Origin of the sequence: Nocardia ignorata NBRC 108230 (assembly GCF_001612905.1) — a bacterium.
Classification (GTDB): domain Bacteria; phylum Actinomycetota; class Actinomycetes; order Mycobacteriales; family Mycobacteriaceae; genus Nocardia; species Nocardia ignorata.
This window is the reverse complement of sequence record NZ_BDBI01000012.1, coordinates 280,565-338,235: the sequence shown is the minus strand read 5'-3', so window position 1 is coordinate 338,235 and position 57,671 is coordinate 280,565. Positions and strand designations below refer to the sequence as shown.

Annotated in this window: 27 protein-coding genes and 1 pseudogene (2 of these 28 running past the window's edge); 12 read left to right on the top strand and 16 right to left on the bottom strand. The window is 68.4% G+C overall.

Annotation, left to right across the window (positions count from 1 at the left end; translation table 11 throughout):
- Positions 1–948, bottom strand: partial view of a glucose 1-dehydrogenase gene (locus NI2_RS12635; protein WP_067490026.1) — the 5' portion only. The gene continues 111 nt to the left of window position 1, outside the view; the window shows 948 of its 1,059 coding nt (coding positions 1–948); its start codon is at positions 946–948; the stop codon falls past the left edge of the window.
- A gap of 201 nt (positions 949–1,149) precedes the next feature.
- Here NI2_RS12635 and NI2_RS12630 point away from each other — a divergent pair, with 201 nt between their 5' ends.
- From NI2_RS12630 to NI2_RS12615, 4 genes are read left to right on the top strand one after another with little or no spacing between them, the layout of a single operon-like run.
- Positions 1,150–1,944, top strand: coding sequence for an N-acetylmuramoyl-L-alanine amidase-like domain-containing protein (locus NI2_RS12630; protein WP_067490023.1), 795 nt, complete (start codon positions 1,150–1,152; stop codon positions 1,942–1,944).
- 37 nt (positions 1,945–1,981) lie between these two features.
- On the top strand, positions 1,982–2,416 hold the full coding sequence (locus tag NI2_RS12625; RefSeq protein ID WP_067490020.1) for a helix-turn-helix transcriptional regulator: 435 nt from the start codon (positions 1,982–1,984) through the stop codon (positions 2,414–2,416).
- A 10-nt stretch (positions 2,417–2,426) separates the two neighbouring features.
- Positions 2,427–2,837, top strand: coding sequence for a VOC family protein (locus NI2_RS12620; protein WP_067490017.1), 411 nt, complete (start codon positions 2,427–2,429; stop codon positions 2,835–2,837).
- Positions 2,838–2,886: 49 nt separating this feature from the next.
- Positions 2,887–5,256, top strand: a complete 2,370-nt coding sequence (locus NI2_RS12615) for an ATP-binding cassette domain-containing protein (protein WP_067490014.1) — start codon at positions 2,887–2,889, stop codon at positions 5,254–5,256.
- A gap of 52 nt (positions 5,257–5,308) precedes the next feature.
- On the opposite strand, the gene NI2_RS12610 is transcribed toward NI2_RS12615, so the two are convergent.
- Together NI2_RS12610 and NI2_RS12605 are read right to left on the bottom strand one after the other, a co-directional pair.
- Positions 5,309–5,689 carry a DUF4234 domain-containing protein gene (locus NI2_RS12610; protein ID WP_067490011.1) on the bottom strand — a complete coding sequence of 127 codons (381 nt, stop codon included), beginning with the start codon at positions 5,687–5,689 and terminating at the stop codon, positions 5,309–5,311.
- Between the two features lie 81 nt (positions 5,690–5,770).
- On the bottom strand, positions 5,771–6,385 hold the full coding sequence (locus NI2_RS12605) for a TetR/AcrR family transcriptional regulator (protein ID WP_067490008.1): 615 nt from the start codon (positions 6,383–6,385) through the stop codon (positions 5,771–5,773).
- Positions 6,386–6,464: 79 nt separating this feature from the next.
- On the opposite strand from NI2_RS12605, the gene NI2_RS12600 reads away from it, so the two are divergent.
- A complete protein-coding gene (locus NI2_RS12600) occupies positions 6,465–7,778 on the top strand; it encodes a YhgE/Pip domain-containing protein (RefSeq protein WP_243749999.1) in 1,314 nt (437 codons plus the stop codon).
- Positions 7,778–9,556: an AMP-dependent synthetase/ligase gene (locus NI2_RS12595; RefSeq protein ID WP_067490005.1), complete on the top strand. Its 1,779-nt coding sequence runs from the start codon at positions 7,778–7,780 to the stop codon at positions 9,554–9,556. Before NI2_RS12600 ends, NI2_RS12595 begins: the two co-directional genes overlap by 1 nt.
- A gap of 394 nt (positions 9,557–9,950) precedes the next feature.
- Here the strand turns inward: NI2_RS12595 and NI2_RS12590 are convergent, their stop codons facing one another.
- Together NI2_RS12590 and NI2_RS33075 are read right to left on the bottom strand one after the other, a co-directional pair.
- The gene (locus NI2_RS12590; protein WP_067490002.1) at positions 9,951–10,760 is read right to left on the bottom strand and encodes an alpha/beta hydrolase family protein; all 810 of its coding nucleotides are present in this window, start codon (positions 10,758–10,760) and stop codon (positions 9,951–9,953) included.
- The gene (locus tag NI2_RS33075; protein WP_084476378.1) at positions 10,757–10,993 is read right to left on the bottom strand and encodes a DUF1272 domain-containing protein; all 237 of its coding nucleotides are present in this window, start codon (positions 10,991–10,993) and stop codon (positions 10,757–10,759) included. The genes NI2_RS12590 and NI2_RS33075 overlap by 4 nt, the downstream gene beginning before the upstream one ends.
- Before the next feature lie 77 nt (positions 10,994–11,070).
- On the opposite strand from NI2_RS33075, the gene NI2_RS12585 reads away from it, so the two are divergent.
- Positions 11,071–11,661, top strand: coding sequence for a TetR/AcrR family transcriptional regulator (locus NI2_RS12585; protein WP_067489999.1), 591 nt, complete (start codon positions 11,071–11,073; stop codon positions 11,659–11,661).
- Positions 11,662–11,693: 32 nt separating this feature from the next.
- On the opposite strand, the gene NI2_RS12580 is transcribed toward NI2_RS12585, so the two are convergent.
- The 3 genes from NI2_RS12580 to NI2_RS12570 all read right to left on the bottom strand — a co-directional run bounded on the left by NI2_RS12580 (position 11,694) and on the right by NI2_RS12570 (position 33,002).
- On the bottom strand, positions 11,694–12,851 hold the full coding sequence (locus NI2_RS12580; protein ID WP_067489997.1) for an epoxide hydrolase family protein: 1,158 nt from the start codon (positions 12,849–12,851) through the stop codon (positions 11,694–11,696).
- A 10-nt stretch (positions 12,852–12,861) separates the two neighbouring features.
- Entirely contained in the window at positions 12,862–30,927 is an 18,066-nt protein-coding gene (locus NI2_RS12575) for a non-ribosomal peptide synthetase (RefSeq protein ID WP_067490383.1), read from the bottom strand.
- 842 nt (positions 30,928–31,769) lie between these two features.
- Complete coding sequence (locus NI2_RS12570) at positions 31,770–33,002, bottom strand: PucR family transcriptional regulator (protein WP_067489994.1); 1,233 nt, start codon at positions 33,000–33,002, stop codon at positions 31,770–31,772.
- A gap of 237 nt (positions 33,003–33,239) precedes the next feature.
- On the opposite strand from NI2_RS12570, the gene NI2_RS12565 reads away from it, so the two are divergent.
- A complete protein-coding gene (locus NI2_RS12565) occupies positions 33,240–49,835 on the top strand; it encodes a non-ribosomal peptide synthetase (protein ID WP_067489991.1) in 16,596 nt (5,531 codons plus the stop codon).
- 3 nt (positions 49,836–49,838) lie between these two features.
- Here NI2_RS12565 and NI2_RS35115 read toward each other — a convergent pair whose 3' ends face one another.
- Positions 49,839–50,372 carry a zinc-binding dehydrogenase gene (locus NI2_RS35115; RefSeq protein WP_243750000.1) on the bottom strand — a complete coding sequence of 178 codons (534 nt, stop codon included), beginning with the start codon at positions 50,370–50,372 and terminating at the stop codon, positions 49,839–49,841.
- 34 nt (positions 50,373–50,406) lie between these two features.
- Positions 50,407–50,565 (bottom strand): annotated as a pseudogene (locus tag NI2_RS35725) (alcohol dehydrogenase catalytic domain-containing protein); the annotation flags it as partial.
- Here NI2_RS35725 and NI2_RS35110 point away from each other — a divergent pair.
- Together NI2_RS35110 and NI2_RS12555 are read left to right on the top strand one after the other, a co-directional pair.
- Positions 50,492–50,656 carry a hypothetical protein gene (locus NI2_RS35110; protein ID WP_243750001.1) on the top strand — a complete coding sequence of 55 codons (165 nt, stop codon included), beginning with the start codon at positions 50,492–50,494 and terminating at the stop codon, positions 50,654–50,656. The pseudogene NI2_RS35725 and the gene NI2_RS35110 overlap by 74 nt on opposite strands.
- 118 nt (positions 50,657–50,774) lie before the next feature.
- On the top strand, positions 50,775–51,185 hold the full coding sequence (locus NI2_RS12555) for a winged helix-turn-helix transcriptional regulator (protein WP_067489988.1): 411 nt from the start codon (positions 50,775–50,777) through the stop codon (positions 51,183–51,185).
- Between the two features lie 4 nt (positions 51,186–51,189).
- On the opposite strand, the gene NI2_RS12550 is transcribed toward NI2_RS12555, so the two are convergent.
- The 5 genes from NI2_RS12550 to NI2_RS12530 form a co-directional block, all read right to left on the bottom strand.
- The gene (locus tag NI2_RS12550) at positions 51,190–51,681 is read right to left on the bottom strand and encodes a hypothetical protein (protein WP_067489985.1); all 492 of its coding nucleotides are present in this window, start codon (positions 51,679–51,681) and stop codon (positions 51,190–51,192) included.
- Positions 51,678–52,088, bottom strand: coding sequence for an NUDIX hydrolase (locus NI2_RS12545; protein WP_208115375.1), 411 nt, complete (start codon positions 52,086–52,088; stop codon positions 51,678–51,680). The genes NI2_RS12550 and NI2_RS12545 overlap by 4 nt, the downstream gene beginning before the upstream one ends.
- A gap of 48 nt (positions 52,089–52,136) precedes the next feature.
- Entirely contained in the window at positions 52,137–52,616 is a 480-nt protein-coding gene (locus NI2_RS12540; RefSeq protein WP_067489982.1) for a carboxymuconolactone decarboxylase family protein, read from the bottom strand.
- Complete coding sequence (locus NI2_RS12535; protein WP_067489979.1) at positions 52,613–53,692, bottom strand: NAD(P)H-dependent amine dehydrogenase family protein; 1,080 nt, start codon at positions 53,690–53,692, stop codon at positions 52,613–52,615. The genes NI2_RS12540 and NI2_RS12535 overlap by 4 nt, the downstream gene beginning before the upstream one ends.
- Before the next feature lie 88 nt (positions 53,693–53,780).
- Positions 53,781–54,794, bottom strand: coding sequence for a winged helix DNA-binding domain-containing protein (locus NI2_RS12530; RefSeq protein WP_243750002.1), 1,014 nt, complete (start codon positions 54,792–54,794; stop codon positions 53,781–53,783).
- A 733-nt stretch (positions 54,795–55,527) separates the two neighbouring features.
- Between NI2_RS12530 and dinB the strand changes: the two genes are divergently transcribed.
- Entirely contained in the window at positions 55,528–56,763 is a 1,236-nt protein-coding gene (dinB, locus tag NI2_RS12525) for a DNA polymerase IV (RefSeq protein WP_067489973.1), read from the top strand.
- Positions 56,764–56,855: 92 nt separating this feature from the next.
- Entirely contained in the window at positions 56,856–57,206 is a 351-nt protein-coding gene (locus NI2_RS12520) for a PLD nuclease N-terminal domain-containing protein (protein ID WP_067489970.1), read from the top strand.
- Here NI2_RS12520 and NI2_RS12515 read toward each other — a convergent pair whose 3' ends face one another.
- Positions 57,207–57,671, bottom strand: the 3' portion of a protein-coding gene (locus NI2_RS12515; protein ID WP_067489967.1) for a phosphoribulokinase. Its footprint extends 414 nt past the window's final position; only the last 465 of its 879 coding nucleotides appear in the window; its start codon lies beyond the right edge, outside the window — the gene reads right to left on this strand; it ends in the stop codon at positions 57,207–57,209.

Sequence of the window (57,671 nt, the reverse complement as noted above, 5' to 3'; positions counted from 1 at the left end):
CGCCGGGTCGGCCTTGGCCAGGGCCTGGGCGGCCAGCTCGTAGTGGTGACGGTTGGCGTTGACCGACCCGAACACCACCGCGTTGTCGAGCACCATATTGCGGTTGACCGCGCCGACGTCGACCTCGGTGTCCTTGCCGGGGGAGGAGACACCGGTCAAACAGATGATCACGCCCGGATTGTTCAGCTGGAGCAACTGCTGGGCGATCGCGGTGGCCGCCGTCGCCTCGATCACGATGTCGGCGTCGATCTTCTCACCGACATCGAGCGCCGAACCGGTGTGGAACGTGGCGCCGAGGTCTTCGACCAACTTCGGTTTGGGGCCCGCGGTGGAGCGGTCGAGCACATGCACGTCCAGGCCGCGCTGCACACCGAGCATCGCGGCGAGCAGACCGATCGGCCCCGCACCGGTGACCAGCACCGACTTCGGTTCGAACCAGGCCCTGGTGTTGATCTTCTCGATCTGGTCCCACGCCTTGGCCAGCACCGTCGTCGGTTCCATCAGCACACCCACCTCGGTGAGCGCGGGGTCCAGCTTCACCGTGTAGTCGGCGTCCACCACCCACGACGTCGACCCGTACCCGTCGATCTGCTTGATCCCGCGCTCGACGTACTCACCGTTGCGGCACATGTCGAACTCACCGTGCGCACACGCACCGCACGGCACCGGATCGGGCCTGCGCACGATCCCGACGACGAGGTCACCGGGGGCGAAACCGCTGCCGTCGGGCGCTGTGCGCACCCGCCCCAACGATTCGTGCCCGAGGACGAGGCGTTCACGTCCCGGCGGTGCCCACCCGTAGATGCCCGAGGCGATCTCGCGGTCGGTGCCGCAGATGCCGAGCGAAATCCCGTCCACGACAAGCTCGTTGGGGCCGGGAACCGGATCCGGGACATCGTCTATCCGCAACGATCCGGGCTGGTTCGGCACTACGGTCAAAGCGCGCATGTCGTTTCCCTTCCGACGAACTGCCCTGGCTATCCATTCGCGAACCTGGTGAAACACGCACTACCTGGGACAACGGTACGGGACACGGGAGCCGAGGCGAAGAACTGTTCAGGTCGCGAATTGTTTGCAATCCAGGTCGCCGCCCCTGTCGGCTACCGTGGAACCGCTCACCTCGACCGACCATGCCCCACCGGAGGCGTCTTGCGCACCATTGTCCAGGTTCTGTGCCTGCTCGTCGCGCTCGTCTGCCTCGCCCCACCGGCCCAGGCCACACCGGGGGTCGTGCTCGACGACGCCACCGCCCGCAAGGTCGACGAACTGCTCGACGCTCGCACCCGCGCGGGCACCACCGACCGAGCCGTGCAGATCGAACGGATCTCCGCGCGCCTGCTCGGCACCCCCTACGGGGCGAACATGCTGATCGGGTCCGCGAACACACCCGAGCAACTCGTCGTCGACCTGCGCCGCGTCGACTGCTTCACCTTCCTCGACTACGTCGACGCCGCATCACGCTCGAGCACCCCCGGGCAGTTCTTCGACAACCTGATCGCCGCTCGCTACGTCGACAGCCGGGTCGAATTCACCCAGCGCAAACACTTCTTCACCGACTGGGCGAGCACACCACGGATCTCGGCCACCGACATCACCGCCGACCTGAGCCCGGCCGCGGTCACCACCGCCAAACACCTGAACGCCAAAGCCGACGGCACCACCTTCCTGCCCGGCATCCCCGTCGTCGACCGGGCCGTCACCCACATCCCGTCCGGCGCAGTCGACGGGGGAGTGGTCGCCGGACTGCGCACCGGTGACTTCATCGGCGCCTACACCCCGACCGAAGGCCTGGACGTCACCCATGTCGGCATCCTCGTCCACACCACCGACGGCCCGGTGTTCCGCAACGCCTCCTCGCTGGCCGAGCACAACCAGGTCGTCGACACCCCGCTGCTCGAGTACGTGCGCACCGTTCCCGGAATCCTGGTCCTGCGCCCCCGCTAGCCACCTTGACCAGCCCGCACGTGCGACGATCGTTTCCATGACCGGTCCACGCCCCCAGCAACTGAGCGACCTCGCCCGGCTGCGCCGGGTGCGCGACCGCATCGACCGCGAATACGCCCAACCCCTCGACGTGGAAGCACTGGCCCGGGGCGTGCACATGTCCGCCGGGCACCTGAGCCGCCAATTCCGCCTCGCCTACGGCGAATCGCCCTACTCGTACCTGATGACCCGGCGCATCGAACGGGCCATGGCGTTGCTGAGACTGGGCCAGATGAGTGTCACCGAGGTGTGCTTCGCCGTCGGCTCCTCCTCCCTCGGCACCTTCAGCACGCGATTCACCGAACTCGTCGGCGTCCCACCGAGCGTGTACCGCCAGCAGTACGCACCGACCGAGGGCATCCCGTCGTGCGTGGCCAAGGCGGTGACCAGACCGATCAGGAATCGAGAAGCAACCGGTTCCGGCGACCGTTAGCGTCGATCCCATGAACATCACCATTCACCAGAGCTACCTGCCCCAGGACGACCCCGACGCCGCGCTGGCCTTCTACCGCGACGCCCTCGGCTTCGAGGTCCGCAACGACGTCGGCTACAACGGCATGCGCTGGATCACCGTCGGACCGAAGGGCCAGCCCGACACCTCGATCGTGCTGCACCCGCCGGCCGCCGACCCCGGCATCACCGACGAGGAGAAGCGCGTCATCACCGAGATGATGGCCAAGGGCACCTATGCCGGCATCAATCTGGCCACCGACGACCTCGACGGCCTGTTCGAGAAACTGCAGGCAGGAGACGTGGAAGTGGTGCAGGAACCCACCGACCAGCCCTACGGCATCCGTGACTGCGCCTTCCGTGACCCGGCGGGCAACATGATTCGCATCCAGCAGACGAAATAGTCGGACCCGACCGCTAGATTCGGTGGACGCCGAACGACCGAGGAGACCCATGAGCAAGACCGCAGCGCCTGCGCCGGCCGACAGCCACGACCTGATCCGGGTCACCGGTGCCCGGGTGAACAACCTGCGCGATGTCAGCGTCGAAATCCCCAAGCGCCGACTGACCGTGTTCACCGGCGTCTCCGGCTCCGGCAAGAGCTCTTTGGTCTTCGGCACCATCGCCGCCGAATCCCAGCGTCTCATCAACGAGACCTACAGCGCGTTCGTCCAGGGCTTCATGCCCACCCAGGCCCGCCCCGACGTCGACGTCCTCGACGGACTCACCACCGCCATCCTCGTCGACCAGTCGCGTCTGGGCGCCGACCCGCGCTCCACGGTCGGCACCGTCACCGACGCCAACGCCATGCTGCGCATCCTGTTCAGCCGCCTCGGCGACCCGCACATCGGTTCCTCGCAGGCGTTCTCGTTCAACGTGGCCTCGATCAGCGGTTCCGGCGCCGTCGCGGTGGAGAAGAACGGGGTCACCGTCAAGGAGCGCCGCAGCTTCAACATCACCGGCGGCATGTGCCCCACCTGCGAGGGCAAGGGCAAGGTCAACGACATCGATCTCACCCAGCTCTACGACGAGAACAAATCCCTCGACGAAGGCCCGTTCACCATCCCCGGCTACAGCATGGACGGCTGGATGGGCCGCATCTACAAGGGCAGCGGCTTCTTCGACCCCGCCAAGCCGATCAAGAAGTACACCAAGAAGCAGCTCGCCGACCTGCTGTACAAGGAACCGACCAAGATCAAGGTCGACGGCATCAACCTCACCTACGAGGGCCTGATCCCCAAGATCCGCAAGTCGATGCTGTCCAAGGACGTCGAATCGCTGCAGCCGCACGTCCGCGCGTTCGTCGAGCGCGCCGTCACCTTCGGCACCTGTCCCGACTGTGACGGCACCCGCCTCTCGGCCGAGGCCCGCTCGTCGAAGATCAAGGGCAAGAGCATCGCCGACGCCTGCGCCATGCAGATCACCGACCTCGCCGAATGGGTCAAGACCATCGACGACCCGTCCGTGGCGCCGCTGCTGGAATCACTGCGCGGCACCCTCGACTCGTTCGTCGAGATCGGCCTCGGCTACCTGTCGCTGTCGCGCCCGTCGGGCACCCTGTCCGGTGGTGAGGCGCAGCGCGTCAAGATGATCCGCCACCTCGGGTCCTCGCTCACCGACGTCACCTACGTCTTCGACGAACCGACCGCAGGCCTGCACCCGCACGACATCCAGCGCATGAACGACCTGCTGCTTCGGTTGCGCGACAAGGGCAACACGGTGCTCGTCGTCGAACACAAGCCCGAAACCATCGTCATCGCCGACCACATCGTCGACCTCGGTCCCGCCGCGGGCTCCAAGGGCGGAACGATCTGCTTCGAAGGCACCGTCGACGGGTTGCGCACCAGCGACACCGTCACCGGCCGCCACTTCGACGACCGCGCCAAGGTCAAGGACACGGTGCGAAAGCCGAACGGCGCCTTGCAGATCCGTGGGGCCACCGCCAACAACCTGCGCAAGGTCGACGTCGACATCCCGCTCGGTGTGCTCGTCGCCGTCACCGGTGTCGCCGGGTCGGGCAAGAGCTCGCTCGTGCACAGCTCCATCCCGGTCGACGAAGGTGTCATCTCCATCGACCAGGCCCCCATCAAGGGTTCGCGCCGCAGCAATCCCGCCACCTACACCGGCCTGCTCGACCACATCCGCAAGGCCTTCGCCAAGGCAACCGGCGCCAAACCCGCCCTGTTCAGCGCCAATTCCGAAGGGGCGTGCCCGAACTGCAACGGCGCGGGCGTCGTCTACACCGACCTGGCCATGATGGCGGGCGTGTCGACGGTCTGCGAGGTATGCGAGGGCAAGCGGTTCATGGCCGAAGTCCTCGAATACACCTTCGCGGGCAAGAACATCAGCGACGTGCTGTCGATGCCCGTAGACGAGGCACGCGAGTTCTTCGGCGAAGGGGAGGCACGCACCCCGGCCGCGCACAAGATCCTCACCCACCTCACCGAGGTCGGCCTCGGCTACCTCACCATCGGTCAGCCGCTGACCACCCTGTCCGGCGGTGAACGCCAGCGCCTCAAGCTGGCCACCCACATGTCCGACAAGGGCGGGGTCTACATCCTCGACGAACCGACGACCGGTCTGCACCTGGCCGACGTCGAACAGCTGCTCGGGCTGCTGGATCGTCTCGTCGAGTCCGGCAAGTCTGTCATCGTCGTCGAACACCACCAGGCTGTGATGGCCCATGCGGACTGGATCATCGACCTCGGCCCCGGTGCGGGTCACGACGGCGGCCAGATCGTCTTCGAGGGAACGCCGGCCGATCTCGTCGCCGCCCGTTCCACTCTCACCGGTGAGCACCTCGCCGAATACGTCGGAGCATGAAAAAGGCCCTCCCCTTTTGGCTTCGTCATGGGGGAGGGCCTTCAGGGTCTGCCTAGTCGCGTTCAGGCGCGGCGACCTTGTTCAGTTCGAGCTGGTAGTACAGAATCCCCAGCCCGAGAACAAGATTGAGCAGGAATCCGATCGCCGGGCTGCACGACGGCTCCAGCCCGGCGCTCTCCTGAGTGGCCCTGATCCGATTACCGGTCCGCCAGTAGCTGACGATGAAACCGATCCCGGTCCACGACAGAAACAGCATCACCAGCAGCGGGCCCGTGACGGGTGCCTCGGGGTCGCGCCGCTGCTCGGCCATCTCCTTGTGGATCTTGTAGTACCAGACGAAGAAGTAGATCCCGAACGTGATGATCGGGAAGACCAGCCACACCAATACCGGATTGCGTCGCTGCACCGGTGATGGGGCGAGGGCTGTAGTCATGTGGGTGACACCTATCTGAATGCGAATGGAATGTCACAGCAGGGCTTTCGGCGCCACCGCAACCTCGCAACGTACTGCACATCACCTACTCGCGCCACCGGAGGAAGACCGGCGGGGGAGTAGACCGAGGGTCAGGTGGTCGACCAGGTCGTCGAGGAGTAGTTCGGCGTCGTAGTCGGCGGTGTAGCCCGAACCGATGAACGTCGCCAGTCCCTGTAGCGCCGCGAGGGCGGTGACCCCGATGCGTTTCGGGTCGCCGGGGATGATCTCGCCCGCGGCCTGCCCCTCGGCGATCAGCGCGATGGGTACGGCGAAGGCCCGCTCGGCGGCGTCGTGGATCTCCGTCTCGGTGGAGCTGTGCCTGCGGGCGAACATCAGCGGCAACAGCTCCGGGTTGTCGACGGCGAACCGCAGGTAGGTATGGGCCAGGGTCCGCAGACGCGTCGTGATCGGGCCGTCGGTCGCGGCCTCTTCGAAACAGGCGCCGAGTCGTCGCAGGCCGGTGACGGCCAGTGCGTCGAGCAAAGCCTGCTTGTCACGGAAATGCCTGCTCGGCGCCGCGTGGCTGACGCCGGTGTCGCGGGCGAGCTGACGCAACGACAGCCCGTCGGCACCGACCGTACGCAGCGCCGCCTCGGCGTGCTGCAGCAGTGCGGCGCGGAGATCGCCGTGGTGATAGCGCGAATGCAGGGACATGGTGCTAGCAGGATATCCGACACACCGCCGAATGTTTGCATTGACTACTTTGTAGTCGGTGACTACATTTGCGCATGCCATGACTGACAACACCGCGCCGACGCGCCGACCGCGCAGCATGCCGATCCGTGACTGGTTAGCGCCGATCACGCTGGTCACCGTGCTGGCCGCGCTCCTGGGAACCATGTACCTCGGCTACACCGCCGACCCCGAGAAACACCTGCACGACTTCCCGATCGCCCTGGTCAACCAGGACGTCGGCGACACCCTCGCGGGCAAACCCACCAACCTCGGCGCGCAGATCTCCACCGCGCTGGGGGAGCAGGTCCCGGCCGAGAAGATCGACCTGCGCGCCGTCGGCATCAACGAGGCGCACCGGCAACTGCGCAACGGTGAGGTGTACGGCGCCATCATCATTCCCGGCGACTTCACCAAACGCGTCGCCATCCTCGGTGCCGCCTCCGTAGTCACCGGCGACGTCGAACAGCCGATGATCTCCGTACTCACCAACCCCCGCGCGGGCACCCTCGCCGCCCAGATCATGCAGACCATCGCCGATAAGGCGATGACCGAGGTCAACACCACCGTCGGCACCCAGCTCGCCGACCAGGTCCGCGCCGCGATCGGCAACACCCCGCTCAGCGGCGCCGCCCAGCTGCAACTCGCCAAGCCCATCGACGTCGTCGTCAGCGCCTACCACCCACTGCCCGAAGGCACCGGCCAAGGCCTCGCCGCCTTCTTCTACACCCTGGTCCTGCTGATCGTCGGCTTCAGCGGCGCCATGATGATCAACTCCCTCGTCGACGGGTCCCTCGGATTCGTCCCCGCCGAATACGGGCCGTGGCACAAGCCGACCACCCCCGCCCGCATCAGCCGCTGGCGCACCCTGCTCATCAAATGGGCCATCGCCGTCATCAGTGCGCCACTCGCCTCCGCCGCGTTCCTCGCCGTCGGCGCCCTGCTCGACATGAGCATCGAACGCCCGCTCATGCTGTTCCTCTACGGCACCCTTGCCATCATCGCCATCGCGGTCACCGGCCTGTCGGTGATGGCCGCCTTCGGCACCGCGGGCCTGATGATCAACCTCATCGTCTTCGTCGTCCTCGGAATCCCGTCGTCCTCGGGCACCATCCCGCTCGAAGCGACACCGCGCTGGATCGCCGACATGGCCTCGTTCGAACCGATGCACCAGATCTACCTCGCCGTGCGCGCCATCATGTTCTTCGACGGAAGCCTCGAGGCAGGCCTGAGCCGCGGCCTCTGGATGACCATCGCCGGCCTGGCCATCGGGTTGGTCCTCGGTTTCGCGGCCACCCACGCCTATGATCTGCGTGGCCTGCACCGCCTCGGCCTCGATCACCGCCAGGAACCGGCAACCGTGGAAGGGCACTGATGCGAGAGTTCGAAACCCCGGTGTCGTACGTGATTCCGGACAACGCCAACAACTCCGACAGCGTGTTCCGATACGGCGAAGAATCGCCCGACACGGTGCTGTTCAGTGTCGCGGGCGCCGACATCACGGCCGCCCAATTCGCGAAAACGGTGACCGCCGTGGCGAAAGGCCTCATCGCCACCGGTATCGAACCCGGTGACCGGGTCGCCATCATGGCACCGACCCGCTACGAATGGGTGGTGCTCGACCACGCCATCTGGGCGGTCGGCGCCTGCACGGTAGCGATCTACGACAGCTCCGCCGCCGAACAGGCCAAATGGATCCTGCAGGACTCCGGCACCGGGCTGCTGATCGTCGACAGCGACAAGCACCGCCGCGTCATCGAGGAGATCGCCGCCGACGCACTGCCCGACCTGCGTGAGATCCTGCAGATCGACAAGGGCGTCGTCGCCGAACTCACCGCCCGCGGCGCCCACCTCGACGACCAGGCCGTCCACACCCGGCGTGCCGGTGTCGGCGCGGACTCGCCCGCGACCCTGATCTACACCTCCGGCACCACCGGCCGCCCCAAGGGCGTGCTACTCACCCACGCCAACCTCTACGCCGAATCCAAATCCGACCGGCTCGCGCTGGGGGAGTTCGTCACCGAGGGCAACAGCACCCTGATGTTCCTGCCGTTGGCGCACGTGTTCGCCCGGGCGGTCACACTCGCCGCGCTCGACGCGAAGGTGATCGTTTCCTTCAGCTCCGATTGGGCGACCCTCGTCGACCAATTCGCCGAGTTCCGGCCAGATTTCATCCTCGCCGTGCCGCGCGTGTTCGAGAAGGTGTTCAACGCCGCGAAACAGAAGGCACACGCCGACGGCAAAGGCCGCATCTTCGACCGGGCCACCGAAACCGCCATCGTGTGGAGCGAGACACTCGACACCGGTGGGCCGGGCCTGCTGCGCAAGCTCGAGCACGCTCTGTTCGACAAGCTCGTGTACGCGCAGTTGCGTCGCGCGCTCGGTGGCCGATGTGGTGCGGCGGTCTCCGGCGGCGGCCCACTCGGCGCACGGCTCGGGCATTTCTTCCGTGGTGCGGGCATTCCGGTGTACGAAGGCTACGGGCTCACCGAGACCACGGCTGCCGTCACCGTGAACACCCCGCGCAACATCCGCGTCGGCACCGTCGGCAGGCCCATCGAGGGCCATGGCATCAAGATCGCCGACGACGGCGAACTGCTGTTGCGCGGACCCGTGGTCTTCGGCGAGTACTGGGGCAACCCCGCCGCCACCGCGGACGCCTTCGTCGACGGCTGGTTCCGTACGGGCGACCTGGGCGCCATCGATGCAGACGGCTACCTCACGATCACCGGCCGCAAGAAGGAAATCCTGGTCACCGCGGGTGGAAAGAACGTCTCACCCGGCCTCATGGAAGACGCCCTGCGTGCCCATCCCGTGGTTGGTCAGGCGATGGTTGTCGGCGACGGCCGGCCCTTCGTCGGCGCCCTCGTCACTCTGGACCCCGAAGCCCTTCCGGCCTGGAAACAACGCAACAACATCGCTGCCGATACCCCTGTCGAAGACCTCGTCGACAATCCCACCCTGCGCGCGGACATCGACCAAGCTGTCGCCGACACGAACAAGTTGGTCTCCAAGGCCGAGGGCATCAAGAAGGTCCGGGTCCTGCCCAGCGACTGGACCGAAGCCACCGGCGAACTGACCCCGAAAATGTCCCTCCGCCGAGCCGAGGTCATGAAGAAGTACGCGTCCGAAGTAGAAGCGCTGTACAGCTGAGTCCGTCCCCAACCCCCCTGTTTCGTCACAGTGACGAAACAGGGGGGTTGGGGAAGTGGAGGGGGAGTGCGCCGAACAACCGCCGGTCGGCCTTCTTCGCGCTTACCCGCAGATCAAGCCCTGGGCGGCGGCATTCATCCTGAATCGTCATGAATGGCCGGAAGCTCGAAATCGGCCGAAACGGCTCGGCGCGAGCAATCCGTCTGTACGGACGAGTTTGTGACGACACGCTGTTCCGGACGGAGCGGGTTGGCCGCCGAGTGGGGTCATGGGCACGCGTTGCCAAGTTGCATACGCTGCCACAAATGTTCTCGAAACCCCTGCCGACCGGCCCGGTTAAAACGCCGATAATGCACATTATGTCAAGTAAAGGCACTTCGCGCTGGGGCTGTGCTTATCCCCGATTGTCCGGGGCGAAGATCTGCACTACCCACTGATCCAACGCATCGACGACGACCTCGGGCCGCTTCATCCACTCGACGTGCCCTGCCGGTTCACCGAAGTGGGTACGCGTTGTCGTGGCACCTGGGAACAACCGCACCAATGCGTCCACTGCAGATGCCGGTGCCAGCTGATCACTGCCGAACGAGACAGCAAGGATCGGAAAGGGCCGACTCGGAAGCACCGCCGGTGTCGTGGACCAAGATCCCGTCCGGGCCATGCGCGCCCAGTCCCCTATGAGACGTGCCGACTGCAGGCCGAAGCCGAACCTGCGGCCGTCGAAGACGCCTCGCGCGCGCGCCATTGCGGCGAAGACGGTAGGCAGGATCAGAGGCACGAGGCGACCACGCCCGGTGAACGCCCGCCAATGCGGTGTGCCGGCGGCAACGAGCACGAGCCCGTCGAACTCCCCCGGCGACATCGACTCGAGCGCTGCGGCCAGTTGTCCGCCGAGACTGTGGCCGACCACGAGCAGCGGGCCGGCCTCCTGCGCGCGTGCCCATGCGATGGCCTCCGTCAGGTCGCCTGTGACCAGATCGGCACAGCCGAACTGCGTTCCTCGCGAAATGACCAGGGCGCTGTCGCCTTGCCCCCGGTAGTCGAGTGTCAGCACATGAAGTCCCTGCGCTTGGGCCGTTTCCGCGAACCGCTGGTAGTGGCGCGCGGTCACGCCGAGGGCGGGCAGGACGACCAGCGTGGATGCGCCTGGCTTGCCCGGAAACCAATGCGCGACAGCCCCACTGGGCAGTGCGGTCGCACTCATCGCCCGGTCCCCCAGATCTTGCGGCGCAGCCGGGCCGGTGCTCGGCGTGCGATCTCGGCGGCTCCGGTGGTGCGCCGTGGCCGCCGAACCAGCTCCCCCGCGCAGTTCGGGCACACTCCGTGGTCTGCCGCGCAGGTCGGACAGTACGTGCATTCATAACTGCAGATGAACGCTTCGGCGTCGTCGCGTAACGGCGCCGAACAGGTCTCGCAGGTGGACTTCATCTTCAGCATCACTGCCACTCCCTCGGTTTCACATACAAACTGTATGTCACATACAATGTGTATGTCATTGGATGAGAGAAGGCAAGATGGCAACGGTTCGCCAGGCAGGTGCGGCACGGACTCAGGCGACGTTGGTCGCGGTCGGTACCGCGCTGTTCGCCGAGCACGGCTTCGCCGAGGTGACGACCGCGCAGGTGTGTGCGGCCGCCGGTGTCACGCGGGGAGCGCTGTATCACCACTTCGGCAGCATGGTCGGGTTGATGGAGGCATGCTTCGCGGCGGTCGATCACGGCGTGGTCGACACGCTGTCGGCGCATGCGGTGACAGGTTCGCCGGTCGAACGGGTTCGTGCGGTCAGCCACGCTTTCGTCGATCAGCTGGCCGACGAGACCGTCCGGCAGATCCTTTTCGTGGAAGCGCCCGCCGCCCTCGGGTGGGCGCGCTGGCGCGAAATCGACGGCGGACGCTCCCTGGGTCTGGTCAAGAATCTGCTCGTCGCGGCACACGAACAGGGCGAACTACTCCCCCGGCACAACCCGAAAGTACTCGCACATCTGCTGCTGGGTGGACTCAACGAGCTCGCGATGTTCGTCGCCGCGTCACGCTCGCGCGAAAAGGCGATGGCTGCGGCGCACACCGAGTTGGACGCGGTGCTCGACGGCCTGTTCACGCGATGACTCGGTCGATCGGGCCCGCTGCGCTCGCATGGTCATCGATCAGCAGCCAGCACTGTTGCGAGCCCTTCCTGTAGGTCCTTGACGAAGTACTCCGGGACCTCGAGCGAGGGGAAGTGTCCCCCGGTCTCGGGCGTCGTCCAGCGAACGATCTGCCGGTACCGTTGCTCCGCCCATGGCCGCGGGCATTTCTCGATGTCGGCCGGATACATCGTGATGGCCGACGGGACGTCCACGCGAAGGTCGGGGTCGAGGGATGCGTGGCTTTCGTAGTAGATGCGGGCTGCCGAGGCGCCGGTTCGGGTCAGCCAGTAGAGGGTGACGTCGTCGAGGACGCGGTCCATGGGTATCGCTTCGAACGGGCTGTCGTCGGTGTCGGACCACTCGGCGAACTTGTCGAGGATCCAGGCCAGCAGCCCGACCGGGGAGTCGACGAGGGAGTAGCCGATGGTCTGCGGTCGGGTCGCCTGCTGTTTGGCGTAGGCGGCGCGGTAGCGCCAGAAGTCGCGGGTTTCCTCGGTCCACCGGCGTTCGGTCGGCGTCAGGCCCTCTGTGGTGAGCCCAGGCGGCGCTTCGGCGAACAGGGTGTGGATGCCGAGAACACGGTCCGGGAACCTGCCGGCGAGGACGGTGGTGATATTGCCGCCCCAATCGCCACCGTGTGCCAGGAACCGGCGGTAGCCGAGCTTGCCCATCAGTTCCACCCATGCGGCGGCGATCTTTTCGGTTCCCCACCCGGTGGTGGTCGGTTTGTCGCTGTAGCCGAAGCCTGGCAGCGAGGGCGCGACGACGTGGAATGCCGGTGCGGCGGCATCTTTCGGTTCCGCCAACTCGTCGACAATGTCGGTGAATTCGGCGACGCTGCCGGGCCAGCCGTGCGTCATGATCAGCGGTGTGGCGTCCGTGCGTGGGGACCGGCGGTGCAGGAAGTGGATGCCGAGACCGTCGATGGTCGTGCGGAACTGCCCGATCTGGTGGAGGCGCTCTTCGAACGAGCGCCAGTCGTATCCGCTCTGCCAGTAGCGCACCACCTCGACGAGGTCGGCGCGCGGAACGCCCTGATCCCACCGGCGAGGGTCGGGTCCCGGTCGGTAGACCGTCTCCGCTTCCGGCAACCGCACCGCGGCCAATCGTGCGCGCAGGTCGTCGAGTTCGGCGTCGGTCGCGCGGGATTCGAATGCTTGTACGTCCATGCGTACCGGGTTACCCGAATTTCGCTCGGCCGCTCTGCCCGGCGACCTCCCGATCGAGTTGTTCATTGAGTACGCGGGCGATGCGGGCCAGGGCCGCGGGTTCGGTCATCGCCAGGTGTGTGGCGTCGATATCGATATCGGTGATGTGCCCGCGCACACTCGGTGCCCATCCCCGATGACCGGTCGCGTCGTCGCGGCGTTCGCCGGTGGCGGTGAAATACAGCATGTCGCAGTCGATTACCGGTGGTTGCCAGTCGGCGGCGGCCCGGATGGACTCGTTGTAGGCGTCGGTCATGTGCTGGATCAGGGCGGCGTCGATACCGAGCCGCTCCCCCAGTTTCTGTTCGATCAGTGCGGCGGCTTCCTCGGCGGTGGCGTCGGTGGGGACGAAATCGATACCCATCACCGGGCCGAGGTTGGCGACCAGTTCACCGGCCGTCACGGTGGTGACGGCGGTGGGATCGAATCCGTCGGCTTCGGCGTCGAGCAGGGCCAGCAGCGCGACTTGTTCTCCGGCGGCGCGTATTTCGGCGGCGACGGCGTGGGCGATCTGGCCGCCCAGTGACCAGCCGAGCAGGTGGTAGGGGCCGTGCGGCTGGATGGCGCGGATTTCGTCGAGGTAGCGGCGGGCGGTGTCTTCGATGGTCGCGGACCCCGGTTCGCCGCTCAGTTGTGGTGCCTGGATTCCGTAGATGGGTCGGTCCTCGGTCAGGTATTCGCCGAGCGGGCGGTAGCACCAGGCCAGGCCGGACGCGGGGTGGACGCAGAACAGCGGGGATTGTGTCCCGGTGGTGCGGATCGGTAGCACGACATCGAATCCGGGTGTGGTGGGTTCGGTGGTGTGCCCGGTGCGCATTCCGGTTTCGATGCGCTTGGCGAGGTCGGTGGGGCGTGGGTCGGACAGGATCCAGCTGACGGGGACCTCGTAGTCGAGTTCCTTGCGAAGTTCGCTGACCACCTGCACCGACTTGAGGGAGTTGCCGCCGAGGGCGTAGAAGTCGTCGTCGGCACCGACGCGGGCCATGCCGAGAACGTGCTCGTAGACCCGGGCGACCTCGCCTTCGAGCCAGGATTCCGGTTCCCGGAACTCCCCCACGTCGAACACCGGCTCCGGTAGGTGTTTACGGTGGAGTTTGCCGGAGTCGGTCAGCGGCACGGTGTCGAGCACCATGACCGTGGTGGGCACCATGTAGTCGGGGAGTTCGGCGGCGGCGTGGGCGAGGACGGCATCGGTGTCGACGTCGTGGCCTGCCGCGGGCATGAGGTAGGCGACGAGCCGGTCGCCGGTGCCGGAGGTGTGGACGGCGGCGATCGCGCGAGCGACGGTGGGGTGCTCGGCGAGGACGGCTTCGATCTCGCCCAGTTCGATGCGCAGGCCGCGCAGTTTCACCTGGAAGTCGGTGCGGCCCAGGTATTCCAGTTCGCCGGTGCGCAGGCGGCGGGCCCGGTCACCTGTGCGGTACATGCGCTGGCCCGCGGTGAACGGGTCGGGGACGAATCGTTCCGCGGTGAGGGCGGGGTGGGCGTGGTAGCCGCGGGCGATCTGGTTGCCGGCGAGGTAGAGGTCCCCCGCTACCCCGGGCGGAACCGGGCGCAGGCGGTTGTCGAGGATGTGGGCGCGGACGTTCCACACCGGTGTGCCCATGGGGATGCTGCCGGTGTCGCCGTGGGTGACGTGGTGGGCGGTGGCGTGCACGGTGAATTCGGTGGGGCCGTAGAGATTGTGTAGTTCGGTGTGGGGCATGGCTCGGCGTGCGGCCGACACCACGTCGGCGCCGAACGCTTCGCCGCCGACGAGCAAGGCGCGCAACGGCTCCAGGGATCTCGCGGGGGCGGCGTCGGCGAAGGCCGCGAGCATGGACGGGACGAAGGAGGTGACGGTGACCTGCCGGTCGGCGATGGTGTCGGCCAGGTAGGCGGGGTCGGTGTGTCCGTCGGGTCGGGCGATCACCAGGCGGGCGCCGACGGCGAGGGTGGCGAACAGTTCCCAGACCGACACGTCGAAGGTGGCTGGGGTCTTCTGCAGGACTGTGTCGGCGGTGGTGAGCCGGTAGGTGTCGATGATCCAGTGGAGCTGGTTGAGAACCGCGCTGTGCGGCACGGCAACACCTTTGGGCCGCCCGGTGGATCCCGAGGTGAACAGGGCGTACGCGATGTTGTCGGGTCGTAGTGGGGTGCGGCGGTCGGTGTTTGTGACGGGGGTGTCGTCGTAACCGGTGAGGTCGATTCCGTCGAGCGAGGTGAGTTCGAGGACGGGTGCCGCGGTGGTGAGCATGTAGTCGACGCGGTCGGCGGGGTGGGCGGGGTCGATGGGGACGTATCCGCCGCCGGCGGCGTGGACGGCGTACATGGCGGTGACCTGGTCGAGGGATCGCGGCATGCGCAGTGCGACGAGAGTGTCCGGGCCGACGCCGCGGGCGATGAGCCAGCGGGCGAGCCGGTTGACGCGTGCGGCGAATTCGGCATACGCCAGGGCTTCGGAGCCGTACTCGACGGCAGGCCGGTCGGCGTGGATGCGTGCGGCGTGGGTGAACAGGCTTGCGAGGGTTTGGCGGGGGTCGAGGGGGTGTTCGGTGTGGTTCCACCGGTGCAGGAGTGCGTCGCGTTCGCCGGTGTCGAGGAGGTCGACGTCGTGGATCTGGCGGGTCGGGTCGGTGGCGAGTGCGCGCAGGATCCGTTGCAGGCGCTCGGCGATGGTGGTGGCGGTGGCCGGGTCGAACAGGTCGGTGGCGTAGGTGATGGTGCCGTTCATTCCGGTGGGTGTGCCGGTGCTGTCGTGGGTGTCGGAGACGGTGATCTGGAGGTCGAACAGGGAGGTCGCGGTGTCGGCTTCGACGGCCGAGGCGCTGAGTCCGGGGAGCTGGAAGTCGGTCGTGGTGTGGTTCTGGAAGGCGAGCATCACCTGGAACAGGGGGTGGTGGGCGTGGGAGCGGACGGGGTTGAGTTCTTGGACGAGGCGTTCGAACGGGACGTCGGCGTGCCCGAATGCGGCGAGGTCGTCGCCGCGCACGTGCTCGAGGAGTTCGGTGAAGGTCATGTGGTCGGTGAGGTGGGTGCGCAGGACCAGGGTGTTGACGAACATGCCGACGAGGTCGTCGAGTTCGCGTTCGCCGCGACCGGCGTAGGGCGTGCCGATGGCGATGTCGTCGGTGGCGGCGATGCGGCCGAGAGTGGCGGCGAGGGCGGCGTGGAACACCATGAACAGGGTGCTGTTGTGGGCGCGCGCGACCTTTTCCAAGGCGGTGTGCAGGTCGGCGTCGACGGTGAGTTCGACGTTGCCACCGGTGTAGGTCTGGATCGGTGGCCGCGGACGGTCGGTGGGAAGTTCGAGCAGCGGCGGCAGATCGGCGAGTCGGGTGGTCCAGTAGTCGATTTGCGCGCGTAGCAGCGAGTCGGGGTCGTGTGCGGCGCCCAGGACGGTGTGCTGCCAGATGGCGTAGTCGGCGTACTGGACAAGTAGCGGTGTCCAGGTGGGTGGGTGGCCGTCGACTCGGGCCTGGTAGGCGGTCATCATGTCGCGGGCCAGTGGGGCGAGGGAGGATCCGTCGCCGCAGATGTGGTGCAGGACTACGGCAAGCACCCAGGTGTCGGGACCGGTCTCGTAGAGCCTGGCACGCAGCGGGATTTCGGTTGTGACGTCGAATGCGGTGCGCAGGAGTGCGGCGAGCGCGGCGGGCAAAGCGCTGTCGTCGATCGGGACGGGGTGCAGGGGTGGCGTGGCGAGGTGGGCCGGTAGGACGACCTGTGCTGGCTCGCCGTCGACGTGCGGGTAGCGGGTGCGCAGGACCTCGTGCCGGTCGACGACGTCGGTGAGGGCGCGGTGCAGGGCGTCGGTGTCGAGGTGGCCGGTGAGGCGGATGACGATGGGGATGCTGTAGGCGGCCGAATCGGGTTCGAACCGGTTGAGGAACCACATGCGCTGCTGTGCGTAGGACAGCGGGATGTGCGGCGGCCGGGGTTGTGGGGTGAGCGCCACTCGTCCGGTGTCGGCGTGGGATTCGGCGCGGGCGGCGAGTTTGGCGACGGTCGGTGCGTCGAAGATCATCGCGACCGGCACGGTGGCGTCGAGGGCGGCGCCGATGCGGGCGGCGACGCGGGTGGCGACGAGACTGTTGCCGCCGAGTTCGAAGAAGTCGTCGTCGGCGCCGACGGCACGGTCGAGGCCGAGTACGTCGGTGAAGACACCCGCCACGATTTCCTCGACCGGTGAGGTCGGGGCACGGAACTGCCTGGTCTGCTGGACGGGTTCGGGGAGGGCCTTGCGGTCGAGTTTGCCGTTGGGTGAGAGCGGGATCCGGTCGAGGACCATGATCGCGGCGGGCACCATGTAGGCGGGCAGGGTGTCGGTGAGTGCGGTGGTGAGGGTGTCGACGGAGATTTCGGCACCCGGTGCCGCGACCACATAGGACACCAGCGTGACGGGGCCGGTGCCTTCGCGGCGTGGGATGGTTACCGCGTAGGCGATGTCGGGGCGGGCGCCGAGGGCGGTGTCGATCTCGCCGAGTTCGACGCGGAAGCCGCGCACCTTCACCTGGAAGTCGTTGCGTCCCAGGAATTCCAGGTCGCCACGGGTGTTCCAGCGGACGAGGTCGCCGGTGCGGTACATGCGGCCGCCGGGTTCGGCGTAGGGGCAGGCGGTGAATCGGTCGGCGTTGGTTGCGGCGCGGTTGAGGTAGCCGCGGGCCAGGGCTGGTCCGGCCAGATACAGTTCGCCGCTGACACCGACCGGTGCGGGCCGGAGCCGGTCGTCGAGGACCAGTGCCTGGATTCCGGGCAGTGGGGTGCCGATGGTGGGTCGTTCGCCGGGTTGGATCGGTCGGGTGGAGGTGGCGAGCATGGTGGTTTCGGTGGGCCCGTAGAGGACCCGGAATTCGCGGGTGCCCGCACGGTCGCTGCCTGCCCACCGGTTGATGAGGTCGGCGGGGACTTCGTCGCCACCGGACACGATGTGCTGGAGGTGGTCGAGGCCGGTGGGGTCGACGGAGGCGAGGGCGGCGGGGGTGATGAAGGCGTGGGTGATGCGGTGGGTGCGCAGGAATTCGGCCAGTTCGTCGCCGCCGTAGATGTCGGTGGGGGCGATGACGAGGGTGGCGGCGCGGCCGGTGGCGAGCAGGATTTCCAGGAGCGAGGCGTCGAAGGACGGTGAGGCGAAGTGCAGGACGCGATCGCTGTTGCGGGGCGGGGTGCCGAGGCGTTGTCCGGCGACGAAGTCGGCGATTCCGGTGTGGGTGATCGCGACGCCCTTGGGGCGACCGGTGGACCCGGAGGTGAACACGATGTAGGCGACGTTGGTGGCGTGGAGTGGCCGCACCCGGTCGGTGTCGGTGACGGGTTCGGCGGATTCGCTGGCCGGTTCCGGGGTTTCGGCCGGTGAGTCGAGCAGGATCCAGTCGACGGTGCCGGGCAGTTGGGGCCGTGCGCCGGTCAGGGTGACGCCGAGGGTGGCGCGCGAGTCGGTGACCATCTGTTCGATGCGGCCGGCTGGATAGCGGGGATCCACCGGGACGTAGGGTGCACCGGTCTTGACGACCGCCCACCAGGCGACGACTTCGTCAGCGGTGCGGCCGGTGGCGACGAGCACGGGATGTTCGGGCCCGGCGCCGTGGCGGATCAACAGCCGTGCCAGCTGGTTGGAACGGGTGTCGAGTTCGCGGTAGGTGAGTTCGGTGTCGCCGGAGACCACGGCGATGCCGGTGGGATTGTCGTTGACGGCGGCGGCGAAAACGTCCGGTAGCAGGGCCGGGGGCCGGGGGCCAATCGGACGCGGACCGACCCGGGTCGAGAGGTCGTGGTGTTCGGTGCGGTCGAGCCATCCGAGATCGCCGACGGCTTCGGTGGGGTCGGTGGTGATGGCTTCGAGGACCCGGAGCAGTCGCGTGAGGAATGCGTGGGCGGTGGTTTCGTCGAACAGGTCGCGGGCGAAGGTGAGCGTTCCGGAGAGCCCGCACGCTGCTCCCCCGTCGTCGTAGGAGTCGGCGAGGATCAGTTGCAGGTCGAATTGGGACAGGCCGGTATCGATGTCGGCGCGGGAGACGGTGATGCCGGGCAGCTCGACGTCGGTACCGGACAGGCTCTGGAAGGCGAGCATCACCTGGAACAGCGGGTGCCGGTCGGCGGCGCGTTGCGGATTGAGTTCCTCCACAACCCGTTCGAACGGCGCATCGCCGTGTTCGAAAGCGGCCAGGTCGGTGTCGCGGGTGCGGGTGAGCAGTTCGGTGAACGGTTCGCCGGTGTCGACAGCGGTGCGCAGGGCGAGGGTGTTGACGAACATGCCGACCAGATCCTCGAGGGCGGGTTCGCCCCGGCCCGCGACGGGGGTGCCGATCACGACGTCGTCGCTGCCGCTGAGGCGGCCGAGGACGGCGGCGAGGGCGGCGTGCATCACCATGAACAGTGAGGAACCGCGACTGTGGGCGAGTTCGCGCAGCCGGGTGTGCAGGCCGGCGCCGATGTCGACGGGGATGCGGCCACCGGCCAGTGAGGCGACGGGTGGGCGGGGGCGGTCGGTGGGGAGATCGAGCCGGTCGGGGGCGTCGGCGAGGGTTTCCCGCCAGAACCGCAGCTGGGTGGACAGCAACGATTCGGGGTCGGCGGCGGCGCCGAGGACTTCCCGCTGCCACAGTGCGTAGTCGGCGTATTGGACGGGCAGGGGCTGCCAGTGGGGTGCGTGCCCGCCGACCCGGGCCGCATAGGCGGTGACGACATCGCGGGCCAGTGGGCCCATGGATCGGCCGTCGCCCGCGATGTGGTGGACGACGAGGGCGAGCAGGTATTCGCCGGTGCCCAGATCGAACAGTCCGATGCGGAGCGGGACCTCGGAGGTGACGTCGAATCCGTTGCGCACGAACGTATTCACGGTATCGGCGAGGGTTGCGGTGTCGACGGGAATGGTGTGCAGAGCAGGGGCGGGTTCGGCCAGCACCAGCTGACGAGGTTCACCCGCGGTCTCGGGATAGACGGTGCGCAGTACTTCGTGGCGGGCGATGACGTCGATGAGGGCGTGGCGCAAGGCGTCGGTGTCGAGTTCGCCGGTGAGGCGCAGCATGACGGGAATGTTGTGTGCGGCGGATTCCGGTTCGAACCGGTTGAGGAACCACATGCGTTGCTGGGCCAGTGACAGCGGCAGGGATTCGGGGTGCGGGCGGGCGGTGAGCGGGATCCGTTCGCCGGTGCGCACAGTGGTGGTGTGGCGGGCGAGGGCGGCGACGGTTGGTGCCTCGAACAGGGCACGCACCGGTACCCGCACACCGAGCGCGGCACCGACCCGGGCGACCACCAGCGAGGCGCTGAGCGAATCGCCACCGAGGGCGAAGAAGTCGTCGTCGGCGCCGACCCGGTGCACGTCGAGGACCTGTGCGAAGGCTGCGGCGACGAGCTCTTCCGGCCAGGAGGTGGGAGCCCGGTATTCGCGTGCGGCGAATACGGGTTCAGGTAGGCGGTCGCGGTCGAGTTTGCCGTGGGCGGTGAGTGGTACGTCATCCAGGATCATGACGGCGGCGGGCACCATGTAGGTGGGCAGCGCGGCGGCGAGGGCGGCGGTGAGGGACTCGACCGAGACGTCCTCCCCCGGTGCGGGCACCACATAGGACACCAGGCGTGCCGGTCCCCCGTGGTCGGTGTGTGCGAGGGTGGTCGCGAAGGTGATGTCGGGGCGGCCCGTGAGCGCGGCGTCGATTTCGCCGAGTTCGACACGTGAGCCGCGGACTTTCACCTGGAAGTCGTTGCGGCCCACGAATTCCAGGTCGCCGTCGGCATTGCGGCGGACGAGATCGCCGGTGCGGTACATGCGGGCGCCGCCGTTGCCGAACGGGCAGGCGATGAACCGGGCGGCGGTCAGTCCTGGCCGGTCGATATAGCCTTCGGCCAGCCCCGGACCGAACAGGTACAGCTCGCCTGCCACGCCCTGCGGGACGGGTCGCAGCCAGCTGTCGAGGACGGTGGCGGCGACCGGACCGACGGGGCGGCCGATACCGATGGGCGCGTCGGCGGACAGTTCGGATGCGGTTGCCCAGATGGTGGTTTCGCTGGGGCCGTAGAGATTGAGCATGGTGCGGCCCGGTGCCCACCGTTGGACCAGTTCCCGTCCGACCGGTTCCCCGGCCGTCGCCAGGACCCGCAACGTAGTGAGGTCGTCGACCGGGACGGTGGCCAGCGCGGACGGGGTGATCACCGCGTGCGAGATGTGTTCGCGGCGAACGAGATCGGCCAATTCACGGCCGCCGTACACATCCGGAGGTGCGATGACGAGCCGTGCGCCCGATCCGTGTGCCATGAGCAGTTCGAACAGGTTGGCGTCGAAACTGGGAGACGCGACCTGCAGGACCGTGGCACTGTCGTCGACATGCAGTGTCCGGTGTTGAGCCGCGACCAGGTCGGTGAGGGCACGGTGGCAGACCAGGACGCCTTTGGGGGTGCCGGTGGAACCGGAGGTGTAGATGACGTAGGCACTGTGATCGGGATGCACACCGTGGATGGTGAGCGGTTCCGGCGATTCGGCGGCCACGCTGCGGCGGGTGTGTTCGTCGTCGACGATCAGCCAGTCGGTGCCATCGGGCAGTTTCGGTGCGGTGACGGAATCGGTGATGCCGAGCGGTGCCCCGGAGTCCGACAGCAGGAATTCGATCCGTCCGGCGGGCAGCTTCGGGTCGATCGGGAGGAACGCCGTCCCCGCTTTGGCGGCCGCCCACAGGGCCACGACGCCGGTGAGTGAGCGTGGGAGCGCGAGGGCGGTGATCCGGCCGGGCCGGGCGCCGCGACGCAGCAGGGCCCGGGCGAGGCGGTTGGATCGTTCGTCGAGTTCGCGGTAGGTGAGGGAGGCCGCACCGCACTGCGCGGCGACGGCACCAGGGGTGTGGGCGGCGGTGGCGGTGAGGATGCCCGCGAGGGTGGCCGGGGTGTGGTGGACGGTGTCCGGGTGGGCGGGAGCCGGTACGCCGGGAAGTGCGAGTGCACCGAGCCGGGTGGCCGGGTCGCGGGCGATGCGGGTGAGGACGTCCACGAACCGGGTGAGGATGTGGTCGGCGTGGGTGCTGTCGAATTCGTCGGTCAGGAAGCGGAGCGTGATCCGCAGGCCCGATGCACCTTCGGGAGTGGGAGCGACGACCAGGCTCAACGGGAACGGGGTGGCGTCGACGCCGGAGATCTCGTCGACACGCAGGCCCGCGGAGTCGACGAGTCGTTGCAGGGCGGGGCGGTCGACGGGGAACGACTGGAATGTGACCGCGGTGTCGAACAATTCGGTGACGCCGACGCTGCGATGGATTTCGGGGAGCCCGATGTAGTGGTGGTCGAGCATGCGGGCGTGCTGCTCCTGGACCCGTACGAGCAGGTCGCGCAGTGTGTGTTCGGGCTCGAGCCGGACCCGGACCGGGATGGTGTTGAGGAACATGCCCAGAGTGCGTTCCACCTGTGGCAGCTCCGGTGGCCGGCCCGACACCGCCGAGCCGAAGACGACATCGGTTTCGCCGGTGAGGACGCGCAGATTCAGCGCCCAGGCCGCGGCGACCGTGGTACTGACGGTGACGGCCGCGTCGGCGGCGACATCACGCAGCTCGCGGTACAGGTCGGCGGGCAGGTCGGTGATCACCTCGGCGGCGTTGCCCGAGGTGCCTGCTCCGCGGGCGACGCGGGGCGGGGAATCCACGTCCGCGAATTCCCGCGCCCAAGCGGATTTGGACGCGTCGGGGTCCTGGTGTTGCAGCCAGGTCAGGTAGTCACGGTAGGAAGGCGCGGGTCCGGCGGTGCCGATTCGCTCGGGGGCACCGTAGTTTTCGAGCAGTTCGCCCATGAGCAGCGGCATCGACCAGCCGTCGAGGATCACGTGGTGATCGGTGACCAGCAGCCGGTGCACACCGGGTTCGAGGCGGATCAGGGTGAAGCGGATCAGCGGCGGTGCGGACAGGTCGAAACCGGCCGCGGCGTCGGCGGCGGCGATGTCGGTGGCGGCGCGGGGGTCCTGTCCGCCGGTCAGGTCGATTTCGCGGAAGTCGGTGTCGGCGTGGTCGAGCACGATCTGGTGTGGTCCGGCGGCGGTTTCGGCGAATCCGGCGCGCAGGATGTCGTGGCGGTCGATCAGTGCCTGGGTGGCGCGGCGCAGGCGGTCGGCGTCGATCTCACCGGTGAAGCCGATAGACGTCTGGACGGTGTAGTTGTCCGCGTCGGCGGTGAAGGTGGAGTGGAAGTGGATACCCGACTGCATCGGTGACAGCGGCCAGACGTCGGCCAGGCCAGGATATTGTTGCCGCAGTGCGAGGATCGCGTCATCGTCGAGGGTGACCAGCGGTGATCCCGGGGTGTCGTCGCTGCCCGTTGCGGAGGTGTCGCGGCGGGCGGTGGCGGCGAGCGCGGCCACCGTCTTCGCTTCGAACACCTCGCGTGGGGTGAGGACGAGCCCGGCGGCCCGGGCGAGCGCGACCAGGCGCATGGAGACGATGCTGTCGCCGCCGAGGGTGAAGAAGTTGCTGTCGGCGGACACCCTGTCCAGGTTCAGGACCTGCGCGAACAGGTCCGCCATCGTGCGTTCGGCGGGCGTGGCAGGGACGCGTCCGGCGGTGTCGGGTGCGGTGAGTTGGTGCTGTCGCAGCGCTTTACGGTCGATCTTGCCGGTGGGGGTGACCGGCATTTCGTCGAGTTCGACGATCGTCGTGGGGTGCATGTAGTGGGCGAGGGTGTGGTCGAGGTGGTCGTGCAGTTGCGTCGTGTCCAGGTTTCGGCCGGGTGCGCCGACGACGAAGGACACCAGGATCGGTTCACCGGTCGGGCCCGTGCGGGTGACGGTGGCGGCGCTCGCCACTGCGGTGTGGCGGGCGAGCTGAGCGTCGATCTCCCCCGGTTCGATGCGCAGGCCGTGGATCTTGACCTGTTGATCGTTGCGGCCCAGGTATTCCAGTTCCAGCCCGGTGCGTCCGCGAATCCAGCGCACGGAATCGCCTGTGCGGTACAGGCGTTCGCCACCGCCGGCGGCGATGAAACGGGATGCGGTGGTCGCGGGCCTGGCGAAATAGCCGCGCGCCAGCCCCGGACCACCGACATACAGCTCCCCCGTGACCCCGACCGGTACCGGCCGCAACCACATGTCGAGGACCGCGACGGAGACGCCGTGGACGGGACCACCGATCGTCACCGGTTCACTGGGGTGCAGGGCGGCAGAATCGGTTGCCCAGATCGTGGTTTCGGTCGGTCCGTAATGGTTCATCAACCGTCGGCCGGGCGCCCACCGCTTCACGGTGTCCGCGCCGGTGGCTTCACCGACCACCGCGATCGCGGTGAGGTCCGGTACCCGCGCCGGGTCGAGGGTGTTCAGCACCGACGGGGTGATGATGGCGTGGGTGACCTGTGCGGTGCGCAGCAGTTCGGTGAGGTCCGCGCCGCCGTACACATCCGGTGGTGCGATCAGCAGGCAGGCGCCGTTGCCGTGGGCCAGCAGCAGTTCCGAGACGCTGGCATCGAAACCCGGTGAGGCGACCTGCAAGACCGTGGAGGTGGCGTCCGCGCCGAAGGCCGCGGTGTGGGCGGCGACGAGGTCGGCCAGACCGCGGTGGGTCACCTGCACCGCTTTCGGGGTTCCGGTCGAACCGGAGGTGAAGATCAGGTAGGCGGTGCTGTCGGGTGCTACCGGCCGGGAAGGTGCCGGCGCAGTGTGAGGCGTGGGGGCGTCGTCGAGGGTCAGCCAGTCGACGGTGCGGGGCAGATGCGCGGCGACGGGAGCGGTCGTAATACCCAAGCCCGTGCCCGAATCGGCCAGCATCCCGGCGATGCGCTCGCCGGGATCGGCCGGATCGAGCGGAATGAACGCGGCACCGGTTTCGGAGACCGCCCAGATCGCGACGACCAGGTCGATCGACCGAGGCAGGGCCAGGGCGACGAACGTTTCGGGACGCGCACCGCGAGCAACGAGCACGCTCGCGAGTTCACCCGCCCGCTGCCGCAGCTCACGGTAGGTGAGGGTGTTGTCGCCGGACCTGACGGCGGCGGCATCGGGATATCGGTGGGCGGTCGCGGTGAGAATCTCGTGCAGGGTTCGTTCGGGGACGGCGGGAGCGCCCGTGGCGGGCACCGGTTCACCGGGTCCCGGGGTGACAGCGGCTGTGCGGGTGGCGGGCTCGGTGACCAGCTGGGTCAGGATCCGTTCGAATCGTGTGAGCAGGGTGGCGGCCTGATCGGTGTCGAACCGGTCGGTGGCGTAGCGCAGGGTGAGCGTGTAGGTGCCCGCGTCGTCGCCGGTGGGACGCGGCGGAGTGACCTGCAGGCTCAGCGGGAACGGGGTGGCGTCCTGGGCGTCGAGATCGATCAGCCGCAGCCCGGCCGCGTCGAGATCGCGGGCCAGCCCTTCCCGGTCCAGCGGATAGGACTCGAGCACCGTGACGGTGTCGAACATGTCCGCGATCCCGGTGGCGCGCTGCAGTTCCGCCAAACCGATATGGCGGTGCTCGAGCATCGCGGCCTGCTCGGATTGCACCCGGATCAGCAGGTCGCCGACGCTTTCGTGAGGGTCGAGGCGCACCCGCACCGGCAGGGTGTTGATGAACAGGCCGACCATGTGTTCCACGCCGAGGAGCTGCGGCGGACGGTGCGACACCGTATTGCCGAACACCACATCGGAACGTCCGGTGAGAGCCGTGAGCAGCAGCGCCCACGCCACCTCGACGGTGGTGCCCGCGGTGACACCGTGGGAGCGACCGAGATCGAGGACCGCGGCGGCGGTAGCGGCATCGAGGTCGAGCCCGACCTCACTACTGGCCGCACCACCCGTACGGTTTGGGCGGCCCGAGACCCGGGTGGGGTTGTCCACCCCGTCCAGCATTCGCTGCCAGGCGGCCGTGGCGGCGGCATCGTCCTGGGAGTGCAACCACTGCAGGTAGTCCCGGAACGATCGCGGAGCCGGGAGCTCACCGGCATCGCCGCCGGTGTACAACACGAGGAGCTGGTGGATCAGCAACGGCATCGACCAGCCGTCCAGCACGAGATGATGGTCGGTGATCAGCAGCCGATACTCGCCGACACCGGTGCGCAACAGTTGGAAGCGCAGCAGCGGCGGGCAGGCGGGATCGAACGGTGCGGTCGCTTCGGTGGTGAGGCGATGGATCTCGCGGTCGCGTCCGGCGGGGTCGTGGGTGCTGAGATCGGCTTCGCGCCAATCGGCGCGGACACTGTGCAGCACGATCTGGCGGGGACCGTCGGCGGTTTCGACGAAGGCGGTGCGCAGGCTGTCGTGACGGTCGATGAGGGTTTGGGCGGCCTGGCGCATGCGCTGGGCGTCGACCTCACCGGCGAGGGTCAGTGATGCCTGCACGATGTAGCTGTCGTCGCCGTCGCGGTCGTAGAGGGTGTGGAACAGCAGCCCGGTTTGCAGCGCGGTCAGCGGCCACACATCGGTCATCGCCGGGAACTCCCGCGCCCAGCGATCGATATCGGTCTGCGAGACCGTGACCAGCGGGAAATCGGACGGGGTGAAACCGCCTGCGCCGTCGGTGCGCAGATGCGCGGCGAGACTGTGCAGCGCCCGCACCCACAGATCGGCCAGTGCGGACACCTCGTCGGCGTCCATGATGCCGGTCGCGTATTCCCAGGTGGCCTCGAGCTCGAGCCCGTCGGGGCCGGGCACCGCGATCGCGTTCACATCCACGATCGCGGGCAACGACATTCGAGGATCGGTGGTCGCGGTGAGCGAGGTGAATTCGGTGGTGGGTGTCCACGCCCCCGAGTGGTCGCCGACACCCACCCGCCCCAGATAGTTGAAACTGATCTGGGGTTCCGACGCGGTCCCGAGCTCGGCACTGCCCACGGGGTCGAGATAACGCAGCATGCCGTAACCGATCCCGTTGTCCGGGACCGCGCGTAAATGTTCCTTCACCTGTTTGATCGCCGCCCCCGCTGCGGGGCCGCCGGTGAAGGCATCATCGAGATCGACGCCGGACAGGTCGAGCCGGACCGGGAATCGGGTGGTGAACCAGCCGACGGTGGCGCTCAGATCCGCACCTGGCACCGCCTGTTCCTCGCGGCCGTGCCCTTCCAGCGAAATCAGTTCCGTCCCCGCGGTGGCATCGCGGCGGGCCCGCCACTGCGCCGTGGCCAGGGCGAGCGCCGCCAACAGCGGATCGTTGGCGCTGCCGTGGAACCGGGCCGGGATGCCGGTGAGGACGGCGTCGGTGATGTCCGCGGGAAGACGCAACCGGATCCGGTCGGCGGTGGCCATGACATCGCGTTCGGGGTCCAGCGGCCGTGACCCGAGCAACCGGTTTCCCTCGGCGAGAACGGTTTTCCAGCGTTCCAGTTCCGCCGGGCGTCGGGTGGCGGCCTGTTCGGTCAGGCCGTGGACCCAGCTCCGCACCGAGGTTGTTCCTGTGCCGGGCCGCGGGTCCTCGCCGGTGGATACCTGTAGCCAGGTGCGGGCCAGGTCGGTGAGCAGGATCCGCCACGACACCGCGTCGACGGCGAGGTGATGGACCACCAACCACAGCAGGTCGGGGCCCGTGCCGGTGCCGTCCTGGACCCGGACAGCCTGCACAAGGACACCGGCGGCGGGGTCGAGACGGTCGGCGGCCTGCTGTAGGTGCCGGTCGACTTCGGCGGCGTCGCGGTGACGCAGCGTCACGTGGGTGATGACGGAGTCGGCATCGATGGTTCCGGGGGCAGGCACTTCGAGGCGGTGCTCGTCGGAGTCATCGACGTGCAGGACGGCGCGCAGCATGTCGTGACGATCCAGCAGGGCCTGTAGGGCGCGTGCCAGATGTGCCGGGTCGAGCCGGTCGGGTAGTTCGACGAGGGTGGCCTGCGCGAACCGGTCGTAATGCCCGCGGCCGAGCATGGCGTGCACGATCGGCGACAGCGGGATCGGTCCGACGCCACCGCCGGGGAGTTCGCGCAGCTGCGGGGCGCCACCGGCCTCGGCGGCCATGGCGGCCAGGCCCGCGACGGTCTTGTGCTCGAACACGTCCTGGGTGGAGAAACCCAGCCCGACGGCTTTCGCACGCGCCACCAGCTGGATCGAGAGGATGCTGTCACCGCCGAGGGCGAAGAAGCTGTCGTCGGCGCCGACCTGGGGGACACCGAGGATCTCGCTGAACAGGCCCGCCATCAAGATCTCACGGTCCGTTTCCGGGTCGCGTCCGGCCGGAACCGCACCGAATTCCGGTTCCGGCAGCGCGCGGCGATCGAGTTTGCCGAACGCGTTCACCGGCAGCTGGTCCAGCGGCACGATCACCGCTGGAACCATGTGCGGCGGCAGTGATTCGCGGGCGAACAGTTGCAGCTGCGCGGGATCTACGCGGTGATCCTCGACGGGGACGACGTAGGAGGCCAGGACGGTGGTACCGGCATTGTTGTGCACGGGGACGGTGACCGACAGGTCGACATCCGGATGGGCGGTGAGGGCGGCGTCGATCTCGGCCGGTTCGATCCGGTAGCCACGGATCTTCACCTGGAAATCGCTGCGGCCCAGCAGTTCCAGCGCAACCCTCGAATCCTCCGCGACCCAGCGGGCCAGATCGCCGGTGCGATACATGCGCTGCCCCGGATCGCCGAAGGGGTCGGCGACGAAACGGGCCGCGGTGTCGGCGAAGCGCCGGTTGTAGCCGCGGGCCAGGCCGGGCCCGGCCAGATACAGTTCGCCCGCCGTGCCGACCGGAACCGGCTGCAGGCCACGGTCCAGCACCATCGCCGCCACACCACGGACGGGGCCGCCGACGGTGAGGTCGCGGCCGGGCCGGATCCGCGCGCCCGCGGCGGTCACCGTGGCCTCGGTCGGCCCGTATTCGTTGACCATCGCGCAGTGCCGCGACCAGCGGTCGATCACATGCGGCGGGCATACGTCACCGCCGACCACCACCACCCGCAGCTCGGTCAGCGGATGCGGGTCGACGGTCGCCAGCATCGCCGGCGTCAACGTCAGATGGGTGACGTGCTCATCGGCCAGCAGTCGGGTGAGCCGATCGCCGCCGATCACTTCCGGCGGCACGACCACCAGCGTGGCCGTGTTGGCGAAACAGGTCAGGAACTGTTCGAAGGAGGCGTCGAAGGCCGGTGAGAGGGCATAGGACACCCGTGATCGCGGGCTCAGAGCGTAGGCGTCGCTGCGGTCGGCGACCAGATTCGCCAGGCCACGGTGGGTCACCTGCACACCCTTGGGCACACCGGTGGAACCGGAAGTGTAGGTGATGTAGGCGAGGTCGCCGACGTGCAACGGGCGGAGGCGGTCGGCGTCGGTGACCGGTTCGTCACCGCTGTCGGCGCAGGCGTCGCGGATCGCGGGATCGTCGAGGACCAGCGCGGGCGCGGTGCGCGGGAGCCGGTCCCGGACGGCGTCGAGCGTGACGACCATCCGAGCGCCGCTGTCAACGATGATGTGCTCGATGCGCTTCGCCGGATAGTCTGGATCGATCTGCACGATCGCGGCCCCGGATTTCGCGACCGCCCACGCCGCGACGACCGACTCCGTCGAACGGCGCATGGCGATCGCCACCGCTGTCCCCGGCCCGCAACCGCGACCGATCAGGTACCGGGCGAGCCGGGTGGAACGGGTGTGCAGCTCGCGGTAGGTCAGTGTGGTGGTGGCCGCGGCGACGGCGGTAGCGGCCGGGTCGTGGTGTGCCCCGGCGGTGAGGATATCGGGGAGCAGCCGGTCACCGACGGTTTCCGGTCCACGCACGGGCAGCAGCGCGGCCCGTTCCGTCGGTTCCAGCAGCGGCAGGGTGCTGACGGGGCGTTCCGGCCCGCCGACGAGGAATTCGTCCAGGAACCGCAGGAACCGGGCGTGATGAGCGGCGAGTTCGTCACCGCTGTACACGCTCGGGTTGCCCTGGAAATCGATATGGGTGCTGTCGCGGCCCGCACCGGGATAGATATTGACGAACAGGTCCGAGGTGGGCCCCGAGGTCAGCACATGCAGCCGGCCGACGGTAGCGCCGAGCACGATCTCGTTGCTCACCATCATCAGGTTGATCGCCGGCCCGAACGACGCGGTTTCATCACGGGCGATCCCCATATCGCGGAAGATGTCTTCCTGCCGGTACCGCTGCCGCCGCAGCGCGCTGGTCAGCTCGCTCTGCACCGCGGTGATCACCGCGCCCGTCCCGTTCCCGGCGACGGGCACCCGCAGCGGCACCACATTGGCGACCATCCCGCCGGACCGTCGCAGCACCGCGGAATGGCGACCGGAGACCGGCAGACTCAGCAACACTTCGTCGCTGCCGGTCATCCGGGCCAGGTAGGCGGCGAACGCGGCGACGATCACCGGCGTGACGCTGGTGCCGCGGTCGGCGACGACCCGGTCGAGCTGTCGAGCGGTGTGGTCGGGCAGGGTCGCGCTGACGAGCGTCGGGTGAATGGTCGGTGTGCCGCCGTGGCCCGCGAGGCCGACGACAGGTGGGGCGCCGTCGAGGTGTTCGGTCCAGTAGTCGCGGTCGTTGTCGAAGCGTGTCGAACCCCGGTACGCCAGGTCCTGGTCCACGATTTCGCTCAGGTCCTTCGCGGTGGACATCGGGGCCTGCTCCCCCGACACCCACGCGTTGTACAACTCGACGATCCGCTGCATCATCGTGACCGCAGCGAAACCGTCGAGCACGATATGGTGAGCGCGCTGATACCACAGGTAGTGGTCGTTACCGGTTTGGAAGACAACGCATTTCATCAGCCGGTCGTTGCGCAGATCCAATGGGGCGGAATAGTCACGGACCATGAGGTCGTGTGCGGTGGCCACCGGGTCGTCGTCCTCGCGTAGGTCGAGCACCGACACCGGTGAGGGCAGGTCTTCGTCGACGACCTGATACGGCTCACCGTCGACCTCGACCAGCCGCACGTGCGCGCACCCGAACTCGCGCCCGGCGGTTTTACAGGCGGCGACGAGCCCATCGATGTCGACGGGCCCGTCGATCTCGACATACTGTGCCACCGAAATCGGGGATTCGCGGGCCAGATGCTGCGCGAACCAGATCCCACGCTGCGCCGCGGACAGCGGCAGGACATCGTGAGGTCGCGGAACGGAACCGTTGCCATTGCCGTTGTGTGGGTGCGCGCCGTTGCCCGGCGCGGAAACAGACTGCTCCCAGCTGCTGTCCAAATGGTGCTTCGACTGGGTCATGTGGACCTCCGTGTATTGCGTCATTCCAGGAGCAGGCCGACAAACCGGACCGTCCCTGCCCCCGCAAAACATGCGGCACCACCGGAAATGAAAGCGAATTCAACAAAATGACATGACAGATCGACCGCAGCGAATGCGGTGCGCAATTACTCTGGCTTTCAGCAGTGGTGAATTGTCTGGCTAACCTGTAATAGATCACCTTCGAATAATTGTTAACGATTCATGCAAGCTACTGTCGCGAATATTCATTTCCCGGGTCGCGGGCGTGAAACGCGCGGCCGACCCGTCGGCGCGACAGAGGCGCCGAGGTCACAGCAGTGTCTCGACCCTTGACAAGCAGGAAGTGAACGGGGTGGAAGTCATTTGGCAGCACCGGATCGCCTTCTGGGACATGGTGCGCCCAGATCCCAGCGTGTTCCAGGATGATCCGACGACCACGCTGTCGCCGAATACGCGCTATGGATTCCCCACAACCCCGACAATTGGAGGATTCAACCGTTTCGCCCGATATGCCGGTTGCGGCATTTTCGGACCGGCAGTTACCGGGACTTCTCGGATCCTGGCAACCAGCTCAGAAAGCCATAATAAACAAGTTTAGACACGCGGCGCAACGGGTATCGACGCCTTCTGTGTTGTGTGCCGCCGTGGTGCTGGTTGAAAGCGCAAGGCAATGCCCGGGACTCGTGAATATTCGCCTCGTCCGGTGCCGATGAACGAGCGGTCGGATTCGGCCGTTACCGATCCTGCCTCCCGGCTGATCCGCCCCACCACCCAGAGCGGCGACATCCGACTTGTGTCCTCGGTCTCGCCTGTGCTGTGCGGCCAGCACAAACCGGCTGGACTCAGAATGTCCGAGTCAGTACGTGAGGGTGCCAGCGGCAGATGCCGAGGGCGAAGCGGAGGTCGAAGCTGTTGTTATCCAAGGTGATTCCGTAGCGCGTGGTGATCTGCTGGATGCGGTACTGGATGGTGTTGCGATGCACGTCGAGAGTGCGGGCGGTGCGCGAGTAGCTGGCACCCTCGGTCAGGAAGACATCGAGGGTGTGGCGTAGGAGTTCCTTCTTGGCGCCGGCACCCGCCAGGGCGCCGAGGGTGCGGCGGACGAGAGCGGCGAGCTCATCAGGATCGTCGGTGAGCAGGGCGAAGGGAGCGACGGCGTCGTAGGCCGAAACCGGCGGCGCGGTGTGACCTGCCGAGACGGCGAGGTCCTTCGCGCGGGCGGCGTTGCGGGTGGAACGGCGGAAGCCCGGCAGGCCCTCGCCGAGCGAACCGAGCGCGACGCGCACCGGCAGCCCGGATGCGACGACCTGGGCGGTCAAGTCGTCGATCCCCTGCTCCCCCTCGACCGGGAACCAGATCCGCAGCGCCCGGTCTCCCGTCGAGGCCACCAGGCCACGCCCGGCGGTCCGCAGCGCCGACGCCACCACCTGACGCGCCTGTTCCAGCGCTCGCGTCGCCTCGGCGCCCGTGACGGTGGGCGGTGTCCAGACCTCCACGGCGAGATGACTTCGGTCGAGGCGGTATTCGAGTGCTTCCTCGGCCGCGGGCACATCCACGTCGTCGCTGTCGAGGAGCCGGGCGATCCACTGCTGGCGCGCGGCCTGCCTGCTGCTGAGCCAGCGGTCGCGTTCGGCCTCGTAGATCCGGCCCATGGACGAGTTCAGGCGGTCGAGATAGATGCTGGCGAAGCGCAGGAGTTCGGCGATGCGGGCGTTGTGGTCGATACCCGGGGTGGCCAGGATGAGTCCGATGGCGGCGTCGAGCAACCGGTACTGGCCGAGGCCGTAGGCACGCAGCAGCACGGTCAGCGGCACACCGCGCCGGGCGAGCCGCTGCGCGTAGGCGGCCGCGCCCGGGGGTGGGCCGACGGTCGCGGGGTCGATGTTGTCGGCGAGTACGTGCTGCACGGCGGCGATGTTCTCGGCGATGCTCGCCGCACGCATGTCTCCCAGGTCCGCGGCGATGTCGTCGACGGGAATCATCTGCTCGGTGACGCGGATGAGGTCCTCGGTGATGCCCGGGGTCAGCGGCGCCAGTGCGTGCCCGACCCAGGTGAGGGTTCCGTATGCCGCCACGTGCCTGCTCCGTTCGCTGCCCAAATTCCGCCGACAGTATTGTGCCATCCGCACAAATTCGGGCTCCAGGTAGCTTTTTGGGGTGGCAAACAGACCGGAGATGTGTCATAGCCGCGTGTCGTGTGGTGTCATGGTCGCCGAACACCCTGGTCCACCCCCGGTAGATCCAGAATCCGCGCAGGGTTCGTGGGTCGTTCAGGCAGTGGTGGGCCGGACAGGTGAGGATGTTGTACTCGGATGGGTGAAGTTCGTCGGTCGCCGCGTGGTCGAGGCAATCGGAAGCCGGGCGCTCCCCTCTTCGCACAGCTGCTGACCGCCGCGGTGGACACCGCCGCCGACGCGATCGCCCTGTCCTTCTCCCCCGTCGACGGTGCCCGCCGCGAGCTCACCTACACCGAGCTCGACGAGTACTCCGCCCGGCTGACGCGAGAGCTGCTCGCCTGTGGCATCGGCCCGGGCGACGTGGTGGCGCTCGGTTTCACCCGCTCGATCGAATCGGTGGCGGCGGTGTGGGCGGTCGCCAAAACCGGTGCCGCCTACGTGCCCGTCGATCCGTCGTTACCCGCCGAGCGCATCGCCTACCTGCTGGCCGACTCCAGCGCGGTCCTCGGCCTCACCTGCGCGGCACACCGGCCGACCCTCGGCGAGTCGATCGTCTGGCTCGAGCTCGATTCCGACGCCGAACGGATCGCCGCCCAGCCGGCTCATCCGATCTCGTATCTGGACCGGGTGCGCCCGCTGACCGACCAGCACCCCGCCTACGTCGTCTACACCTCCGGTTCCACGGGCAGACCCAAGGGCGTGGTCGTCACGCATACCGGCCTGGCCGGTCTGGTCGCGGCGGCCCGCGAACGATATGCGGTCGATGCCTCGGCACGAGTGCTGCACGTGTGTTCTCCGAATTTCGACGTATCCGTGCTGGAACTGCTGGTGGCGTTCAACTCCGGTGCCACACTCGTTGTCGCGCCGCCACAGGTCTACGCGGGCCCGGAGCTGGCCGAGCTGATCGCCCGGGAACGGGTGACGCACATGCTCATCACCCCGGCGGCCCTGGAATCGGTGGACCCGCGCGGGCTCGACGAGTTACGGGTCGTGGTGGTCGCCGGTGATGCCTTCGGGCCGACATTGGTCCAGCGCTGGGCGCAGGGTCGCGCGTTCTTCAACGGGTACGGCCCCACCGAGGCGACCGTGCTGGCCACCGGCAGCGCCGCGTTGACACCCGGTGAGCCGGTGACGATCGGCTCCCCCTTCCCCGCGATCGGTGCGGTGGTGCTGGACGCGCGATTGCGCCCCGTCCCCGTCGGGGTGGCCGGTGAGCTGTATCTGTCGGGTCCGGCGCTGGCGCAGAATTACCGCGGCAGGCCGGGGCTCACGGCCGAGCGGTTCGTCGCGGCACCGTTCGCGGCGCCGGGAGCGCGGATGTATCGCACGGGTGACCTCGTGCGGCGCACGGAAACCGGCGACTTCGAGTACCTGGGCCGGTCGGATTTCCAGGTGAAGATCCGTGGTTTCCGGGTGGAGCTGGGCGAGATCGACGCGGCCCTCACCGCGCATCCGGATGTCGACTACGCCGTCACCATCGGCGCGAAAGCCGATTCCGGGGCGACCGTGCTCGTCTCGTATGTGCTCGCCGAGCAGGGTGCCGCGATCGACCCCGAGGAATTGATCCGTTTCGTCGGGTCCTCCCTGCCGGGTCATATGGTGCCCACGCTCGTGGTGGCGCTCGACGAGATCCCGCTGACCCCGAACGGCAAACTGGACCGCAATGCCCTACCCGCACCGGTTTTCGCCGCCGCGACTTCCCGCGCACCCGAGGGGCCGGTGGAAACGGCGATCGCCGAACTGTTCGCCCAGATCCTCGGCGTGCAGCGGGTCGGTGCCGAGGATTCGTTCTTCGCCGCCGGTGGCGACAGCATCCTGTCGATCCAGCTGGTGACCCGCGCACGCCACGCGGGCATCTCGTTCACCCCGCAGCAGGTGTTCGAGCACCGCACCGTGGCCGGATTGGCCCGGGTCGCCGCGCTCGGCGACGATGCCGCTCCGGCGCTTCCCGAATTGCCCGGCGGCGGGATGGGTGAGGTCGCGCTGACACCGGTGCTCGCCGCCACCCTCGCCGACGGCAGCGTGTTCGGCAGATTCACCCAGCAGATGGTGCTCGCCCTCCCCGAGGGCATCGATCGGCCGACGCTGGTTCGCATCCTGACCGCTGTCGTCGATCATCACGACATGCTGCGCGCCGGAGTGCGCGGGATCGACGGGCAGTGGTCGCTCGATGTGCTGCCGCCGGGCGGTGTCCCGGTCGACGACCTGCTGCAACGTTTCGAAGGGCCCGAGGACATCGCCGCCGCGGCGATGGATGCCGTCCTCGCGTCACTGGATCCGCGCGACCACCGGATGATCGGTTTCGCGTGGCTGACCCGCGACGACGGCCCCGACGGGCTGATCGTGGCAGCCAATCACCTCGTGATCGACGGTGTCTCGTGGCGAATCCTGCTGTCGGACCTGGTGACCGCGTGGGCGCAGCACGCGGCGGGTCAACCGATCGCGCTACCCGCGGTCGGTACGTCGTTCCGTCGATGGGCGCACGGATTGGTCGAGTCGGCACCACGGCGCCGCAACGAACTCGACCATTGGCAGCGAACCCTGGGGGTTGCCGACCCGCTGCTGGGGAAACGTGGGCTGGACCCGGTTATCGATACCGCGTCGACCGTGCGCACGTTCAGCGTCGAGATCCCCGCCGACATCACCCGTGCCGTGCTCACCGACCTGCCCGCTCGCTACCGGGCAGGCGCCGAGGACGGCCTCCTCGCCGCGCTGGCCATGGCGGTGCGGAGCTGGCGGGCCCATCGAGGCGTGAACGCGTCCACCACCCGGGTGCGCCTGGAAGGTCACGGGCGTGAGGAATCCGCCGTCGACGGCGCCGACCTGACGCGGACCGTCGGCTGGTTCACCAGCATGTACCCGGTGGCGCTCGACCTGAGCGAGGTCGACGCCGACGGCGCATGGCAACCGGGCGCGCAGACCGCGTCGGTGGTCAAGGCCGTCAAGGAACAGTTGCGCGCGGTGCCACACCGCGGCATCGGTTTCGGCATCCTGCGCCACCTCGATCCCGCGACCGAGCTAACGGGTTCGCTGGGCCAGGTCGGGTTCAACTACCTCGGCCGCATCTCCACCGGCGACGCCACCGACCACAGCTGGTTGCCGACCGCGGACTGGGGCGAACCGGCCGCCGACCAGGACCCGCAACTGCCCGCTACCGCCGTTGTCGACATCAACGCGGTAGCTGTCGGCACGGAAGACGGTGTGCTGCTTCGTGCTTCGTTCTCCTACGCGTCGCTGATCCTGGACGAGGCGGACGTGCGCGAGCTCGCCGACTGCTGGACCTCGGCGTTGACGGTGCTCGCCGAACATCTGGACCATCCGGCGGCCGGTGGCCTGTCGCCCGCCGATGTGCCGCTGGTCGACGTCACCCAGGCCGAACTCGACGACTGGCAGCGCACCCGTCCCGGCCTCAGCGATATGGTGCCGTTGGCTCCCTTGCAGCTCGGGTTGCTGTTCCTGGCGCAGGTGTCGCCGACCGACCCGTACCTGGTGCAATTGGCGGTCGAGATGACCGGTGCGGTCGACCTCGAGCGGCTACGCCGGGCGGCGGGGGCGGTGCTGGACCGGCACGGCATCCTGCGCACCGCCTTCACGACGACAACGGCCGGTACCCCGGTCGGTTTCGTGGTCGACGACGTGACGGTGCCGTGGCGCGTCGTCGACACCGACCGCACCGACCCGCACGCACTGCTCGCCGCCGAATCCCGCATCGGGTTCGACCTGACCGCCCCACCCCTGCTCCGGTTCACCGTCTATCGCGGGCCGGCGAGCCTGCATCTGGTGGTGACCGCGCATCACCTGCTGGTCGACGGGTGGTCCATGCCGTTGCTCATGCGCGAACTGCTCGTCTGCTACGCCGCCGACGGTGCGCCAACACTGCTTTCGCACGTGCGCCCCTACCGTGACTATCTCGCCTGGCTCGCCGACCAGGACCGCACCGCCGCCCTCGAGAGCTGGCGCGCCGCCCTGGACGGGCACGAGCCGAGCCTGCTCACCGCCACCGTCCCACCCACCGACGCCGCCCCCGGCCACGCGATGTCGGTCGTGGAGTTGTCGCGCGATGTCGCCCAGGAACTCGCCGGTTTCGCCGCGGCCACCGAGGTCACCGTCAACACGGTGTTCCAGACCGCATGGGGACTGGTCCTGGCCGGGGCGCTGGGCCGTGACGATGTGCTGTTCGGCGCGGTGGTGTCGGGGCGCCCACCACAGCTCGACGGTGTGGACGGCATGGTCGGCCTGTTCGCCAACACCATCCCCGTCCGGGTACGAATCGGCGAGAACGCGTCGTTGCGGGAGTTGTCGTCGCGGGTGCAGTCCGAACAGATCGCGCTGCTGGGCGGTCACCATCTGGGGCTGACCGATATACAGCGGGTCGCGGGCGCCGGGGAACTGTTCGACACACTCATGGCCTACGAGTCGTACCCGGTGGACACCGAAGGGATGCGGCAGGCACACGGCTCGATCGACGGTCTCGAGATCGTCGACGTGCAGGCCGCCAACGCCACCCATTACCCCGTGGCGGTCGGCATCGAGGTCGGAGCGGGGATCCGGGTCGGGTTGCAGTACCGGCTCGAGGCGATCGGCGCCGATATCGCCGAGGCACTGGCGAACCGGTTGCGTACAGTCCTCGACGCCATCGTGCACTGCCCCGAACGCACCGCCGGCGAGCTGCTGGGAACCCTTGCGCACCACCGTGATCCGATCTCGGACGTGGCGTACTGGCGTGCGGTGCTCACCGACCTGCCCTTGGAGTTGCCGCTGCCGACGGAGCGTCCCCGCCGGGTTTCGTCGGACGGTAGCGAGTCGTCACCCGCCACACCCGCGGCGGGGCAACCGTCCGACCCTGCTTGCCTTGTCGAATCGGCAGACCGCGGTGCCGGGCACCTCACGAAGCGGCCCGGACGGGTGGGCTTCACTGTTCCCGCCGAGGTGTGCCGAGGGGTGCACGGTACCGCCCGCACCTACGACTCCACGGCGTTCAGCGTTGTGTATGCGGCCTTCGCGACACTGCTGGCACGACTGTCGGGCACCGACGACATCGTCATCGCAGCCCCGTACTCTTCTGCCGCACACCGCGTGCTGCGTCTGCGCGTCCTCGCCGCCGCCGAGTTCGAGCGCCTGCTCACCGACGCATCAATGGTCGTCGACGAAGCCATGGCGCGACCAGGGATCGCTACCGATGAGATGGTGGCGCTGCACTCCGCCCACGCAGACCACTGCGCCCCGCACCTCAGCGAACCCGAGTCGACGGAAAGCCACCGCGCGGCGGCACCGCACCCTCTGCTTCGCGTCATGCTCCGTCCGGCCACCACACGTCACTGTGACGAGACGTCCTTCGACCTGACGTTGTCGGTCGACACCGACGTTATGGACACCCACATCGAACCCGCCGAAATCGGCGCCGAATTCACCTACGACACAGCCCTGTTCGATCAGCAGACGATCGATTCCTTCGCCGAGCGCCTGGTTCGCCTCCTGGCGGCCGCCGTCGAGAACCCGAAAACCCCTATCGGTGACTTACCGATTCTCAGCACCGCCGAACACACGGCACTGCTCACCCGCCCCAGCACCGAGGCACCGACATCGCTGTTCCCCGACCTGGTGACCACGGGCGCGACTCTCGGACCGGACCGCGTCGCGATCCGCTACAACGGGCACTCGACCACCTACGGCGAGCTGACCGAGCACACCGCACGCGTGGCCCGCGAACTCATCGCGCACGGCGTCGGCCCGGAAGTCCCTGTCGCCGTGGCACTTCCGCGCTCCTATGAGATGGTCGCCGCCGCTGTCGCGATCACCACGGCAGGCGGTGTGTTCGTGCCCATGGACCCGGCCAACCCCGTCCAGCGTCTGCACCACCTCGTCACCGATTCGGGCGCTACGATCGGCATCACCGTCGGCGCCCACCTCGAGCATCTGCCCACCGACATCACCTGGTTGGTCCTCGACGACCCCGCTTTCGCCGAGTCCTGCGCCGCCCGGTCGAGTACCCCGATCACCGACCGCGACCGCCGCACCCCGCTGCGCGCCGACCACCCGGCCTACATCATCTACACCTCCGGATCCACGGGCCTGCCCAAGGGCGTCACAGTGACGCATGCCGGCCTGGGTCCGCTGGTGGCCGAGGCGGTCGAGCGCTACCGCCTCGAGCCGAATCACCGCTTCCTGCACATCTGCTCACCCTGGTTCGACCCGTCGGTGCTCGAGTGGCTGTGTGCCTTCTCGACCGGCGCGACGTTGGTGATCGTGGGGTCCGACATCGTGGGTGGGGTCGAACTGGCCGACCTGCTCGCGGCCGAGGCGGTGACGCACGCGATCATCACCCCGGCCGTACTCGGCACCCTCGACCCGGCCGGTCTGGACGCCCTCGTGTCCCTGTCTGTCGGCGGTGACGTGACCACAACGGAACTGCTGTCGAGATGGCAGGGCCCGCACCGCCGCTACCTCAACGGGTACGGACCCACCGAGACCACCATCATCTCCACCTACGCCGAACTGGCTGCGGGACAACCGATCACGATCGGCACCCCGGTGCGCGGCACACATGCCGTGATCCTCGACGCACGGCTGAATCCGGTCGCACCGGGTGTCACGGGTGAGCTGTATCTGGCGGGCCCTGCCCTGGCCCGCGGATACCGCAACCAGCCCGTCACCACCTCGGCCCGTTTCGTCGCCGACCCGTGGGGTCTCCCCGGCAGCCGCATGTACCGCACCGGCGACCTGGTTCGTCTGCGCACGACCGGCGACCTCGAGTACGTGGGCCGCGCCGACACCCAGCTGAAGGTGCGTGGATTCCGCATCGAACCGGGCGAGATCGATGCCGTGCTGACCGGGCACACCGACGTCGAGTGCGCCGTCACCGTCGGCCGACGCACGCCCGCCGGATCGACCACCCTGGTGTCGTATGTGCTTGCGGCACACGATGCCACGCCCGATCCGGCGAACCTGATCGGCTACGCGGCAGGCCATCTGCCCGCCCATGCGGTGCCGTCGGCGATCGTGGTCCTGGATGCCTGGCCGTTGACCTCCAACGGCAAACTCGACCGCAAAGCCCTGCCCGACCCGATGACCGTCACCGAGACGACCACCGCGCCGAGGGGTGCGATGCAAACACGCCTGGCCGACCTGTTCGCCCGCGTACTCGGGCTGTCGTCGGTGGGGGCGGACGAGTCGTTCTTCGCGATCGGTGGCGACAGCATCCTGTCGATCCAGCTGGTGTCGCTGGCGCGCACCGCGGGCATCACCTTCTCCACCCGAGACGTTTTCGAGCACCGCACCGTCGCCGCCCTGGCCCGGGTCGCGACTACCGACGGACCGGCCACGATCACCCTGGCCGAACTCCCCGGCGGCGGTGTCGGCGAAGTACCGCTGACACCCGTGCTCACCGAATCCCTGTCCACCGGATCGAGTGACCGCTTCGCCCAGACCATGGTGCTGGCCCTGCCCGACGGCATCGACCGTGCCGGTTTGGTCGCCACCATCGCCGCCGTCGTGGCGCGCCACGACATGTTGCGCGCCAGGCTGCGCGAGCTCGACGGCGGATGGCAGCTCGAGGTGCTGGAACCACACGCGGTGCCGGTCGACGAGCTGATCGGCGAGATCGAAGCGGGCGAGGACCTCACCGGCATCGGTACCCGGGCGATGAATGCCGCGCTGACAACGCTGGATCCGGCGGCGGCCCGCATGATCGCGTTCACCTGGGTTCGTGGCAACGGCGGCGGTGACGTGCTCGCGGTCGCCGCGCACCACTACGTCATCGACGGTGTCTCGTGGCGCATCCTGCTGCCCGACCTGATCCTGGCCTGGGCGCAACACCGTGCCGGGCAGCCGATCACGCTGCCGCCGATCGGCACCTCGTTCCGGCGCTGGGCGCACGCACTGACCACCGTCGACCGCACCGCCGAACTGCCCTACTGGCGGCGCGCTCTCACGACCGCCGACCCACTGCTCGGCACCCGCGCCCTCGATCGCACAGTCGACACCGAGGCGACCACACGCTCGATCACCGTGCAGATCCCGCCCGAGGTGACCGACCCCCTGCTCACGACACTGCCTGCCCTGTACCGGGCCGGCGCCGACCACGGGCTGCTCGCGGCACTCGCGCTCGCGGTGCGCGTGTGGCGCGCCCGTCGCGGTGTCGACGCGCCCGCACTGCGGCTGCGGCTCGAGGGCCACGGCAGACAGGAAGACGTCGTCCCCGGCGCCGACCTCACCCGCACGGTCGGCTGGTTCACCACCGTCTATCCCGTCGTGCTCGACCTGACGGAGTTGCGACCGGCGAGTTTCGACGACGAAGCGCTCGCCGCGACCATGCGCACGATCAAGGAACAACTGCTCGCCGTGCCCGACAACGGCATCGGTTTCGGGCTGCTGCGCAGCGCCGGGCACCTCGCGACCGAGTCGGTGGCCCAGATCGGATTCAACTACCTCGGTCGCGCGGTGACCACCGGCCCCGCCGACGACGACTGGCTGCCCACCGACGACCTCGGCGACATCGACGTCGACCACGACCCCACCCTGCCCGCGAACGCTGTCCTCGACATCAACACCATCGCGGTCGCCACCGAAACCGGGCTGCGACTGCAAGCCGACTTCCGCTACGCCACCGGCATTCTCGACGAACCCGAGGTTCGGGAGCTGGCCGACATCTGGTCGGACTGGCTGACCGCACTCGCCGATCACACCAACCACCCGCAGGCGGGTGGACCGACACCGTCCGATGTGCCGCTGGTCCGGGTGTCGCAAACCGAACTCGACACCTGGCGGCGCGATCACCCCGGGCTGTCGGACGTGCTGCCGCTCTCACCGCTCCAGCATTCGCTGCTCGCGCTGGGCGACATGCTCGAGGAATCGGTGCACGCCTACGTCATCCAGCTCATGGTCGATCTCACCGGCGAGCTCGACGTCGACCGGTTGCGTCGCGCGGCGGCCGCTGTCCTCACCCGGCACGCGAACCTGCGTTCGGCATTCGTCACCACTCCCGACGGCACACCCGTGCAGGTGATCTCCGAAGACGTCGAGGCACCGGTGCGGGTGGTCGACACGACCGAGGCCGAGCTGGCCGGTCTGCTCGCCACCGACCAGGCGGCCGGATTCGATCCGGCGGTCGCGCCGCTGCTGCGCTTCACGGTGTACCGCACCGGTTCCGGACGCAACCGCCTCGTGCTGACCGGGCACCACATCCTGCTCGACGGCTGGTCCATGCCGTTGCTGATGAAAGAACTGCTCGTCCTCTACACCACCGGTGGAGACGCGAGCGTCCTGCCCGAGGTGCGTCCCTACCGCGACTACCTCGACTGGCTCAGCCGCCAGGACCGGACCGTCGCCGAGCAGGCGTGGTCGGAGCTGCTGCACGGGGTCGAACCGACCATGCTCGCCCCGGAGCTGACCTGGCCACGCCCCACCGGAACCGGTTACGGGCTGTGCGAATTCGCCCTCGACGCCACCGCCACCGCCGCGCTCACCACCTTCGCCGCGTCGGTCGAGGTCACCGCCAATACGGTCTTCCAGACCGCGTGGGCGCTGGTCGTCGCCGCGAGTACCGGTCGCGACGACATCGTGTTCGGCGCCACCGTGTCCGGGCGCCCACCGCAGCTCGACGGTGTCGGCGACATGATCGGCCTGTTCGTCGACGCCGTCCCGGTGCGCGTGCGCATCGACGGTGCGGTCGGTGAGGTGATCCGCGCGGTGCAGACCGAGCAGGCCACCATGCTCGACCACCACCACCTCGGGCTGGGCGCCATCCAGAGGCTCGCCGGTCGTGGCGAATTGTTCGACACCATGCTGGCTTTCGAGTCCTACCCCGTCGATGTCGAGGGTCTGCAGCAGGCCGGTGGCGCGCTCGACGGACTGCGCATCGACGACCTGCAAGGTGCCGACCACACCCACTACCCGATCACCGTCCTGGTCTTCCTCGGCGCCCGCACCCAGGTACAGGTCAAATACCGGCGTGACCTGGTGTCGGACGAGGTGGCGCGCGCCGTCACCGACCGGCTGCGCACCGCCCTGTCCGCACTGACCGCCACGGGGACGATCGCGTCTGATCGAGGTGCCGATCCCGGTCTGTCGGTAGGCGCGATCGATATCGTGACGAAGCTCGGCGCGAACCCGACCGACCCGATCACCCGCTCCCGCTTCTGGCGCACCACCCTCGCCGACCTACCCGGCCGTCTCACCCTGCCCACCGAAGCGTTGATCGACACCGGCGGCGACCTCAACACCACCGAGCATGTCCACACCGCTGACCTGGCCACACCGGTGCGGCGCATCGAAGCGCATCGCGCCACCACCCGCCGTCCGATCGACACCGGTGCAGAATTCGAATCCCACCACCGCGCGACCGGCCTGCGCGTGGCCGGTGCCGAGCCGGAGGTCGCACCCGACCACCGCACGATCGGTACGGGGTCGGGGGTCGAACCACAGAATCACGCACTCGGCACCCGCGACACAGAACACCCGCGGTCGGGTTTTCCCGTCCCGGCGACAACGCACCGAGATCTGCGGCGGCTGGCCGACAGTGCGGACGCCGGTTGGTCCAGCGCGATCAGCGCCGCGGTGTCGATCCTGATCGCACGGCTCACGGGCTCCGACGACATCGTGCTCGACACCTCGGACCTTCTGCTGCGCACCCACATCGACCCCACCGAACCATTCGGCACGCTGCTCGACCGCGTGCACCAGGCCGAGACCCGGGCGCTCGCCCACTCCGGTATCCCGGTCGAGGACCTCACCCATCTGCTCGGCGCCGACCACGGCTCGCTGGGACAGTTCCGCCTCGAACTGCGCAATTCTGTGCGCCCGGACGGTGCTTCGACGGTGCCGTCGGCCGAGGCACGCGATCTCACGGTGGTGGTGACCGAATCGAGCACCGGAATGTCTGTCGGCGTCGACGGCCCGGGTGTCGAGGTGTCTTCGGCGACGGTGCTGGCGCACCGCCTGGTCGGTCTGCTCACCGACATCACCCGCCGTCCGGGTGTCCCGGTGGGTGATCTGTCGGTCGGGGTGCGGGGCGAGGACCACCTGCTCGCGCGCATCGGCACCGGGCCACGCCACCGCGCCGCACGTACCCTCGCCCAGCTCCTCGTCCGCGGCACCGGCTTCGGGCAACGCCGAATCGCTGTGCGCGACAACGGAACCGACTACACCTACGGCACGCTCGACGCCGATTCCTCCCGGTTGGCGCGGGTCCTGATCAGCGAAGGCGTCGGCCCCGAAACCGTCGTCGCCTGCGCGATGCCCCGCTCCTACGAGGCGATCCTCGCGCTGTGGGCGGTCGCGAAGGCGGGCGGGGTGTATCTACCCGTCGACCCGAACTACCCCGCCGACCGCATCCGGCACATGCTCTCCGACTCCGGCGCCGAAGTGGGGATCACTGTCACCGCCCACGCCCGTGTACTTCCGGAATCGGTGCGAGCCTTGGTCGTCGACGACCCGGCCGTGCGCGCCCGGACGGCGGCGTGTGCGTCGACTCCCGTGCGTGACCGGCACCGCCGCAGGCCGCTGCGCCGCGACAACACCGCCTATCTGATCTACACCTCAGGCTCCACCGGCACCCCGAAGGGTGTGTGTGTCACCCACACCGGTCTGGCCGCTCTCGTCGCACACTCGGCGAACCTGATGCGTTTGCGTCACGACGACCGCATGCTGCACGTGTGCTCACCGAGTTTCGACCAGTCGATCGAGGAGATCACCACCGCTTTCCACCGGGGCGCCACCCTCGTCATCGCACCACCGGACACCTTCGGCGGCGCCGAACTCGACGAGCTGCTGCGCACCGAACGTGTCACCCATACGATCATCACCCCGGCACTACTGAGCACCCTTGATCCCGCCGGGCCGCCCGACCTGCGTTGCGTGTCGGCCGGCGGTGAGGCCGTAGTACCGGAACTGTTGTCCGCGTGGGCATCCGGTCGCACCTTCCTCAACGGATACGGCCCGACCGAGGCCACCATCGGTGCCACCTACACCGTCCTGCGCGCCGGTGAGCGCATCACCATCGGCACTCCCGTACCCGGCATGCGGGCGCTCGTCCTCGATGCCCGGCTGCGACCGGTGCCCGTCGGCGTCACCGGTGAGCTGTACCTGACCGGGCCCGGCCTGGCGCGTGGTTACGGCGGTCGCGGCGCGACCACCGCCGAACGTTTCGTGGCCTGCCCGTGGAGCGAGACCGGTGCGCGCATGTACCGCACCGGTGACCTGGTGCGCTGGGTACACAAGGACCGCTACGAGCTGGAATACCTGGGCCGCGGCGACTTCCAGATCAAGATCCGTGGCTTCCGCATCGAACCCGGCGAGGTCGATGCCGTCCTGGTGCGGCACCCGCAGGTGAGTTTCGCCCTCACCCTCGGCACCGAGAACCCGGCCGGAGAGACGGTCCTGGTGTCCTACGTGACCGGTCGCGCCCCCGATGCCGGTGCCCTGACCCGATGGGCAGCGACGCTGTTGCCCGCGCACATGGTGCCCGCGGCGGTGGTCGTGCTCGATCATGTTCCGGTGTCGGCCACCGGCAAGATCGACCGGACAGCGCTGCCCGCACCCGAATTCGTCAGCCGCCGCTACCGTGAGCCGTCCACCGGGCCCGAGCGCACGGTCGCCGCGATCTTCGCCGAGGTCCTCGGCGTCGAACGGGTCGGTGCCGACGACAACTTCTTCGACCTCGGTGGCAACTCCCTGCTCGCCACCCGGCTGGCGGCACGCCTGAGCGCCGCGGTCGGTACCCGGGTGCCGGTGCGGTCCCTGTTCGCCGCACCGACCGTCGCCGGATGCGCCGCCGCGATCAGCGCCTCGGCGCAGGCACAGGCCCGGCCCGCGCTGTGCGCCCAGCCACGGCCGGAACGCATTCCGCTCTCACCCGCCCAACAGCGCATGTGGTTTTTGAACCGGTTCGACACCGGGACCGCCGCCTACACCATTCCCGTCGTCTTGCGACTGACCGGTGCGCTCGATACCGCCGCGCTGGTCGGCGCGTTCACCGATGTCGTCGCCCGCCACGAGATCCTACGCACGGTGTACCCGATGCTCGATCAGGCACCGGCGCAGGTCGTCCTGCCGATCGACCATCCCGACGTGCCACGGTTGGTGCTCGCACCTGACACGACGGACCCGAATGCCGCTGTCGCAGAACTGGTTTCATCGCCCTTCGACGTGACCACAGAGGTGCCGTTGCGCGCCGCCCTGTTCGACACGGGCGACGAACACATCCTCGCCGTCGCCGTGCACCACATCGCCGGTGACGGTTTCTCCGGTGGCCCGCTCACCCGCGACCTGGTCCTTGCCTACGGTGCCCGCGTCGACGGTCAGGCCCCCACCTGGACGCCACTGCCCGTGCAGTACGCCGACTACGCCATCTGGCAGCAGAACCTGCTCGGCGACGAAACCGACCCCACCTCCACCGCCGCCACCCAACTCGCCTACTGGCAGCGCGAGCTGGCGGATCTGCCCGACCAGCTCGAGCTACCCCGTGACCGCCCGCGCCCCGCGGTCCAGACGTATACCGGTGGCCGCGTGCCGTTCACCCTCGACGCCGCCACCCACACCGCCCTGACCGAACTGTCGCGCACCCACGGCGCGACCCTGTTCATGGCCGTGCACACCGCCTTCGCCGTGGTGCTGTCGCGCCTGTCGGGCTGCACCGACATCGCCATCGGCACACCCGTCGCCGGTCGTGGCGATGCGGTGCTCGACGACCTGATCGGCATGTTCGTCAACACCCTCGTCTTCCGCACCCGCGTCGAGCACCGCGCGAGCTTCACCGACCTGCTCACCCGGCAACGCGACATCGACCTGCAGGCCTTCGCCCACGCCGACATCCCCTTCGAACGGCTCGTCGAGGTCCTCAACCCCGCCCGATCCACCGCGCGGCACCCGCTGTTCCAGGTCGGGTTGTCGTTCCAGAACCTCGGACAGGTCAGCATGGATCTGCCCGAGGTCGGCGTCAGCTCGGTGGAGCTGGATCGCGAACTGTCCCAGTTCGATCTGCACCTGATCGTCGCCGACCGCTACAGCGGCGACGGTGCCCCGGCCGGTATCGGCGGGTACTGCACCTACGCCACCGACCTGTTCGACGCGGCCACCGTCGCGGGATTCCTCGACCGGCTCACCCGGCTGCTCTCGGCGGTACTGACCGATCCGAACCGGCCCCTGCACACCGTCGACCTACTCGACCCCGCCGAACGCACCCGTGTCCTGCACACCTGGAATCACACTGTGCCACACGGTGATCCGACCGCCACGCTGGCCTCGCTGCGTGCGGCCACCGTCCGATCCACCCCGGACGCGGTCGCCCTGGTCGCCGACGGTGCGCGCTGGACCTTCGCCGAACTCGACGCACGGGTCAACCGGTTGGCCCGCCACCTGGTCGCCGCCGGCGTCGGGCCGGGAACACGGGTCGCGCTCGCGATGCGGCGCTCGGTGGATCTGGTCGTCGCGATGTACGCGGTCACCGCCGCCGGTGGTGCGTACGTGCCCGTCGACCCGGACCAACCGCAGGCACGCACCCGCTACATCCTCGACACCGCGGCCCCGCTGCTGACCCTCACCCAGGCCGACACCTGGCTCGCCGCGACCGGTTCGCACGATGCCGTGCCGGTCGAGCAGCTGGAGCTGGGCGGCTACTCGCCGCAACCAGTCGTCGACGCCGAACGGGTAGCCCCCGTCCGGGCGACCGACACCGCCTACGTGATCTTCACGTCGGGATCGACCGGCCGCCCCAAGGGTGTCGCGGTGCCGCACACCGCGATCGTCAACCAGTTGCGGTGGAAGACCATCGAATTCGGTCTCGGCGGCGACGATGCCGTGTTGCTGAAGACCGCCGCGACCTTCGATCTGTCGGTGTGGGAGTTCTGGTCCACCGGGGTGAGTGGTGGGCGCATCGTGCTCGCGTCCGCGGGCGGACACCGCGACCCCGCCTATCTGGCGGAGCTGATGCGCACCGAGAACGTCACCACCCTGCACGCCGTGCCCTCGATGCTCGATGCCCTGCTCACCGAGGAACTGCCCAGCTCGCTGCGCCGCGTCCTCGCCATCGGTGAGGCACTGCCGGTGTCCCTGGCGCGCCGCATCCAGACCGCGGCGCCACAGGCAGCGCTGTTCAACGTGTATGGGCCCACCGAGGCCGCCGTGTCGATCACCAGTCACCGGGTGACACCGCGCGACACCGTCACCGTGCCGATCGGCCGACCCGTCCACAACAGCCGGGTCTACGTTCTCGACGCACACCTGAACCCCGTTCCCGCCGGGGTCACCGGCGAGTTGTACCTGGGCGGAACACAATTGGCCACCGAGTACCTGGCCCGTCCCGATCTCACCGCCGAACGGTTCGTCGCCGACCCCTTCACCCCGGGCGAACGCATGTACCGCACCGGCGACCTCGCGGCCTGGACCGCCGACGGCGAACTCGACTACCGAGGCCGCACCGACTTCCAGACCAAGATCCGTGGCTTCCGCATCGAGCTCACCGAGATCGACTCGGTCCTCACCGAACATCCCGACGTGGCGTCCGCCGTCACCCTCGGCCGCGCCAATCAAACCGGCGAAACCGTGCTGGTGTCCTATGTCGTCGCCGGACAAGGCAAGTCGGTCACCGTCGAACGGCTCACCGAGTGGGCCGCCCACCAGCTGCCCGCCCACATGATGCCCGCGTCGATCGTGGTCCTGGACCGAATTCCGCTCACCGCGCACGGCAAACTCGACCGCGATGCCCTGCCCGCGCCGACGTTCACCGCCCGCACCTACCGGGCTGCGGCCGGTGCGGTGGAGCAGGCGGTGTGCGCGGTCTTCGCCGACGTACTCCACCTGGACCGGGTCGGCATGGACGACCACTTCTTCGAACTCGGCGGCACCTCACTGCTCGCCACCCGCCTGGCCGCCCAGCTCGGCGACGCGCTCGCCGCGACCGTCCCCGTCAGCTGGATCTTCACCGCCCCCACCCCCGCCGGGATCCTCACCGCGCTACGGGCGGCCGGTACGGACTCCACCGGCCCCGACACCGCCTTCGACATCCTGCTGCCGTTGCGCACCACGGGCACCGGCGAACCCCTGTTCTGTGTGCACCCCGTCAGCGGCCTGGCCTGGTCGTTCAGTGGTCTCACCGCGCACCTGGACCGTCCCATCTACGGTCTGCAATCACCGGCGCTGAGTTCCGCCGAGCCGCTGCCGGATTCGATCGAACAATGGGCACTGCTCTACCTCAAGCACCTGCGCGCCGTGCAACCCGAGGGGCCCTACCACCTGCTCGGCTGGTCGCTGGGTGGCGTGATCGCCCACGCCATGGCGGTGCATCTGCAGGAAGACGGAGAACAGGTCGCGCTGCTCGGCATGCTCGACAGCCGCCTCACCAGCGCCTCACCCGCGACGGCCACCGCAGCCACCGCCGCCGACCTCCTCGGCGGGTTCGCCGCCGGGGACGAGGTCGACGCACGCGCCCTGGCCCGCCAACTGTGCGCGCTGTCGGCACCCGACGTGCCCGTCGACGAAGCACGCGCCGACCGGATCATCGACGGTGCGACCACCTCCCTCGCACTCGACGCCGCCTACCGCCCCCGCCCCTTCCACGGCCCCCTCACCTACTTCACCGCCACCGACGACCCGACCGGCTCCACCGGTGCGACATCGTGGGCGGACGCGGTCACCGCAACGGTGCACAACCACCCGATCGCAGCCACCCACTGGCGGATGACCGAACCCGCCGCCCTCGCCGAAATCGCGCGGATCCTGCGTCGCATCGACGAATAGCCGTCACGGGATCAACACGAGACGACCGGTGAGCCCACCCGCGGCGAGGCGGGAGTGGGCCTGTGCGGCGTCGTCGAGCGGCAGAGTCGCGGCGACACGGGTGGTGAGTTCGCGCTCGGCGAGGCGCGCGAGCCCCGCCCCGTCGGCGTGGATCCATTCGTGCTGAACCGTGATGCCACGCAACGGAATCGGATCGCCGCCACCGACCACAGTGACGAACCGGCCACGATTGCGTACCGCGGCCAAGGCCCGGCCGCCCAGGCCGGCGGTGTCGAGGGCGCCGTGCACACCGCCGGGAACCGAGCGGCGAACCTCCGCGATCAGATCGGCATCGCGTGCGACGGTCCATTCCGCACCGATCGAGCCGAGAAACTCCGCGTCGGAACCCTGGGCGACCACCCGAAGCCCCTGGTGCGCCGCGATTTCCACGGCGAACCCACCGACGGCACCATTCGCGCCGGTCACCAGCAGGGTGTCGCCCGGTGCCAACCCGAGCAGATCGAGAGACTGCGTTATCGAGAACCACGTACTCGGCATAGGTACCAACGGACACATCCAGCAGGTCACGCAGACCGATCACCCGCTGCCCTTCCGAGAATTCCGGCACTCCCGGACCGAGCCGGTCGACCACGCCCGCGACATCCCATCCGATTCCGGTGACCTCCCGCACCGCCATCAGCCCGGCCTCGACCAGGGCGCCCGCCCGCGTGACCAGGTCGACCGGATTCATCGTCGCCGCCCGCACCCGGATCCGGACCTGCCCGACCCCGGGCTCGGGAACCGGCACCTCGACCAGCCGCAACACCTCGGGACCACCGTAACCGTGAGCGACAACGGCCCGCATCGTCTGTACATCGTTCATGCACACCACTATTGGAGAGCTACACTCCAGCGGGAAGTACGCACTTCGAGGTGCCCACCGCACGCGGAGGTTCCCCCATGCCCACCCGTACCGCAGCACAACTGCGCGCCGAACGCAGCGCCGCCTACGACGCCTACCTCGCCGAATGTCCCGCGCGCAAACTGCTGGACCGGATCTCGGACAAATGGGTGAGCCTGACCGTCAATGCTTTGGCCGACGGCCCCCATCGCTACAGCGACCTGCAACGCCGATTGGCCAGCGTGAGCCAGAAGATGCTCACCCAGACCCTGCGGAACCTGGAACGCGACGGCTTGATCACGCGCACTGTGCGACCGAGCGTCCCGGTGCGCGTCGACTACCAGCTCACCGAGCTCGGTCATTCCTTGCTGCCGGTGATGCAGGCGGTGAAAGCCTGGGCCGAACAACATATGAACGAAGTCGAGCACGCGCGCTCCATCTACGAAGCCCGAACTCCCGGCGAGGCGTAACCGCTCAGATCTGGTGTGACCAGGCGATGAAGAACAGCGTGCCCGCCGCCGTGAGCAGCACGGCGAGCGGGACCGGCCACCACGACCGGTGACCGCCCAGCACGGTGTGGATCAACCGGACCTGCAACCGCCCCAGCGCCGCGACCACCGCGAGGAACAGTGGTGCGAGGAGCACCGCGAGCAGCGCGTGCACCGCCCACGCACCGGCCAGAGTCGGCCCGCCCCAGGCATTCCGGTACCCGTCACCGACCAGCAGCGGGTAGGCCAGACCGCGAACGAGCACCAGCACGCTCAACAGCACCAGGAACCAGCCGACGACACCCACCCCCGCCGACAGCACCGAATGCACCAGGCACCGGGGCAGCGACACACCATGAGCACCCACCGGTTCCCGCAGCATCCGCCGCGCCACCCGCACCCGGGTGCGGACCCGAGTGAAAGCCAGCGGCACCGCGACCAACTCGAAGCTCGCCGAGCGGGCCGCCGCGGCGATCACCGCAGAGCCCCCGAGGCGGCGAGGTCGTCGAACAGCAACTGGTCGACCGGCGGAACCAGATCACGGTCGCCGAAACCGAACCACGCCAATGCCTCGATCTCGCTGCTCGCCGTCAGCACGCCCCGGTACTCGGCGGTGTAACAGGCCATCCGCACCACGGTGTCCTCGTCGTGGGAAACGTGCGCCTCATAGGTGCCCACATGGACCGCGGTCTCGGCCGACAACTCCACGGTCAGTTCCTCGGCCACCTCACGCACCAGCGTCTCGAGATCCGTTTCCGCGCCCTCGCGTTTGCCGCCGGGAATGTAGAAGACATCCTTGCCGCGCGGGCGGGCGCACAGGATGCGCCCGTTGTCGATCAGGACCCAGGCCACGGTGTCGATCAGCTGCCGAATCGGAGACTCCACGGCCCGCAGCCTAACCCCACCCGGGCCCGCCGGGCGCGGCCGCGCGGCTCAATGCCCAGGCAGCACGCAGGCCGTGTCCAAGCCGAGGACCCGGTTGAGGCGGCCGAAAGCCAGCCACGAACCGATGCTCATGCTCAACTCGACCACCTCGGGCTGGGTGTAGTGGTCGAACATGCGGGCCCAGAAGTCCTCGTCGAGACCGTGATGATCGGTGGCATAGCGCTCGGCGTATTCGGCCGCCAAACGGGTTCGCTCGTCGAACCGGTCGGTGTCGCGCCAGTCGGTGACCGCGTCGGCGAACTCCGGTTCGACCTTCACCCCGTCGCGTTCGGTGCGCCAGTCCTGACAGAACAGGCACCCGTTGATCTGGGCGATGCGCAACCGGGCCGCCTCGAACTCCCGCAGCCCGAGCGTGGAGTGCTCGTACACCGACAGCGAGAACGCCGCGGCCGCGACACCGATACCGGGCACCATCTCGCCCCACACATACCCGATGGGATCCTTGCCCTGCGGCACGTCGATGATCATGGGATCTTCCTTCCGAGTTTGCCGACCGCGGCGCGCAACGGAACCTCGAGCGCGTCGTAGAGACCTGGTTCGGCGGCGACCAGCCAGTCGATCGCGTTGACCAATCTGCCCACCGCCGTGGCATTTCCGCCCGCTGCCCGGTTACCGCCCTCGTCGGTGGCGGTCACGTTCACCTCGATGCGCGGGCTGCCCTCGATGATCACCCGGTGCGCACCCTCCCCGTCTGGTGGCGAGGGCCAGTCCGGCGCGCAGTCCGGGTGGATACGGGTGACATGCTCGATGATGATGCGTGCCTCGCCCTCGACGATGCCCTGCACCTCGAAACGCACCGCCCCCTGCGTGCCCGCCCCGAACTCACCCATCCGCACCGTCTGCACCGTGGCATCGAGTGCACGCCGCTCGACGGTCTCACGGACATCGTCCAGTTCCACGTCCAGTGCCCTGGCCAGCAATCGGATCTGCCCGCCCCACACCATCGTCGGCACCGAGGGCAACAGCATCGGAGGCTGATAGTCCATCGGCTGCCCCATCCCCACCAGGTAACGCACCGAGTCGGGTTGGTCGTAGGTGGAGTAGTCGAAGATCTCCTGGCAGCGCACCACGTCCAAGGTGCCCGCGAGCCCGCTGATCAGCACCGGCAGCACGTCGTTGCCCCAACCGGGGTCGACGCCGGACACGAACAGCGAACCACCGCCGTCCTCGATCGCCGCCAGCACCGGGTCACGGATCTCGGCGGGCGCGTTACGGGGGTCGTAGAGGGCGTAGAGCGCGGGCGTCACGACCACGGCACCGGCCCGGATCGCGCGCACGATGTCGGCGAGCGCGTCGTCGGGGCGGATATCGCCGGACGCCGCGTACACCACCGCACGGGGGCGGTTCGCGAGCACGGCGTCGATGTCGTCGGTCGCGCGCACGCCGAGCTGGGTGTCGAGACCGGCGAGGTCACCGGCATCGCGGCCGACCTTCGCGGGGTCGTGGACGAGCACCGCGGACAGTTCCAGCGCCGGATGAGCGGTGACGCAACGGATGGCCGCGCGACCGACATTGCCGGTGCCCCAGACGATCGTGGGGATCATCGCCTCACCGTAGCAAGCGCTTGGTTCGCCCGTGGCGGATCGCGAAACCGGATTCGAGCGACCGCCCCCCGATGTGACGGCGTGCCGATTACTCGACGCGCACGGTGAGGTCGCTGCCGATCGCGGTGGCGAGCCGCTCCACCGCCGCACCCAACGCTCGCTTCGGCAACCGCGCGCCGTCGAACGGCGTGACCACCACCTGCTCGCCCTGCTGCTCCCACGTACCCGCGATCCGGCCGCCCATCAGCACCAGCGGTGAGATCCAACCGGCCGTCCTGCTGACCTTCCCCCGATGCTCGACCGCCAGGAGCGCGGTGTCGCCGGTGCCGGGGCCGAGAACGTACTGGTCGAACGGCCCTAGCAGATGGATCGCATCATCCGGGGTCGCGGCCGTGAGTTCGTCGACGAATTCGGTGGGCAGCCACCCTTTTCGGCCTTCCACCTCGATCTCGGTCAGTTCGTCGCCCAGGGCCGCGAACCATCCACGCACCACCGTCTTACGCAAGCTGTTGCGGCTGAGCCAAGCATCGAAGGACTCCGGCGTCGCCGGACCGTAGGCGCCCAGGTACGCCCGGATCAGCGCGGGCGCCGCCACGTCGGGTTCTGGCAGGCCGGACCAGCCCGCCACCAGGTTCCCCGGCGAAGTGAAGGTGATCTTCGTGCCACGCATAGGTCCGTGACACAACGCCCCCTGCCACGCCAGCGGCTTGAGCACCGCACCCCATCCCGACCGCAACTGCTCCCCCAGATGCCCGAACCCCGGCTCGGCAAGCACCGCCTCAACCAACTCCTCGCGCGTGAGCACCCGCTCCGCCAGCACCCCCGACACCACCTCCACCAACGCCGCCACCTGCTCCGGAGTGGCCCCGAACGTCTTCACCCACGACGCCTTCTCCCACGTCCGAGCCGACCCCATCAACGCCAACGCCGCCGCGGCCTGCCCCGGCACCATCGCATGCAACGTCCCCCGCATCGCCCACGTCTTCACCAACCCACCCACCGATAGCGCTTCCCCCACCGCGTTCGCCGCCCCACCGCGCACAGCAACAGCGGTCTCCGCCGCCGATCCCACCTGCGCCTGCACCCCCACGAGCCGCCCCACGATCTCCTCGACAGCCCCACCTCCCCGAGGCGCCACGAATTGCCGCCCCAACCGCCACGCAAACACCTGATCCCACCCGACGCTCACCATGCGCACCAACCTCTTTCACCGACGGTCCCGATCCCCATCTCAGCAGAGGGGTCCGACAACCTACCTGCCCGCCACCTACAGTCGAGTCGTTGGGCAGCACACGAATGTCCCGACAGAATCCACGAACAGGGGACACGGATGAGCCATGCGGAAACGGACATCGTCGCCGAGTCCGCGCCCTATCCGACTCCTTGCATCGAATGCGGCACGACAACAGTCGCCACCCTGACCGAGGCGCTGGTTGGCACACACCATCGGTGGGACCTGGACGGATGCTGCTCGGCGTGCGGGGCGGTCTGGACGAGCTGCGACGACCTCCCGCAGGCTGGCTTTCGCGAAGCGATCCTTGCCGCGAACGGTCCGGTCGTTCTCCGAACCAGGGACTGCGTACCCATCGCGAGTCTGATGCGGACATTGCGTGTGGTGCGTTCTCTCTCGCTGGTGCAGGCCGCGGGCGATGGCGGAAGAATTGCGCGGGTCAGGGCTGGAGGGCACACGGGCTGAGATGGAAGCTGTCGCACGCCCGCTTCGAGGTTCGCAAGTGGTCGTGAGTATCCGGAAACTTCACGAGGTCTAATGTTCGCCGAGCATTTGCGGACGGCTCCTGGAGCGTCTCGTTCTTGTCGGACATCGATGCGAACATATGTTCGTGTCCGACTCCGCTGCCCCGCGCCGCCCTCGTATCCAGTCCCGTGACGAGGCGTCGATCCTGCATGCCGATCTGGATTCGTTCTATGCCTCGGTCGAGCAGCGGGATCAGCCGTGGTTGCGGGGGAAACCGGTGCTCGTCGGCGGTGGGGTGGTGCTGGCCGCCAGCTATGAGGCCAAGGCATTCGGGGTGCGGACGCCGATGAACGCGGGGCAGGCGTTGCGGGTGTGTCCGCATGCGGTGGTGGTGCCGCCGCGGATGTCGGCCTATGCCGAGGCGAGCAAGGCGGTGTTCGCGATCTTCCACGACACCACTCCGATCGTGGAGGGCATCTCCATCGACGAGGCGTTCCTCGACGTCGGTGGGTTGCGGCGGATCAGCGGGGAACCGGTCGACATCGCCCGAAGGTTGCGCGAACGCATCCGCACCGAGGTCGGGTTGCCCATCTCCGTCGGCATCGCCCGCAACAAGTTCCTGGCCAAAGTCGCTTCCGCGGTCGCCAAACCCGATGGTTTACGCTCAGTCGAACCCGGCGGCGAACTGGACTTCCTGCACCCGCTGCCGGTCGAACGATTATGGGGCGTCGGCAAAGTCACCGCCGCCACCCTGCACGCCAACAACATCACCCGCGTCGGTCAACTCGCCGAACTCGGCGAAGCCCACCTGCGCGCCATCCTCGGTCCCGCCGCCGCCCGGCACCTGTTCGCCCTGTCGTGGGCCCGCGACCCTCGCCGCGTGGAAACCGGCAAACGCCGCCGTTCCATCGGCGCCCAACGGGCGCTGGGCCGCCGCCACCGCGAACCCGACGAGATCGCCGCCTACCTCGACGGACTCACCGACCGCCTCGGCCGCCGCCTACGCGCCGCCGACCGGGTGTGCCGAACCGTGGTGCTGCGCTTACGTTTCGACGACTTCACCCACGCCACCCGCTCGCACACCCTGGCCGAGGCCACCGACGCCACCACCGCCATCCGCCAGGCCGCCCACCACCTACTCGACACCGCCACACCACTGATCGCCGAACGCGGCATCACCCTCATCGGCCTGTCGCTGACCAACCTCGACGACGCCGACACCATGCAGCTGACCCTCCCGCTGGAACCACGCGCCGACAACACCCTCGACGCCACCCTCGACGACCTGCGCCGCCGCTTCGGCTCCGCCGCCGTCACCCGCGCGGCCCTGCTCGATCGCGGCGAGGGCCTGTCGGTGCCGCTGCTGCCCGACTGACCCCGGCACGACATCCACCCGCACATACGGCATCCTTGCTGCCGGGGGCGTCGGGGTCCTGGCGTCCATCCACCACGAAGAGGACTGCCGCAATGCACTACGCGATCATCGGGTTCCTGACCCTTGCCCTGTGGGTGTACTGCCTCGTCGACATCGTGACCAGCCCCGACGACGGCATCCGCCACCTGCCGAAGATGGGCTGGCTGATCGTCGTCGTCCTGCTGCCGACCATCGGCGCACTGCTGTGGCTGTTCGCCGGACGCCCGATCGGCCCGTCGCGCCCGGCGTCCAATACCCGCTTCAGTGAGTACGACCGGCCCGGCCGCCACATCGCCACCAACCCCGACGACGACGAGGCCTTCCTGCGCGGCCTGCGTGAGCGCGCCGAACAGCAGCGCCGCGAGGCCCGTAGGCAACAGCAGCAGGACAACGACGAGGTCTGATCACAGAGTGCGTTTGGGCCGTTTGTCCATCAACCGCAGGATCAACGGTGTGAAGATCAGCTGCATCGCCAGCTCCATCTTCCCGCCCGGCACCACGATGCTGTTGGGCCGCGACATGAACGAATCGTGCAGCATCGACAGCAGATACGGGAAGTCGATCACCTTCGGATCGGCGAACCGGATCACCACGAAGCTCTCGTCGGCCGTCGGGATGCTGCGCGCGATGAACGGATTGGACGTGTCGACCGTCGGCACCCGCTGGAAATTCACGTAGGTCCGGGAGAACTGCGGGCAGATGTATTTCACGTAGTCGGGCATGCGGCGCAGGATCGTATCGATCACCGCCTCACTGGAATAGCCGCGGTGGGTCTTGTCGCGATACACCTTCTGGATCCACTCGAGGTTGATGATCGGCACCACCCCCACCAGCAGGTCGGTGTGCTGGGCGATATTCACCGAGTCGGT

What these genes read in the sequence shown, in the direction of transcription:
- NI2_RS12625 (WP_067490020.1), top strand. Translation starts at nt 1,982, where the DNA reads ATGACCGGTCCACGCCCCCAGCAACTGAGCGACCTCGCCCGGCTGCGC.
- NI2_RS12620 (WP_067490017.1), top strand. Translation starts at nt 2,427, where the DNA reads ATGAACATCACCATTCACCAGAGCTACCTGCCCCAGGACGACCCCGAC.
- NI2_RS12615 (WP_067490014.1), top strand. Translation starts at nt 2,887, where the DNA reads ATGAGCAAGACCGCAGCGCCTGCGCCGGCCGACAGCCACGACCTGATC.
- NI2_RS12610 (WP_067490011.1), bottom strand. Translation starts at nt 5,689, where the DNA reads ATGACTACAGCCCTCGCCCCATCACCGGTGCAGCGACGCAATCCGGTA.
- NI2_RS12605 (WP_067490008.1), bottom strand. Translation starts at nt 6,385, where the DNA reads ATGTCCCTGCATTCGCGCTATCACCACGGCGATCTCCGCGCCGCACTG.
- NI2_RS12600 (WP_243749999.1), top strand. Translation starts at nt 6,465, where the DNA reads ATGACTGACAACACCGCGCCGACGCGCCGACCGCGCAGCATGCCGATC.
- NI2_RS12595 (WP_067490005.1), top strand. Translation starts at nt 7,778, where the DNA reads ATGCGAGAGTTCGAAACCCCGGTGTCGTACGTGATTCCGGACAACGCC.
- NI2_RS12590 (WP_067490002.1), bottom strand. Translation starts at nt 10,760, where the DNA reads ATGAGTGCGACCGCACTGCCCAGTGGGGCTGTCGCGCATTGGTTTCCG.
- NI2_RS33075 (WP_084476378.1), bottom strand. Translation starts at nt 10,993, where the DNA reads ATGCTGAAGATGAAGTCCACCTGCGAGACCTGTTCGGCGCCGTTACGC.
- NI2_RS12585 (WP_067489999.1), top strand. Translation starts at nt 11,071, where the DNA reads ATGGCAACGGTTCGCCAGGCAGGTGCGGCACGGACTCAGGCGACGTTG.
- NI2_RS12580 (WP_067489997.1), bottom strand. Translation starts at nt 12,851, where the DNA reads ATGGACGTACAAGCATTCGAATCCCGCGCGACCGACGCCGAACTCGAC.
- NI2_RS12575 (WP_067490383.1), bottom strand. Translation starts at nt 30,927, where the DNA reads ATGACCCAGTCGAAGCACCATTTGGACAGCAGCTGGGAGCAGTCTGTT.
- NI2_RS12565 (WP_067489991.1), top strand. Translation starts at nt 33,240, where the DNA reads ATGGGTGAAGTTCGTCGGTCGCCGCGTGGTCGAGGCAATCGGAAGCCG.
- NI2_RS35115 (WP_243750000.1), bottom strand. Translation starts at nt 50,372, where the DNA reads ATGCCGAGTACGTGGTTCTCGATAACGCAGTCTCTCGATCTGCTCGGG.
- NI2_RS12555 (WP_067489988.1), top strand. Translation starts at nt 50,775, where the DNA reads ATGCCCACCCGTACCGCAGCACAACTGCGCGCCGAACGCAGCGCCGCC.
- NI2_RS12540 (WP_067489982.1), bottom strand. Translation starts at nt 52,616, where the DNA reads ATGATCATCGACGTGCCGCAGGGCAAGGATCCCATCGGGTATGTGTGG.
- NI2_RS12535 (WP_067489979.1), bottom strand. Translation starts at nt 53,692, where the DNA reads ATGATCCCCACGATCGTCTGGGGCACCGGCAATGTCGGTCGCGCGGCC.
- dinB (WP_067489973.1), top strand. Translation starts at nt 55,528, where the DNA reads ATGTTCGTGTCCGACTCCGCTGCCCCGCGCCGCCCTCGTATCCAGTCC.
- NI2_RS12520 (WP_067489970.1), top strand. Translation starts at nt 56,856, where the DNA reads ATGCACTACGCGATCATCGGGTTCCTGACCCTTGCCCTGTGGGTGTAC.